The sequence below is a fragment of the Bradyrhizobium sp. 61 genome, assembly GCF_023073075.1.
Lineage (GTDB): Bacteria > Pseudomonadota > Alphaproteobacteria > Rhizobiales > Xanthobacteraceae > Bradyrhizobium > Bradyrhizobium barranii.
This window is the reverse complement of sequence record NZ_JADPIU010000103.1, coordinates 106,658-163,513: the sequence shown is the minus strand read 5'-3', so window position 1 is coordinate 163,513 and position 56,856 is coordinate 106,658. Positions and strand designations below refer to the sequence as shown.

General features: G+C 64.9%; 49 protein-coding genes and 2 pseudogenes (2 of these 51 only partly in view). 31 read left to right on the top strand and 20 right to left on the bottom strand.

All coding sequences use genetic code 11. The features are described from left to right. The 3 genes from IVB46_RS40360 to IVB46_RS45160 all read right to left on the bottom strand — a co-directional run. Positions 1 to 2,376 carry the 5' portion of a penicillin-binding protein 1A gene (locus tag IVB46_RS40360; protein ID WP_247310808.1) on the bottom strand. 135 nt of this gene lie to the left of the window's left edge, so only the first 2,376 of its 2,511 coding nucleotides appear in the window; the start codon lies at positions 2,374 to 2,376; its stop codon lies beyond the left edge, outside the window. Between the two features lie 262 nt (positions 2,377 to 2,638). After that, positions 2,639 to 3,934, bottom strand: a complete 1,296-nt coding sequence (locus IVB46_RS40355; protein ID WP_247310811.1) for an N-acetylmuramoyl-L-alanine amidase — start codon at positions 3,932 to 3,934, stop codon at positions 2,639 to 2,641. A gap of 615 nt (positions 3,935 to 4,549) precedes the next feature. Continuing rightward, entirely contained in the window at positions 4,550 to 5,518 is a 969-nt protein-coding gene (locus tag IVB46_RS45160; RefSeq protein ID WP_346016162.1) for a hypothetical protein, read from the bottom strand. Here IVB46_RS45160 and IVB46_RS40350 point away from each other — a divergent pair. Both IVB46_RS40350 and IVB46_RS40345 read left to right on the top strand, forming a co-directional pair. Continuing rightward, positions 5,453 to 7,747 (top strand): ribonuclease E/G, encoded by a 2,295-nt coding sequence (locus tag IVB46_RS40350; protein WP_346016161.1) that lies wholly within the window; start codon positions 5,453 to 5,455, stop codon positions 7,745 to 7,747. The genes IVB46_RS45160 and IVB46_RS40350 overlap by 66 nt on opposite strands. 64 nt (positions 7,748 to 7,811) lie before the next feature. Then, positions 7,812 to 9,044, top strand: a complete 1,233-nt coding sequence (locus IVB46_RS40345) for an FAD-binding oxidoreductase (protein WP_247310817.1) — start codon at positions 7,812 to 7,814, stop codon at positions 9,042 to 9,044. On the opposite strand, the gene IVB46_RS40340 is transcribed toward IVB46_RS40345, so the two are convergent. Next, positions 9,041 to 9,880, bottom strand: a complete 840-nt coding sequence (locus IVB46_RS40340) for a helix-turn-helix transcriptional regulator (RefSeq protein ID WP_247310821.1) — start codon at positions 9,878 to 9,880, stop codon at positions 9,041 to 9,043. The two genes, IVB46_RS40345 and IVB46_RS40340, sit on opposite strands and share 4 nt — an antisense overlap. A gap of 91 nt (positions 9,881 to 9,971) precedes the next feature. Here IVB46_RS40340 and IVB46_RS40335 point away from each other — a divergent pair, with 91 nt between their 5' ends. Then, positions 9,972 to 10,856, top strand: coding sequence for an SDR family oxidoreductase (locus IVB46_RS40335; RefSeq protein WP_247345379.1), 885 nt, complete (start codon positions 9,972 to 9,974; stop codon positions 10,854 to 10,856). Between the two features lie 35 nt (positions 10,857 to 10,891). Here the strand turns inward: IVB46_RS40335 and IVB46_RS40330 are convergent, their stop codons facing one another. From IVB46_RS40330 to IVB46_RS40320, 3 genes are all read right to left on the bottom strand, one after another. Then, positions 10,892 to 12,226, bottom strand: coding sequence for a dicarboxylate/amino acid:cation symporter (locus tag IVB46_RS40330; protein ID WP_208086594.1), 1,335 nt, complete (start codon positions 12,224 to 12,226; stop codon positions 10,892 to 10,894). Between the two features lie 83 nt (positions 12,227 to 12,309). Then, entirely contained in the window at positions 12,310 to 12,867 is a 558-nt protein-coding gene (locus IVB46_RS40325; protein WP_063983547.1) for a biotin transporter BioY, read from the bottom strand. 106 nt (positions 12,868 to 12,973) lie between these two features. Next, positions 12,974 to 14,161, bottom strand: a complete 1,188-nt coding sequence (locus IVB46_RS40320) for an aminotransferase class I/II-fold pyridoxal phosphate-dependent enzyme (protein ID WP_247310827.1) — start codon at positions 14,159 to 14,161, stop codon at positions 12,974 to 12,976. A 178-nt stretch (positions 14,162 to 14,339) separates the two neighbouring features. Between IVB46_RS40320 and IVB46_RS40315 the strand changes: the two genes are divergently transcribed. The 10 genes from IVB46_RS40315 to aat all read left to right on the top strand — a co-directional run bounded on the left by IVB46_RS40315 (position 14,340) and on the right by aat (position 24,218). Next, on the top strand, positions 14,340 to 15,743 hold the full coding sequence (locus IVB46_RS40315; protein ID WP_063983549.1) for a M48 family metalloprotease: 1,404 nt from the start codon (positions 14,340 to 14,342) through the stop codon (positions 15,741 to 15,743). 98 nt (positions 15,744 to 15,841) lie between these two features. Beyond that, positions 15,842 to 16,609, top strand: coding sequence for a DsbA family protein (locus tag IVB46_RS40310; protein WP_085401094.1), 768 nt, complete (start codon positions 15,842 to 15,844; stop codon positions 16,607 to 16,609). Between the two features lie 237 nt (positions 16,610 to 16,846). Then, positions 16,847 to 17,656: a DUF1236 domain-containing protein gene (locus IVB46_RS40305; RefSeq protein WP_231144946.1), complete on the top strand. Its 810-nt coding sequence runs from the start codon at positions 16,847 to 16,849 to the stop codon at positions 17,654 to 17,656. 258 nt (positions 17,657 to 17,914) lie between these two features. Then, positions 17,915 to 18,382: a type II 3-dehydroquinate dehydratase gene (gene aroQ / locus IVB46_RS40300; protein ID WP_135213477.1), complete on the top strand. Its 468-nt coding sequence runs from the start codon at positions 17,915 to 17,917 to the stop codon at positions 18,380 to 18,382. A 35-nt stretch (positions 18,383 to 18,417) separates the two neighbouring features. Further along, positions 18,418 to 18,906 carry an acetyl-CoA carboxylase biotin carboxyl carrier protein gene (gene accB / locus IVB46_RS40295; protein WP_247310829.1) on the top strand — a complete coding sequence of 163 codons (489 nt, stop codon included), beginning with the start codon at positions 18,418 to 18,420 and terminating at the stop codon, positions 18,904 to 18,906. A gap of 59 nt (positions 18,907 to 18,965) precedes the next feature. After that, complete coding sequence (gene accC / locus IVB46_RS40290) at positions 18,966 to 20,321, top strand: acetyl-CoA carboxylase biotin carboxylase subunit (RefSeq protein WP_247310833.1); 1,356 nt, start codon at positions 18,966 to 18,968, stop codon at positions 20,319 to 20,321. A gap of 102 nt (positions 20,322 to 20,423) precedes the next feature. Next, positions 20,424 to 21,941, top strand: a complete 1,518-nt coding sequence (locus IVB46_RS40285; protein WP_247310836.1) for an ATP-binding protein — start codon at positions 20,424 to 20,426, stop codon at positions 21,939 to 21,941. Further along, positions 21,938 to 22,378, top strand: coding sequence for a response regulator (locus IVB46_RS40280; protein WP_063983554.1), 441 nt, complete (start codon positions 21,938 to 21,940; stop codon positions 22,376 to 22,378). The genes IVB46_RS40285 and IVB46_RS40280 overlap by 4 nt, the downstream gene beginning before the upstream one ends. Then, positions 22,375 to 23,490, top strand: a complete 1,116-nt coding sequence (locus IVB46_RS40275) for a histidine kinase dimerization/phosphoacceptor domain -containing protein (protein ID WP_247310839.1) — start codon at positions 22,375 to 22,377, stop codon at positions 23,488 to 23,490. Before IVB46_RS40280 ends, IVB46_RS40275 begins: the two co-directional genes overlap by 4 nt. 47 nt (positions 23,491 to 23,537) lie before the next feature. Further along, positions 23,538 to 24,218: a leucyl/phenylalanyl-tRNA--protein transferase gene (aat, locus tag IVB46_RS40270; protein ID WP_135213473.1), complete on the top strand. Its 681-nt coding sequence runs from the start codon at positions 23,538 to 23,540 to the stop codon at positions 24,216 to 24,218. A gap of 13 nt (positions 24,219 to 24,231) precedes the next feature. Here the strand turns inward: aat and IVB46_RS40265 are convergent, their stop codons facing one another. Beyond that, positions 24,232 to 25,290: a DUF2155 domain-containing protein gene (locus IVB46_RS40265; RefSeq protein WP_247345374.1), complete on the bottom strand. Its 1,059-nt coding sequence runs from the start codon at positions 25,288 to 25,290 to the stop codon at positions 24,232 to 24,234. 203 nt (positions 25,291 to 25,493) lie between these two features. Here IVB46_RS40265 and IVB46_RS40260 point away from each other — a divergent pair, with 203 nt between their 5' ends. The 3 genes and pseudogenes from IVB46_RS40260 (at position 25,494) to IVB46_RS40250 (ending at position 28,692) form a co-directional block, all read left to right on the top strand. After that, positions 25,494 to 26,441 (top strand): alpha/beta hydrolase, encoded by a 948-nt coding sequence (locus IVB46_RS40260; RefSeq protein ID WP_247345371.1) that lies wholly within the window; start codon positions 25,494 to 25,496, stop codon positions 26,439 to 26,441. Positions 26,442 to 26,449: 8 nt separating this feature from the next. Beyond that, on the top strand, positions 26,450 to 27,463 hold the full coding sequence (locus tag IVB46_RS40255) for a Na+-dependent transporter (RefSeq protein WP_247310848.1): 1,014 nt from the start codon (positions 26,450 to 26,452) through the stop codon (positions 27,461 to 27,463). Between the two features lie 250 nt (positions 27,464 to 27,713). Next, positions 27,714 to 28,692, top strand: a pseudogene (locus IVB46_RS40250) (MBL fold metallo-hydrolase). 14 nt (positions 28,693 to 28,706) lie between these two features. On the opposite strand, the pseudogene IVB46_RS40245 reads toward IVB46_RS40250, so the two are convergent. The 3 genes and pseudogenes from IVB46_RS40245 to IVB46_RS40235 all read right to left on the bottom strand — a co-directional run. Beyond that, a pseudogene (locus tag IVB46_RS40245) lies at positions 28,707 to 28,929 on the bottom strand (GlxA family transcriptional regulator); the annotation flags it as partial. Between the two features lie 9 nt (positions 28,930 to 28,938). Beyond that, positions 28,939 to 29,733: a methyltransferase domain-containing protein gene (locus IVB46_RS40240; protein WP_247310854.1), complete on the bottom strand. Its 795-nt coding sequence runs from the start codon at positions 29,731 to 29,733 to the stop codon at positions 28,939 to 28,941. Positions 29,734 to 29,768: 35 nt separating this feature from the next. Then, complete coding sequence (locus tag IVB46_RS40235; protein ID WP_166353085.1) at positions 29,769 to 30,710, bottom strand: GlxA family transcriptional regulator; 942 nt, start codon at positions 30,708 to 30,710, stop codon at positions 29,769 to 29,771. Between the two features lie 94 nt (positions 30,711 to 30,804). Here IVB46_RS40235 and IVB46_RS40230 point away from each other — a divergent pair, with 94 nt between their 5' ends. Continuing rightward, entirely contained in the window at positions 30,805 to 31,488 is a 684-nt protein-coding gene (locus tag IVB46_RS40230) for a DJ-1/PfpI family protein (RefSeq protein ID WP_247310858.1), read from the top strand. Positions 31,489 to 31,666: 178 nt separating this feature from the next. Next, positions 31,667 to 32,314 (top strand): glutathione S-transferase, encoded by a 648-nt coding sequence (locus IVB46_RS40225; protein ID WP_247310860.1) that lies wholly within the window; start codon positions 31,667 to 31,669, stop codon positions 32,312 to 32,314. Between the two features lie 354 nt (positions 32,315 to 32,668). Here IVB46_RS40225 and IVB46_RS40220 read toward each other — a convergent pair whose 3' ends face one another. After that, positions 32,669 to 33,076 (bottom strand): NADH:ubiquinone oxidoreductase subunit NDUFA12, encoded by a 408-nt coding sequence (locus IVB46_RS40220; protein ID WP_028148726.1) that lies wholly within the window; start codon positions 33,074 to 33,076, stop codon positions 32,669 to 32,671. A gap of 247 nt (positions 33,077 to 33,323) precedes the next feature. On the opposite strand from IVB46_RS40220, the gene IVB46_RS40215 reads away from it, so the two are divergent. The 4 genes from IVB46_RS40215 (at position 33,324) to IVB46_RS40200 (ending at position 39,954) form a co-directional block, all read left to right on the top strand. Further along, complete coding sequence (locus IVB46_RS40215) at positions 33,324 to 33,944, top strand: BA14K family protein (protein ID WP_247310862.1); 621 nt, start codon at positions 33,324 to 33,326, stop codon at positions 33,942 to 33,944. Between the two features lie 247 nt (positions 33,945 to 34,191). After that, the gene (locus IVB46_RS40210; protein ID WP_028148724.1) at positions 34,192 to 34,605 is read left to right on the top strand and encodes a response regulator; all 414 of its coding nucleotides are present in this window, start codon (positions 34,192 to 34,194) and stop codon (positions 34,603 to 34,605) included. Beyond that, complete coding sequence (locus tag IVB46_RS40205; RefSeq protein WP_247310866.1) at positions 34,602 to 36,860, top strand: CHASE3 domain-containing protein; 2,259 nt, start codon at positions 34,602 to 34,604, stop codon at positions 36,858 to 36,860. Before IVB46_RS40210 ends, IVB46_RS40205 begins: the two co-directional genes overlap by 4 nt. A 2,257-nt stretch (positions 36,861 to 39,117) precedes the next feature. Continuing rightward, positions 39,118 to 39,954: an autotransporter outer membrane beta-barrel domain-containing protein gene (locus tag IVB46_RS40200; protein WP_247345369.1), complete on the top strand. Its 837-nt coding sequence runs from the start codon at positions 39,118 to 39,120 to the stop codon at positions 39,952 to 39,954. Positions 39,955 to 39,969: 15 nt separating this feature from the next. Here IVB46_RS40200 and IVB46_RS40195 read toward each other — a convergent pair whose 3' ends face one another. Beyond that, positions 39,970 to 40,866 (bottom strand): DMT family transporter, encoded by an 897-nt coding sequence (locus IVB46_RS40195; RefSeq protein ID WP_247310873.1) that lies wholly within the window; start codon positions 40,864 to 40,866, stop codon positions 39,970 to 39,972. A 745-nt stretch (positions 40,867 to 41,611) separates the two neighbouring features. On the opposite strand from IVB46_RS40195, the gene IVB46_RS40190 reads away from it, so the two are divergent. From IVB46_RS40190 to IVB46_RS40160, 7 genes are all read left to right on the top strand, one after another. Next, positions 41,612 to 45,379 (top strand): vitamin B12-dependent ribonucleotide reductase, encoded by a 3,768-nt coding sequence (locus tag IVB46_RS40190; RefSeq protein WP_247310876.1) that lies wholly within the window; start codon positions 41,612 to 41,614, stop codon positions 45,377 to 45,379. A gap of 714 nt (positions 45,380 to 46,093) precedes the next feature. Further along, positions 46,094 to 46,906 (top strand): hypothetical protein, encoded by an 813-nt coding sequence (locus tag IVB46_RS40185; protein ID WP_247310878.1) that lies wholly within the window; start codon positions 46,094 to 46,096, stop codon positions 46,904 to 46,906. A gap of 189 nt (positions 46,907 to 47,095) precedes the next feature. Further along, complete coding sequence (locus IVB46_RS40180) at positions 47,096 to 47,611, top strand: ParB N-terminal domain-containing protein (RefSeq protein ID WP_247310881.1); 516 nt, start codon at positions 47,096 to 47,098, stop codon at positions 47,609 to 47,611. Positions 47,612 to 47,688: 77 nt separating this feature from the next. Then, positions 47,689 to 48,486: a transglycosylase SLT domain-containing protein gene (locus IVB46_RS40175; RefSeq protein WP_247310884.1), complete on the top strand. Its 798-nt coding sequence runs from the start codon at positions 47,689 to 47,691 to the stop codon at positions 48,484 to 48,486. Between the two features lie 334 nt (positions 48,487 to 48,820). Continuing rightward, positions 48,821 to 49,114 carry a hypothetical protein gene (locus tag IVB46_RS40170; RefSeq protein WP_247310887.1) on the top strand — a complete coding sequence of 98 codons (294 nt, stop codon included), beginning with the start codon at positions 48,821 to 48,823 and terminating at the stop codon, positions 49,112 to 49,114. Positions 49,115 to 49,152: 38 nt separating this feature from the next. Continuing rightward, positions 49,153 to 49,326, top strand: a complete 174-nt coding sequence (locus tag IVB46_RS40165) for a hypothetical protein (protein ID WP_166096372.1) — start codon at positions 49,153 to 49,155, stop codon at positions 49,324 to 49,326. Positions 49,327 to 49,469: 143 nt separating this feature from the next. Then, positions 49,470 to 50,162: a phasin family protein gene (locus IVB46_RS40160; RefSeq protein WP_247345365.1), complete on the top strand. Its 693-nt coding sequence runs from the start codon at positions 49,470 to 49,472 to the stop codon at positions 50,160 to 50,162. A 228-nt stretch (positions 50,163 to 50,390) separates the two neighbouring features. Here the strand turns inward: IVB46_RS40160 and IVB46_RS40155 are convergent, their stop codons facing one another. Together IVB46_RS40155 and IVB46_RS40150 are read right to left on the bottom strand one after the other, a co-directional pair. Further along, positions 50,391 to 50,588, bottom strand: a complete 198-nt coding sequence (locus IVB46_RS40155; protein ID WP_014495617.1) for a hypothetical protein — start codon at positions 50,586 to 50,588, stop codon at positions 50,391 to 50,393. A gap of 100 nt (positions 50,589 to 50,688) precedes the next feature. Then, positions 50,689 to 50,985 carry a hypothetical protein gene (locus tag IVB46_RS40150; RefSeq protein WP_063983569.1) on the bottom strand — a complete coding sequence of 99 codons (297 nt, stop codon included), beginning with the start codon at positions 50,983 to 50,985 and terminating at the stop codon, positions 50,689 to 50,691. 489 nt (positions 50,986 to 51,474) lie between these two features. Between IVB46_RS40150 and IVB46_RS40145 the strand changes: the two genes are divergently transcribed. Then, positions 51,475 to 52,491 carry a hypothetical protein gene (locus IVB46_RS40145; protein ID WP_247311542.1) on the top strand — a complete coding sequence of 339 codons (1,017 nt, stop codon included), beginning with the start codon at positions 51,475 to 51,477 and terminating at the stop codon, positions 52,489 to 52,491. A 492-nt stretch (positions 52,492 to 52,983) separates the two neighbouring features. Here IVB46_RS40145 and IVB46_RS40140 read toward each other — a convergent pair whose 3' ends face one another. After that, positions 52,984 to 53,490, bottom strand: coding sequence for a hypothetical protein (locus IVB46_RS40140; protein ID WP_063983570.1), 507 nt, complete (start codon positions 53,488 to 53,490; stop codon positions 52,984 to 52,986). Positions 53,491 to 53,836: 346 nt separating this feature from the next. Between IVB46_RS40140 and IVB46_RS40135 the strand changes: the two genes are divergently transcribed. Next, the gene (locus tag IVB46_RS40135; RefSeq protein ID WP_247310893.1) at positions 53,837 to 54,631 is read left to right on the top strand and encodes a transglycosylase SLT domain-containing protein; all 795 of its coding nucleotides are present in this window, start codon (positions 53,837 to 53,839) and stop codon (positions 54,629 to 54,631) included. Between the two features lie 103 nt (positions 54,632 to 54,734). Here the strand turns inward: IVB46_RS40135 and IVB46_RS40130 are convergent, their stop codons facing one another. The 4 genes from IVB46_RS40130 to IVB46_RS40115 all read right to left on the bottom strand — a co-directional run. Then, positions 54,735 to 55,022, bottom strand: coding sequence for a hypothetical protein (locus IVB46_RS40130; protein ID WP_063983572.1), 288 nt, complete (start codon positions 55,020 to 55,022; stop codon positions 54,735 to 54,737). 293 nt (positions 55,023 to 55,315) lie between these two features. Beyond that, positions 55,316 to 55,597, bottom strand: a complete 282-nt coding sequence (locus IVB46_RS40125) for a hypothetical protein (RefSeq protein ID WP_071914421.1) — start codon at positions 55,595 to 55,597, stop codon at positions 55,316 to 55,318. 66 nt (positions 55,598 to 55,663) lie between these two features. After that, positions 55,664 to 56,353, bottom strand: a complete 690-nt coding sequence (locus IVB46_RS40120) for a cell envelope biogenesis protein TolA (RefSeq protein WP_247310896.1) — start codon at positions 56,351 to 56,353, stop codon at positions 55,664 to 55,666. A 241-nt stretch (positions 56,354 to 56,594) separates the two neighbouring features. Then, positions 56,595 to 56,856: the end of a helix-turn-helix domain-containing protein gene (locus tag IVB46_RS40115; protein ID WP_247310899.1), read on the bottom strand. The gene runs 275 nt beyond the window's last position; only the last 262 of its 537 coding nucleotides appear in the window; its start codon lies beyond the right edge, outside the window; its stop codon occupies positions 56,595 to 56,597.

The window sequence follows — 56,856 nt, the reverse complement described above, 5'->3', positions numbered from 1 at the left end:
CGGCTTGAAGGCTTCGAGGATGGTTCCGCCGGTCTCGCCGGGACCGGCGCGCATACCGGTCTTGGAGACGACGCGCACGAGCTTGATGCCGGCCGGCACCTTGAACGGAACCGCGGGCTTGTCGGCGAGCGCAAGCTTGAGGAAGTCGCGCGCGATGGGTGCGGCCAGATGGCCGCCGGTCGCGGCGTTGCCCCTACCGAGCGCGCGCGGCTTGTCGTAGCCCATATAGATCGCGACGGCGACGTCGGGCGAGAAGCCGACGAACCAGGCGTCCTTGGCCTCGTTGGTGGTGCCGGTCTTGCCGGCGATCGGCTTGCCGACCTCCTTGACCACGGTTGCGGTACCGGCCTGGACCACGCCTTCCATCAGCTCGGTGATCTGATAGGCGGTCATGGAATCCAGCACCTGCTCGCGGCGGTCGATCAGCTGCGGCTCGGTCTGGTTCTTCCAGCCGCCCGGCGCGTCGCAGCCGCGGCATTCGCGCTGGTCGTGCTTGAAGATGGTGCGGCCGTAACGGTCCTGGATGCGGTCGATCAAGGTCGGCTTCACCCGGCGACCGCCATTGGCGAGCATCGAATAGGCCGTGACCATGCGCATCGCCGTGGTCTCGCCGGCGCCGAGCGCGTAGGACAGATAGTTCGGCAATTCGTCATAGACGCCGAAGCGGCGCGCATATTCGCCGATCAGGGGCATGCCGATGTCCTGTGCGAGGCGCACGGTCACGGTGTTCAGCGACTGCCGCAGCGCGTTGCGCAGCGTGACGGGTCCCTGGAATTTGCCGGACGAGAAGTTTTCGGGCCGCCACACGCCGGCGCCCTGGCCCTGGTCGATTTCAATGGGCGCGTCGAGCACCACGGTCGAGGGCGTATAGCCATTGTCGAGCGCGGCCGAATAGACGATCGGCTTGAACGACGAGCCCGGCTGCCGGTAGGCCTGCGTGGCGCGGTTGAACTGGCTCTGGTCGAACGAGAAGCCGCCGACCATCGCGAGCACGCGGCCGGTCCAGGGATCCATCGCCACCATCGCACCGGACACTTCGGGAATCTGGCGCAGGCGGTACTGGCCTTCGACCGGCTGTCCCTCCTTGGTGTAGAGCGGATCGGCATAGATCACGTCGCCGGGCTGCAACACCTGCGCGACAGACGTCGGGGTCTTGCCCTTGGCGTTGCCCTGGGCCGCCCTCGCCCAGCGCACACCGTCGACCGTGACGATGCCGGTCTCGCGCTGCTTGCTGATGGCGCCGCCGAGCTCGCGGTTCGGCTGGAAGCCGATGCGCGCCGACTGGTCGCTGGTCTCCAGCACCACCGCCATGCGCCATGGCGAGATGTCGGACAGCGACTTGATCTCGGCGAGCTTCACGCCCCAATCGCCCGAAATATCGAGCTTGCTCATGGCGCCGCGATAGCCCTGCTGCTCGTCATAGTTCACGAGGCCGGCGACCATGGCCTTGCGCGCCATGACCTGGATCTTCGGATCGAGCGTGGTGCGGACGGACAGGCCGCCCTCATAAAGCTTCTTCTCGCCGTAGCGCTCGAAGATGTCGCGGCGGACTTCCTCGGCGAAATATTCACCGGCGAAGGTGTGAGCGCCGTTTGAACGGTTGGTGACGGCCAGCGGCTCCTTGCGCGCCTTGTCGGCATCGGCCTGCTTGATCCAGCCGTTCTCCAGCAGACGGTCGATCACGTAGTTGCGGCGCTCGATGGCGCGATCGCGGTTGCGGACCGGATGCAGCGTCGCGGGCATCTTCGGCAGCGCGGCGAGATAGGACGCTTCAGCGACCGTCAGCTCGTTCACCGACTTGTCGAAATACACCAGCGAAGCGGCCGCGATGCCGTAGGCGCCGAGGCCGAGATAGATCTCGTTCAGATACAGCTCGAGGATCTTGTCCTTCGAGTAGGTCTTCTCGATGCGCATCGCCAGCAAGGCTTCCTTGATCTTGCGGGCGAAGGAGACCTCGTTGGTCAGAAGGAAGTTCTTGGCGACCTGCTGGGTGATCGTGGAGGCGCCCTGCGGACGCCGGTTCGAGCCGTAATTCTGGATGAAGAGCACGCCGGCGCGCGCCATGCCGGTGTAGTCGATGCCGCCATGCTCGTAGAAATTCTTGTCCTCGGCCGCGAGGAATGCGTTGATCACGAGCTTCGGCACCGCCTGGATCGGCAGGTACAGCCGCCGCTCCTTGGCGTATTCGCCGAGCAGCGAGCCGTCGACCGCGTGCACGCGGGTCATCACCGGCGGCTCGTAATCCTGAAGCTGAGAGTAGTCGGGCAAGTCCTTGGAGAAATGCCAGATCAGGCCTGCCACGGCCCCGACACCGACAAGGAACACCACCGTTCCCGCGGCGAACAGGAAGCCCATGAACCGCACCAGCAAGCGCATTATATGTTTATCCGTTCAAACTCTGGATCAGCTCAAGGCACCCAAAACAGGCGCCAACTCCACGTCGCGAATTTACCGGCCTACTCAATTACATCAGTGCCGGACCAAGACGCTTGCCGAACGGGATTCTCGCCGATTCCGGAACCCCCTGCGGCATTTTTATAAAGCGCCCGCTGTGGCCAAACTAGGGCTTTTGCAACGGGACGGAAAATCCCCCTCAATTCGACGACCCCCGGTCGTCAGTTCGACGATCCCCCGGTCGTCAATTTGACGATCCGGCCGTGGCCATCCGCTTGGTCAGGAACCCGTCGATCGCCTGCGCCATCGAGCCCACGGCCTTGGACCGCCAGCCCTCGGAGACCAGATGCTCAAGGTCGCCCTTGTTGGAGACATAGCCGATCTCGACCAGCACCGACGGCACGTCGGGCGCCTTGAGGACCCGGAAGCCGGCCGACTTCAGGGGATGCTTGTGCATCCGCACGGACGACTTCATTTCGCCCATCAACAGGCGGGCAAAATGGCTTGAAAAGGTGCGAGTTTCCCGCTGGGTGAGGTCGATCAGGATGTCCGCGACGTCGGTCGGCTCCTCCGCGAGGTTGAAACCGGCGATCGCGTCGGCCCGGTTTTCCGCATCCGCCAGCCGCTGCGCCTCGGCGTCGGAGGCCTTGTCGGACAGCGTGTAGATGGTCGCGCCCTGCGCATCGCCCTCGGCCTTCGGCAGCGCATCGGCGTGGATCGAGACGAACAAGGCGGCCTTGAGCCCGCGGGCGACTTTGACCCGGTCGTTGAGCGGAATGAAGGTGTCGTCATCCCGTGTCATCACCACGCGGAATTTGCCGGTCTTGTCCAGACGGTCGCGTAGCGCCAGGCCGAAGGCCAGCACCAGGTTCTTCTCGCTTTCGCCGCTCGACTGCGTGCCATTGTCGATGCCGCCATGGCCGGGATCGATCACGACGATCGGGCGGCCGTCGACCTTTTGCTGCCCGGCTTCCGGAGTTGCGGCGGCCGGAACCGTTGCCGGCGGCGCGTCGGCGATTGCGGGCCGCAGTTCGGGGCGTTTCTCGGGGACGAGCGACTGTACGAAGGCGGTCCGGTCGACCTCCTCCAGCTCGAGCACGAGCCGGGCCGGCTGGCCATTGGCGGCCTCCAGCACGTAGGACTTGGCGATCTTGGCCGGGCCTGTCAGGTCGAACACGATTCGCGAGCCGCCGGGCATGACCAGCCCGTAGCGGAAGGCCTTGACCAGTCCCCGCCCCTCGACCCCGGTGCCCGCAGGCAGTTGAAAATTGACCTGGGGCACATCGACCACCACCCGATACGGGTCGGCGAGCGTCACGGCGCGGAATGTGACGGCCTGATCGATGTCGAGGATGAAACGGGTCTGCTTGCCATCGCCGGCCAGCCGGGCGGCGGACGCGGTTGGAAAATTCGCTACCGCAACAGAGGGTTGCGGCTGGCTTTCCGCCGCGCTCAGGCGCCAGGAATCAGCGCATGCCAATGCTGCGGCGCACAGAAGCGCGCATCCCAGCAAAACCCTTTGATTTGTGCGGCTCGTCACCGATTCAGTGCCTCCGAGCGGCCCTTCTAACGCAATAGAACCACAGGGTTAATCGTCGCTTAATGACAGATATACGAAACTCCCCGACTGTGACCGCCGTGCGACGCTCCCTTGCACGGTTGGTCCATTCCACGTATGTACGGAGTGCTGACGGCCGATATTTCCGGTTGTGTCGCGTTCAGCCTCCCGGTGCAGCGCCGGAACTCTCAAGGTTTGGGAATTCCAGCGTTTTTCCGTTCCCCTCAAAGACCAGCGCGGTGCGCGGCAGCGAGGTGGAGCGGGTCAAGCCCCGGTGGCGGACGGTCCCTGGTTACCACCGCGTTTCCGGGACGGTTTTGACAGCGACGTGACTCGTTACCCGGTCCCTTAATCCCAAGGGAGCGGTTCGTAATCCCCAAGGCGAGCGCGCTCGCGCCATGCCTGGCCAGCAGCAACTGATTGAGGGGCGGCCCCGCCGCCCAATGTTTCATACGGGCCGACGCTTGATGCGCCAGACTGTGCCGACGAATTCTGAAGGACCGTTCGCGACGCTGCGGAGTGACAATCCCGCGCGCCGCTTCGGCCCTCCAGCTTCCGTTTCGGCAAGGCGCGAGAGACGGCGTTTCGGCCTTCCCCTCACCCCCGAATCAGGTGGACCGTCGCGGCACCCGGCAGCGCTAATCGCGCCCACGGTGAATCGCGCCCGCCGCCGCCAAGAGTTAAGACATGCCCAACAAGATGTTGATCGATGCCACCCACCCGGAGGAGACCCGGGTCGTCGTGGTCCGCGGCAATCGCGTCGAAGAGTTTGATTTCGAGACCGCGCAACGCAAGCAACTGCGCGGGAATATCTACCTCGCCAAGGTCACCCGGGTGGAGCCCTCGCTCCAGGCCGCCTTTGTCGAATATGGCGGCAACCGCCACGGCTTCCTCGCCTTCAGCGAAATCCATCCCGATTACTACCAGATCCCGGTCGCCGACCGGCAGGCACTGATCGAGGCCGAGGAACAGGCCCATCGCGAGGCCGAGGAAGAGAGCGAGAACCGCTCCCACGGCCGCCGCCGGTCGCGCCACCGCAATTCCCGCCGCCGCAGTCAAGGCGAACGCGTCCGCAGCGACATCGTTGAGGGCCTCGAGGCCGGCGCCGATCCAGCGGCCCAGCCGGTCGAGAGCGACGCCCTGCACACCGAGGGTGCGTCGCACGAGGGCGAGCATCTGCACGCCGATGCGGAACATCGCGGCGAGCACGAAGGCCACGACCACCACGACCACGATCATGGCGACCATGATCATCACGATCATGACCACGAAGGACATGGTCACGACCATCATCATGCCAATGATGACGATCACCGTCATGACCATGGTCATGACGACCATGGTCATGACGAGCACGATCATCACGACCATGATCATGCCGACGAGACGCCCGCGCCTGTCGCAGCCTTCGGCGCCGAGCCGGTGGTCGCGACCGAGACCGCTGCCGAACCGCAGGAGGCTATCGCATCCGAGGCCCATGCCGAGGCTCTCGCCGAAGCCGTGACCGCCTCCGCCGAACCGGCCGACGCCGTCTACGCTGCCGGCGAAAGCACTGATGCTCGCCATCAGGAGTCCGAGGAGGAAGACGACGAGGACGAGGACGGCGAGGAAGCCGAAGAGGAACACGTCGAATCCGTCGGCGGCGACGACGTGATGGAGGAGGTGCCGGAGCGCACCTTCCGCCCGCGCCGCCAGTACAAGATCCAGGAAGTCATCAAGCGCCGCCAGGTGATGCTGGTGCAGGTCGTCAAGGAAGAGCGCGGCAACAAGGGCGCGGCGCTGACCACCTATCTCTCGCTCGCCGGCCGCTATGCCGTGTTGATGCCGAACACCGCGCGCGGCGGCGGCATCAGCCGCAAGATCACCAGCGCCCAGGATCGTTCCCGCCTGAAGGAAGTTGTGCAGGATCTCGACGTGCCCGAGGGCATGGGCATCATCCTGCGCACCGCTGGCGCCGCCCGTACCAAGCCCGAGATCAAGCGCGACTTCGAATATTTGATCCGGATGTGGGAGACGGTGCGCGACCTGACGCTGAAGTCGCAGGCCCCGACCCTGGTCTACGAGGAAGGCTCGCTGATCAAGCGCTCGCTGCGCGACCTCTACAACAAGGAGATCGACGAGATCTCGGTTGCCGGTGAATCCGGCTACCGCGAAGCGCGCGACTTCATGAAGATGCTGATGCCCGCCAATGTCAGCGCGGTGAAGCAGTATCGCGACGGCCAGCCGCTGTTCTCGCGCATGGGCGTCGAGAGCCAGCTGGACGCGATGTTCTCTCCGACCGTGCAGTTGCGGTCCGGAGGCTACATCGTCATCAACCAGACCGAGGCGCTGGTCTCGATCGACGTCAACTCCGGACGATCGACCCGCGAGCACCATATCGAGGACACTGCGCTCAAGACCAATCTGGAGGCGGCCGAAGAGGTCGCCCGCCAGCTCCGCCTGCGCGACCTCGCCGGCCTGATCGTCATCGACTTCATCGACATGGACGAGAAGCGCAACAACCGCGCGGTCGAGCGCAAGCTGTCCGATTGCCTGCGGCAGGACCGCGCCCGCATCCAGGTCGGCCGCATCTCGCATTTCGGCCTGCTCGAGATGTCGCGCCAGCGCATCCGCGCCAGCGTGCTGGAATCCTCGACCGATCCCTGCCCGCATTGCGGCGGCACCGGCCATGTCCGCTCGGTCTCCTCGGTTGCGCTCCAGCTGCTGCGCGGCCTCGAAGAGATCCTGATGAAGGGCGCGACCCACAATCTCGTGGTCCGCACCCGCACCGACGTCGCGCTCTATGTGCTGAACCACAAGCGCGGCCATCTGCGCGACCTCGAGAACGGCTTCAAGGTCACGCTGGCCGTCATCGCCGACCCCAGCGTCAGCGGACCGCAGGCCTATCTCATCGACCGCGGCGAGCAGGTGCATACGCTGGAAGCCGCGAAGGCGCTGCTGGTGGCACAGGCCGCCGCAAGCCCGCCGCCCGTAGCCGAAGAAGTCTATGACGACGAGGAATTCGATCCGGAGCTGGAATCCGAGGTCGAGACCGAAGAAACCGAAGGCCTCGCCGAGGAGCAGGCTGGCGGCGAAGCGGCTTCCGACCAGGATGGCCAGCGCCGCAAGCGCCGCCGGCGTCGGCGCGGCCGCGGTGCCCCGCGCGACGGCGAGTTGCGCGAGGATGGCGCTCCGGCGTCTTCCGAAGCGGCCGTGGCGGCCAGCGAAGGTGAAGAGGATTCCGAGTCCGAACAGGACGGCGAGGAAGGTGAGGACCAGGCGGCCCGCAGCGAGCAGCAGGGCAACGGCGATCGCCGTCGCCGGCGTGGTCGTCGCGGTGGACGCCGCCGTCGCGGTGGCAACGAGGAAGGTCTCGCCGGCTCCATCGGCGACGAGCTCGCAGCCAATGCACCGTCGGAAGCGACCGACGCCGTCGCCGATTTCGACAGCTTTGGCGGCGAGACTGCGCCCTCGATCGCGCAGGCCGAACACACCACCGCCGAGCCTGAGGTCAGCGAGCCCGAGCCGCGCGCCGAGGTGCAGATTGAGGCGCCGGCCCAGCCTGAGCCCGCTCCTGCCGCCGCGGACGAAGAGCCGGCCGACGAAAAGGCTGCGCGTCGCCGCTCCACGGTCCGGGAAAAGGTGAGCTTCCTGTCGAGCAGCGCGAGCGAGCCGGCAACACCGGTTGCGGCAGCGCCAGAGCCGGTTGCCCCGCCCGCACCAGCGGCTGAACCCGCGCCGGAAGCGGCAACCGAAACTCCGGCCGCCCCGCGTCGCGCCGGCTGGTGGTCTCGCCGGTTCGGCGGCGGCGAGTAGGCGAACAAATCAGTTGAGACCGCCCGGCCAAACCGGGCGGTTTTGATTTGGCAAGGTCAGTACGATGCAAAGCGCGATTGTTCTCGGCGGCGGCATGATCGGCGTGAGCGCGGCGCTGCACCTCCGGCAGCGCGGCTGGTCGGTCACGCTTGTCGACCGCAGGGAGCCGGGCCGCGAGACCAGCTACGGCAATGCCGGGATGATCCAGGCCGAAGCCGTGCGCCCCTATCCGATGCCGCGCGACCTCGCTTCGCTCCTGAAGATCGCGACCGGCCGCACCAATGACGTGCGCTACAGCCTGTCGTCGCTTCATCTCCATATCGAGCCCCTGCTGCGCTACTGGTGGCACTCGGCGCCGAAGCGGCATCGCGAGGCGATCGACGCCTGGGCGCGGCTGATCGCCTACGCGACGGCGGAGCACGACATCCTCATTCGCGAAGCCCATGCCGACAATCTGATCCGCCGCGCGGGCTACCGGCACCTGCATCGCGACGCAGCGTCCTTCGATCTCGCCGTCAAGGCGGCGGAAGAAGACCAGCGCGAATTCGGCGTCAGGTTTCGCGCGCTCTCCGGGGCCGAGCTCGCCAAGGCCGAACCGATCCTGCGCGACGACCTGCCCGGTGCGATCCATTGGCTCGACACCTGGACCGTGTCCGATCCCGGCGCACTGGTCACGGCGTATGCCGAGCTGTTCGAGCGCCTCGGCGGCACCATCGTGCTCGGCGATGCCCAGACCTTGCGGCAGACCGTGACCGGCTGGTCGGTCGATACGGACCAGGGAACCATAGACGCTGCGGCCGCCGTCGTGACGCTCGGGCCCTGGTCGCCCAATCTGCTACACAAATTCGGCTATCGCATTCCGCTGGTGCGCAAGCGCGGCTACCACATGCATTACAGCGGCGGCGCATCACTCGATCTGCCGCTGGTCGACAAGGCCGGCGGCTACGCCATGGGTCCGATGGCGAAGGGCATCCGCATCACCACGGGTGCGGAATTGACCGGCATGGACGCGCTCGCAACGCCGGTGCAGCTCGCGAGTGCCGAAGCTTCCGCGCGAGAGCTGATCGACCTCGGCAAGCGGGTCGAGCCCGACCCGTGGTTCGGCACCCGCCCCTGCACGCCCGACATGCTGCCGGTGCTCGGGCAAGCGCCGCGTCACCCGGGCCTCTGGATGAATTTCGGCCACGGCCACCAGGGCTTTACGCTCGGGCCCGCGACCGGCCGCCTGCTCGCCGAGATGATGAGCGGCGAGACGCCGGCGATCGATCCGACGCCATACCGGCCTGAGCGCTTTTAGCTGTCGGCGCGCTCGGCCAGCAGCTTCCTGATGCGGTCGGCGTCTTCAGGCGTCGCCGGATTGTAGACGATCATGCTGAGATCGGAGCGGCCCTCGACATTGAAGCTCGAATATTCGAACGACATCGTGCCGTGAACGGGATGCCGGAGCCGCTTGGTGCCGTCGCCATGATGGCGCACGTCGTTGTCGCGCCAGAGCGCCGCGAATTCCGGACTTGTCCGACAGAGCTCGTCGACGAAATCGGCGACATGCGAGACGGCGCCTGCCCGCGCTGCGTCTGCCCTGAATGCGGCCACCACGAAGCGTGCCACACTGTTCCAGTCATATTGCGCGGCGCGCACGCGCGGATCGCAGAAGATGAAGCGCAGGATGTTGCGCTGTCCCGGCGGGATCGCACCGTAGTCGGTCAGCACGACGCTTGCGGCGCGATTCCAGGCGACGACGTCCCAGGTCGCGGTGCGTACCAGCGCCGGGCTGAATGAGAGCGCATCGAGCACGCGTTGCAGCCGCGGCGAGACGCCTTCGCTCGCCTGGTAGCGCACCTCGGGCGGGCGGCCGAGGCCGATCAGGAACAGGTGCTCGCGCTCGACATCGGTCAGCATCAACGCGCGCGCGATCCGGTCGAGCACGTCGGCCGATGGCGCCCCGCCGCGGCCCTGCTCCAGCCAGGTGTACCAGGTCGAGCTGATATTGGCGCGCTGGGCCACTTCCTCCCGGCGCAGACCCGGCGTGCGCCTGCGGCTGCCGGAGAAGCCGAACGCGGCTGCATCGAGCCGGGTGCGACGGTCCTTCAGATAGGCCCCAAGCAAGTTCTCGCCGGCAGCGCTCTCGCTCATCCTGTTAGCTATTATACCCTGATAAGGTCACTACTTTACCCGGATACCTGTAGCGCAGATGGTTCTCTCCACCAACACCAGGAGATTTCGCATGCGTGTTTTCGTTACCGGTGCCACCGGCTTCGTCGGTTCCGCCGTCGTTCGAGACCTGATGGCCGCCGGCCATAGCGTACTCGGCCTCGCCCGCTCCGATGCCGGCGCCGCAGCGCTCACCGCGATGGGCGCCGAGGTCCATCGTGGGTCGCTGGAGGATCATGCCTCCTTACGCGGCGGCGCCGCCGCTTCGGACGGTGTGCTGCATCTCGGCTTCAACCACGACTTCTCGAAATTCGCCGACAATTGCGAGCTCGACCGCCGCGCGATCCTCGCGCTCGGTGAGGAGCTCAAAGGCTCCGACCGCCCTCTCATCGTCACATCCGGTGTAGCGCTGCTGGCGCCCGGACGGCTCGCGACCGAAGACGATGCGGCGGCCCGCCACTTTCCGCGCGTCTCGGAAGCCACTGCCGAAGACCTCGCGGAGCGCGGCGTCCGCACCGGCATCGTGCGGCTGCCGCCCACGACCCACGGTGAGGGCGACCACGGCTTCGTGCCGCGCCTGATCGCACTCGCCCGGGAGAAAGGTGCCGCTGCCTATATCGGCGAAGGCCAAAACCGCTGGCCGGCCGCGCACCGCCTCGACGCCGCGCGCGTCTATCGTCTCGCGCTGGAGCAAGGCGCGACCGCGCGGCGCTATCGTGCGATCGCCGAGGAAGGCGTGCCATTCAAGGCGATTGCAGAGGCGATCGGCCGACGGCTCGGCGTCCCCGTCGTGTCCAAATCGCCTGAGGAAGCGGCCGCGCATTTCGGCTGGTTCGCACAGTTCGCCGGCATCGACGTTCCGACCTCAAGCGCCAGGACGCGCGCTTTGCTCGGCTGGGCGCCGAAAGAAAAAGGGCTGATCGAGGATCTCGACCAGCCCCATTATTTCGAGATCTGACGGCGCCGCCAGCGCCGTCAGATGCCGCTTGCAGATCAGTCCGTCGTGACGGCCGTTTCCAAGTCGGTCGGATCGATCTGCCTGGCGAGGTTGGCGTTGAGCTTGTCGCGGTCGAGCTCACCTTCCCACCAGGCGACGATCACGCAGGCCACGCCGTTGCCACAGAGGTTGGTCAGCGCGCGGCACTCGCTCATGAACTTGTCGATGCCGAGCACGATCGCCATGCCCGGCACGAGGCGCGGATCGACCACGGCGAGCGTCGCGGCCAGCGTGATGAAGCCCGCGCCGGTGATGCCGGAGGCCCCCTTCGAGGTCAGCATCGCCACCACCAGGATGGTGAGCTGCTGGCCGAAGGAGAGATCGAAGCCAAGCGCCTGCGCGATGAACAGCGTCGCCAGCGTCATGTAGATGTTGGTGCCGTCGAGATTGAACGAATAGCCCGTGGGCACCACGAGGCCGACCACCGACTTCGAGCAGCCGAGGCGCTCGAGTTTCTCCATCAAGGAAGGCAGCGCGCTTTCCGAGGACGAGGTGCCGAGCACGATCAGCAGCTCGTCCTTGATGTAGGCGAGGAACTTGAAGATGGAGAAGCCGGCGAGGCGCGCGATGGTTCCGAGCACGACGAATACGAACAGCGCCGCGGTGACGTAGAACGTCGCGATCAGGCCGACCAGGTTGAGGATCGCCCCGGTGCCGAACTTGCCGATGGTGTAGGCCATTGCGCCGAAGGCGCCGATCGGCGCCGCGCGCATCACGATGGAGATGACTCCGAACACCGCATGCGCGGCGTCATCGATGAAGCTGCGGATGGTATGGCCGCGCTCGCCGAGGCCCATGATGGCGAAGCCGAACAGCACCGAGAACAGCAACACCTGCAGGATCTCGCCTTGCGCGAAGGCGCCGACCACGGTGTCGGGGATGATGTGCAGGATGAAGTCGACCGACCTCTGGCCCTCGGCCTGCTTGGCGTAGTTGGCGACGGCCTGCGCGTTGGCGGCGGCGCTGCCGAAGCCCGCACCCGGCTTCACCAGGTTGCCGATGATGAGTCCGATCACCAGCGCGAAGGTCGAGACGACTTCGAAATAGACCAGCGCCTTGACGCCGATGCGGCCGACCTTCTTGGCGTCCTGGATATGCGCGATGCCGGAGACCACGGTGCAGAAGATGATCGGCGCAATCACCATCTTGATCAGCTTGATGAAGCCGTCGCCCATCGCCTTGATCCACTCGTTGGTGGCGAGCGACGGCCACAGCCAGCCGACCAAGGCGCCGAGCACGATGGCGATCAGCACCTGGACGTAGAGAACCTTGTACCAAGGCTTGGCGGCGGCCGGCGCGACCGGCGCCCCCGCCATCGTTGTCGTCGTCATTGTTTCACTCCCCCTCAAACTCAGAGCCAGCCAAGATCAACTTGGCCGGCTCTGTCAATCGGAACTGCTCGGAACGGTGCGCTTTACCCGCGTCGATCGACGATCCGGCGGGCCGCCGGCATCAGCGCGGCGCCCAGCGCGTTCTTGACCACCGATGCCGCAATGAACGGCGCGACGCCGACCGCCCAAGCCTTGGTTGCGCCAAGGCCGATGACGTAGGCCAGCCAGCCGAAGCCGGCGATGAAGATGACGACATGGGCGAGCGCCATTGCTCCAAACAGGAACACGACGTTGCGATCCCAGCCGCGCTCGGCCAGCCAGCCGGTGATGAAGGCAGCCAGCACGAAGCCATACAGGTAGCCGGCAGTCGGGCCGACCAGCGGTGCAATTCCACCGACCGGGCCGGCGAACACCGGCAGCCCCATCGCGCCTTCGGCGAGGTAGGCGATCATGGTTGCGCTGCCAAGGCGCCAGCCATAGGCGGCGCCGATCATCAGCACGACCAGCGTCTGCAGGGTCATGGGCACGTAAGGCAGTGGCAGATTCACCTTGGCTGATAGCGCCATCAAGGCGGTGCCGAGCGCAATCAGCACGACGGCGCGAAGTGCGCCGACGGTTTCACCCGGACGGGTCGGCCACATCAATGCGGCGAGAGGAGAATGCGGCGTGGCGACGGACGGGAGGGAACGGTCAGACAAAGTTGAACTCCGCAGGGCTGGTGTCGAAACGGCTGTCGAAAACTCGCGGCTATTTAAGCCAGTGAGCGATCCGGTCAACTGCCTCCCGCATCTCCGCTGCCGAACGCGCATAGGAGAGCCGTATGAACGAACGACCATGGATCGGATCGAAATCGAGACCCGGCGTGGCCGCAACGTGCGCCTGCTCCAGCATCTGCTTGGCAAACTCGAAACTGTCCGAGGTGAAGTCCGAGACGTCGGCATAGAGATAGAAGGCGCCGTCGGCAGGCAGGAACTTGCTGAGGCCCGCCTTGGGCAATCCCTCGATCAGGATGCGCCGGTTTTCCTGATAGCCGTGCTTGATCTCCTCCATCTCGGCCGCGCCGTCGAAGGCGGCCTCGGCCGCGATCTGCGACAGCGAAGGGACCGAGATCGACAGGTTCTGCTGCAGCCGCTCGATCGGCCGCACCAGGATCTCGGGCACGACCATCCAGCCGACGCGCCAGCCCGTCATGCAAAAATATTTCGAGAACGAGTTGATCACGAGTGCGTGCTCCGACAGCGCCGCCGCCGTCGCCGCCGGAAACGCGTAGTCGAGCCCGTGATAGATCTCGTCGGAGATGAAGCGGATGCCGGCGTCTTCTGCCGCAGCGATCAGACCTGCGAGCGCCTCGCGGGACATCATCGTCCCGGTCGGATTGGCCGGGCTGCCGACCAGCACGCCCTTCAGCGGCGCCTTGCGATGCGCCGCCAGCAGCGCCTCGCCGGTCAGCGCGTGGCGCGTGTCATTGGTGGTCTCGATCAGCACCGGCTCGCAACCAAGCGCGGTGAGGATGTGACGGTAGGGCGGATAGCCCGGCACCGTCACGGCGACGCGGTCGCCGGGCGCGAACATCGACAGGAAGGCCAGGATGAAACCGCCGGAGGAGCCTGTCGTCACCACGATCCGCTCGGGGCTGACATCACAGCCATAGGCATCCCGATAGTGGCGCGCGATGCGTTCGCGCAATGAGGGGATGCCGAGCGCGGAGGTGTAATCGATCCGCCCCGCCTCGAGCGCCGCATGGGCGGCCGCGATCGCGGTCTGTGGGGCGCCGGTTGCGGGCTGGCCGACCTCCATGTGGATGACATGGCCGCCTGCCGCCTCGATTCGGGCCGCGGCGGCCATCACGTCCATCACCATGAACGGGGGAACATCGCTGCGGCGGGAGGGCTCGAGCCACTGCCCCACCCGGTTCCTCAATGTCGCATCGTGCATCGAATTCTGCTATTTCGCTGGCGAACCGGTCGGTTCGGTCCGGGAAACGGGGCGCTTGCGCCCCAGACTGGCCGCATTGTACGGCTCATAAGGGCATATCTCGTATCCGGTCCGCCGCCAATCGCCAAAAACCAATCACGAAACTGCTTGATCAAGACCGTTTGACCCAGACCGCCTGATGTTGCTCCAGATCGCATTGCGCAAGAAGGCCTCCTCCCTCACCGCCCTCGTCACCGCCGCGGCGATCGCGCTGTTGCCGATGCCGGCCGCGCATGCGCAGGCCAAGGGGCCGCCGATCCTGCGCGACACCGAGACCGAGCAGCTGCTGCGCGAATACACGCGCCCGATCCTGCGCGTTGCCGGTCTGGAAAAGCAGAACATCCAGATGGTGATCATCAACGAAGGCTCGTTCAACGCGTTCGTCGCGGACGGCCGCCGAATCTTCGTCAATTACGGCGCGATCATGCAGTCGGAGACGCCGAACCAGATCATCGGCGTGCTCGCGCACGAGACCGGACATCTGGCCGGCGGCCATCTGTCCAAGCTGCGCGAACAGCTCGCCAACGCCCAGACCCAGATGATCATCGCCATGCTGCTCGGGGCCGGCGCGATCGCCGTGGGCAGCACCCGCGGCAGCAACAGCGCCGGCAATAACGGGCTCGCCAATGCCGGTGCTGCCGCCATCGCCGGACCACAGGAGATGATCCGCCGCACGCTGCTGTCCTATCAGCGCCAGCAGGAGGAGAACGCCGACCGCGCCGGCGTAAAATTCCTGACCGCGACCCAGCAGTCGCCGAAGGGCATGTACGAGACCTTCAAGCGCTTCACCAGCGAGAGCCTGTTCGCTGCCCGCGGCACCGATCCCTATCTCCAGTCGCATCCGATGCCCGCCGAGCGCGTCGCGTCGCTTCAGGAATTCGCCAGTTCCAGCCCCTATTGGGACAAGAAGGACGATCCCGCGCTCCAGCTCCGCCACGACATGGCGCGCGCCAAGATTTCCGCGTTCATGGAGCGGCCGGAGACGGTCTACCGCCGCTATCCCCAGACGAACGACAGCATGCCGGCGCGCTATGCCCGCGCCATCAGCACCTATCTGCACGGCGATTTGCGCAGCGCCCTGGCCCAGATCGACGCGCTGATCCAGGTCCAGCCGAACAACCCGTATTTCTACGAGGTGCGCGGCCAGGCCCTGCTGGAGGGCGGCAAGCCGGCCGAGGCGATCCCTGCCCTGCGCAAGGCGGTGCAGCTGTCCAACAACGCGCCCCTCATCGAGATGTTACTTGGGCAGGCTCTGGTTGGATCGGATAATAAGGCCTACACCGATGATGCCGTTCGGATTCTCCGGGCCGCGGTGGCACGGGAACCGGAGGCCGCGCTCGGTTATATGCAGCTCGCGATGGCCTATGGCCGGAAGGGCGACTATGCCGAGGCGGATCTGGCGTCGGCGCAGGCCGCTTATCTGCGCGGCGACAACAAGACCGCCCGCGAGCTCGCCACGCGCGCGAAAACCCGTTTCGCCGTCGGCACGCCCGGATGGGTCAAGGCCGACGACATCGTGGCGGCCAAGCCGCCGCGCAACTAACGCGACCAAGACGACGCCTGACACCACGACGTCACGACACCGAGCTTAAGTCCGCCGGGACGTTTTCCGAAACCAGCTTTCGATAAGAGGATTTGCCTATGCCTTCGCTGCGCCTGCTTGCTCCCGCGCTGTTCGCGCTCGCCATGTTCGGCGCAGCCGCGCCCGCGTCGGCCGACAGCTTCTCCGATGCCCAGCGCACTGACATCGAGGCAATCATCAAGAACTATCTCGTCACCCATCCCGAGGTGCTCGAGGAAGCGATGACCGAACTCACCAAGCGTCAGGCCGCGGCCGAAACGCAGAAGCACGAAGCCAGCATCGCGCAGAACTCCGATGCGATCTTCAACTCGCCGCGCCAGGTCGTGCTCGGCAACAAGGACGGCGACGTCACCTTCGTCGAGTTCTTCGATTACAATTGCGGCTACTGCAAGCGCGCGATGGGCGACATGCTCGACCTCATGAAGGCCGATCCGAAGCTGAAGGTCGTGCTGAAGGAGTTTCCGGTGCTGAGCCAGGGCTCGGTCGAAGCGGCGCAGGTCGCGGTCGCCGTGCGCATGCAGGATCCCACCGGCAAGAAGTACCTCGACTTCCACCAGAAGCTGCTCGGCGGCCGTGGCGCCGCCGACAAGGCGCGCGCGCTGCAGGCGGCCAAGGAAGCCGGCCTCGACACCGCGAAGATCGAGAAGGACATCGGCAGCCCCGAGGTGCGCGCCACCATCGAGGAGAATTTCAAGCTCGCCGAAGCGATGGGCATGAACGGCACGCCGAGCTACGTGATCGGCAAGCAGATCGTGATCGGCGCCGTCGGCCTCGAAGGCCTGAAAGAAAAGATCGGCGTTGCCCGTTGCGGCAAGGCGACTTGCTAACAAGGCGACCTGCTGATCCCGCATTTCACAATCTGCGCATGCGACGAGGCCGGCTGAACAGCCGGCCTTTTTCGTTGACCGCAGCTCTGCGCGAATTCTGGCGCGAATCCGGCGCGCGCATTCATCTCGCGTTTAAGAAACAAATACCCTGGAACCGCCGATGTTCCGGAACAACTCAAATCTCCTTTCGTTGGTGGCGCGGGCAATGACGCAAAGAAACACGTGAGGAGAAATTTGATGTCTAACCGCTTTATGATCTCGGTCGCCGCACTCGCGCTCGTCGCAGGCACCGGACTGGCGAACGCACAGGGCACCATGAACCGCGACAGCGGTGGTGGCGCCGGTGCGCAGCCGACGCAACATTCGCAACCCGCCGGCGGCGCAGCTGAACGTGGCGCGATGGGCAAGGAAGCCGCTCCCGAGAGGGGCACCGTCGGCCAGGCTGGCGGCGCCATGAAGCCCGGCGGAGCAGCCGAGGAGAAGTCGTCTGGCGCGACGGAGAAATCCGGTGCGATGGAAAAGTCAGGCGGGATGGAAAAATCCGGCACGATGAACAAGAACGCGGCCGACGAGAAGGCCGGCGCGACCAAGGGTGAGCACGCCCAGGGCGCGCAGGACAAGTCCGCGCAGGACAAGTCCAAGAGCACGATGGACAAGTCCCAGATGGACAAGTCCAAGAGCACCGAGACTGACACCAAGAGCGGCAACATGAACGCCCAGACCAAGGGCGCGGACAGCAAGGCTGCCGACACCAAGTCTCAGACCACGACCGGCGCCGCGCCTGCGACCGCTGCGGCACCGCCTGCCGAGAAGCGGACCGAGATCTCAACGGCGATCAAGTCGACCAAGATCGAAGAGACCACCAACGTCAACTTCAACATCTCGGTCGGCGCCGCGATCCCGGCGTCCGTTCGCTTCCATCCACTGCCGCCCCGGATCGTGGAAATCTATCCGGAGTGGCGCGGCTATGACGTGATCTACGTCCGCGGACAGTACATCATCGTCCGTCCGCAGACGCGCGAGATCGTGTACATCATCGAAGGCTAAGCCGCTTGGCTGACGGCCCGATAAGCCCTTGCCGAGAGATCGGCAGGGGCTTTTGGCCTATTGGGCGGCCTCCCCTGCCTATCCCGCCCGGCAGCCACGATTAGAACTGGTTAACAAGCAATTTCCGTAACTTCCGCACAGGTTTTTGCACCCCGGATGAGCTGTTTGAAGCCCCCTGGGAGGTCCTTCAAGGCTTCCCCTAGGGCGCTTTGTTACCTATAACCCCCGCCACGCCGAAGCACCTCTTGCGGGATTGGAATGGCCGAACCAGCAACCGACACGATCCTCGTTCTCAACGGGCCGAACCTCAACATGTTGGGGACGCGCGAGCCCGAGAAGTATGGCCATGCGACGCTGGCCGACGTCGAAACGCTGTGCCGCGAAGCGGCGGCGGCGTACGGCCTCAAGGCCGACTGCCGGCAGTCCAACCGCGAAGGCGAACTGATCGACTTCATCCACGAGGCGCATGCCCGCAAGATGAAGGGCATCATCATCAATGCCGGCGGTTATTCGCACACCTCGATCGCGCTGCACGACGCGCTGCTGGCGGTGCAGATCCCGACCGTCGAAGTGCACGTGACCAACATCCACGCCCGCGAGAGCTTCCGTCACCATTCGTACACCGCGCGCGCGGCCTTCGCCTCGCTCTGCGGTTTCGGCATCGAGGGCTACCGCCTCGCCATCCAGGGCCTTGCCGCCAAGCTCGGCATCAAGCCCAAAGCCTGACGCTCCCTCTTCACACAGAACATTCGGATCAGAACATGGCGCGCCAGCCAGACGACAAAGCAGCCGTAAAGTTTTCCAGCGAGGATTCCGCGCTCGTCCGCGAGCTCGCACTTCTGCTCGATGAGACCAGCCTCACCGAGATCGAGATCGAACGGGCCGGCCTTCGCCTGCGCGTCGCCCGCAACATCAGCGTCGCCGCCACCATGCCGATGCAGATGGCGGCCGGTCCCGCCGTCCTGCCGGCGGCCGCAGTTGCCGCCGCGCCGGCCGCGGCCGACCTGTCGAAGCATCCGGGCGCGGTGATCTCGCCGATGGTCGGCACCGCCTATTGGGCGCCGGAGCCCGGCGCCAAGCCGTTCATCGAGGTCGGCAGCAAGGTCTCCGTCGGCCAGACGCTGCTGATCATCGAAGCCATGAAGACCATGAACCAGATCCCCTCGCCGCGCGCCGGCACGGTGACGCAAATCCTGGTCGAAGACGGCCAGCCGGTCGAGTACGGCGAGCCGCTCGTCATCATTGAGTAATGGTCGTGGGCGGTCAGCCGCCCTAGCCGCTTCCCGCGCGCCAGTCCCTTAAGGACACCATGTTCGACAAGATCCTCATAGCCAATCGCGGCGAGATCGCCCTTCGCATCCTGCGCGCCTGCAAGGAGCTCGGGATCGCGACCGTGGCCGTGCACTCCACCGCCGACGCCGACGCCATGCATGTGCGCCTGTCGGACGAGAGCGTCTGCATCGGGCCGCCGCCGTCCAAGGACAGCTATCTCAACGTGCCCGCGCTGCTCGCGGCCTGCGAGATCACCGGCGCCGATGCCGTGCATCCCGGCTACGGCTTCCTCTCCGAGAACGCGCGCTTCGCCGAGATCCTTGGCGAGCACAATCTGCATTTCATCGGCCCCAAGGCCGAGCACATCCGCCTGATGGGCGACAAGATCGAAGCCAAGAAGACGGCCAGGAAGCTCGGCATTCCCGTGGTGCCCGGCTCGGACGGCGCGGTCGGCCCCGAGGACGACGCGATGGCGATCGCCAGGAAGATCGGCTTCCCCGTGCTGGTCAAGGCAGCCGCCGGCGGCGGCGGCCGCGGCATGAAGGTCGCGCAGAGCGAGGCCGACCTCCAGGTGGCGCTGTCGACGGCAGCCAACGAGGCCAAGTCCGCCTTCGGTGACGCGTCCGTCTATCTCGAAAAATACCTCCAGAAGCCGCGTCATATCGAAATCCAGATCCTCGGTGACGGCCGCGGCGGCGCGATCCATCTCGGCGAGCGCGATTGCTCGCTGCAGCGCCGCCACCAGAAGGTCTGGGAGGAAGGTCCCTCGCCCGTCCTTGCTGCCGCTGCACGCGCCAAGATCGGCGAAACCTGCGCCAAGGCGATGCGCGAGATGAAATATCTCGGCGTCGGCACCATCGAATTCCTGTTCGAGGACGGCGAGTTCTACTTCATCGAGATGAACACCCGCATCCAGGTCGAGCATCCCGTCACCGAGAGCATCACCGACATCGACCTCGTGCTGGAGCAGATCCGCATCGCTGCCGGCGGTGATCTGCCGGCCAAGCAAAGCGAGATTCAGATCATCGGCCATGCGATCGAGTGCCGCATCAACGCCGAGAACCCGCAGACTTTCCGTCCCTCGCCAGGCCGCATCACGCAATATCACCAGCCCGGCGGGCTCGGCGTGCGCATCGATTCCGCGGTCTATCAGGGCTACACCATCCCGCCCTATTACGACTCGCTCGTCGGCAAGCTCATCGTCCACGGCAAGACCCGCGCCGAATGCCTGATGCGGCTGCGCCGGGCGCTGGACGAGATGGTGGTCGAGGGCATCGAGACGACGCTGCCGCTGTTCCGCGACCTGGTGCGCCAGGACGACATCATCAACGGCGACTATCACATCCACTGGCTGGAACAGTACCTCGCGGGTAAGGAACCGGCCGCGGGGTGACCCTCTCTCCCGATGGAACCCTTTGGCCCCCATCGCGTTCTGGACGGGGACAGTTCCGAGGGGGCCTTTTGAGTTCCGTTGACGTGACGAAGCGAGACCGTCGTGACGACTGAAGCGCAACGACGGCGCTCCATGTGGCAGATCCTGCTGTTTTCGGCGGGTCTTCTGGTGTTGACCGTGATCAGCGCCGGCTCCGTCTACCTGGTCAACAAGGCCAGAGACGATAGCAAATGGGTGATCCACACCATCGAGGCGGAGAACCAGATCAACGCCCTGCTGCTGGAAATCCGGCGTGCCGAGAGCGCCGCCCGCGGCTATCTCCTGACCCAAGGGGCGGATTTCAAGGCCGACCATGAGAAAGCCGTGGCAGCGATCATACCTGCCCTCGACAAGCTCACGCGCCTGACCCGCGATAATCCGGACCAACGCGGCAACATCGAGAAGCTGAGCGCGGCCATCGAAATCCGGCTGGGGCAATTCAAGCAGGAGCTGGACTTCATCGGCCAGAATCGGCCGGACAAGGCCATAGCGCAGGTCCGCGAGGCCGCCTCCACCGACACCACGGCCGAGATCAGCAAAGTCGCCGTCTCCATGATCCAGGAGGAGGAGCGTCTGTTCCGGCTCCGATCGGCCAATTCCGACCGCAGCCAGACGCTGGCGGCCTCGATGACCGGCATCGGTTCGGGCCTCGTGGTGCTGCTGACCCTGATCTCGATCTGGCTGGTGCGGCGCTCGGTGCTGGCCCGCGACGAGGCCGAGACGCGCCTGCGCGACGCCTACGCCAACCTCGAGACCGTGGTCGATGAACGCACGGCAGACCTGCGCGAGGCCAACAACGAGATTCAGCGCTTTGCCTATATCGTCAGCCACGACCTTCGTTCGCCACTCGTCAACATCATGGGCTTCACCAGCGAACTCGAAGAGCTCAGCGGCGACATTTTCCGCCGTATCGGTGGCCTTACCCATGTCCCGGCCGATGGCCCGCCGCTAGCTGACGGCGAGGTCACGCTCGAGGGCCCCGACAAGCAGCTTTCAACGGATTTTTCCGAAGCGCTCGGCTTCATCAAATCGTCGATCGGCAAGATGGACCGCCTGATCTCGGCGATCCTCCACCTCACCCGCGAGGGCCGGCGCGAATTCGTGCCCGAGAAGATCGACACCCGCGAGTTGATCGAAGCCATCGTGTCGACGCTGGCGCATCAGTCCGCCGAAGCGCAGGCCGAGATCCATGTCGCGCCGCTGCCGGATCTCGTCAGCGACCGCCTTGCGCTGGAGCAGATCTTCTCCAATCTGATCGACAACGCCATCAAATATCTCAAGGCCGGCGCCCCCGGCGAGATCAGAATCCGCGGGCGCACCAAGCTTGGCTACGCTATCTTCGAGATCAGCGATAACGGCCGCGGGATCGATCCGAAAGATCACCAGCGGATTTTCGACCTGTTTCGCCGGGCGGGAACCCAGGACAAGCCTGGTCAGGGCATCGGTCTTGCGCATGTGCGCGCACTTGTGCGCCGCCTCGGCGGTACCATGTCGGTATCATCGGAACTGAATACGGGCAGCACCTTCACCATCACGCTGCCCATCACCTGGAACGCAAGCAACCGGAACGCCGACCAATGACTCAACCCGTCACCATCATCATGATCGAGGACGACGAGGGCCACGCCCGGCTGATCGAGCGCAACATCCGCCGATCCGGCGTCAACAACGAGATCATCCCCTTCGCCAACGGCACGGACGCGGTGAAGCACCTGTTCGGCTCCGACGGCAGCGGGCTCGTGCAGAAGGGCAATGCGCTCCTGATCCTGCTCGATCTCAATCTCCCCGACATGACCGGGATCGACATCCTGAAGCAGATCAAGGAGAACAAATACCTGAAGGCCTCGCCCGTGGTGGTGCTGACCACCACCGACGACAGCCAGGAAATCAAGCGCTGCTACGAACTCGGCTGCAACGTCTACATCACCAAGCCCGTGAACTACGAGAATTTCGCCAATGCCATCCGGCAGCTCGGCCTGTTCTTCTCGGTCATCCAGGTCCCGCCCGCCGCCTCATGAACCAGCACCCGCCTACACTGCTCTACATCGACGACGACGCGGCCTTGGCCCGCCTGGTCGAGCGCGGCCTGACGCGGCGCGGCTACAAGGTCATTCATGCCGCGAGCGGCGAGGAAGGCCTGGAGCGTATCCGTCGCGCGGGGACCCAAAACAGCGCCGACGGCTGCATCGACGTCGTGGCGCTCGACCAGTACATGCCCGGCCTCGACGGGCTGGAGACGCTCGAGCAGATCATGGCGATACCAGGCGCGCCGCCCGTGGTGTTCGTCACCGCGTCGCAGGATTCCAGCATCGCGGTCACCGCGCTGAAGGCGGGCGCGGCCGATTATCTCGTCAAGGACGTCAAGGGCGATTTCATCCCCCTGCTCCACGTCGCCGCCGACGGCGCGCTGCGCCAGGCCGAATTGCAGAAGGCGCGCGAGGAAGCCGAGGCCGAGATCCACGCATCGCGCGACCGCTACGCCGCGCTCGCCGCCGAACGCGAGCTGCTGCTGCGCGAGGTCAATCACCGCGTCGGCAACTCGCTCCAGATCATCGCTTCGCTGCTGCATCTCCAGGCGAACTCGGCGGGCCAGGAAGAGGTCAAGGCGGCGCTGACCAACGCGATGGGCCGCGTCGCCGCGGTCGCGCAGGTGCACCGCCGGCTCTACACTTCGCAGGACCTGAAGAGCGTGGTGCTGAACCAGTATCTGGATTCGCTGCTCGAGGATCTCAGGCGCTCGGCCGAAGGCAACCGGATGTCGCGCCTGACGGTGAAGGCCGAGCCGATCGAGATCGACCCGGACCGCGCCGTCGCCGTCGGCATCATCGTCAACGAGCTGGTGATGAACGCGGTGAAATACGCCTATCCCGACGGCGCCGGCCCCATCCATGTCGAGCTGACCTCGCAGGGCGAGGATCTGTTGCTGGCGATCACCGACGACGGCGTCGGCGACAAGGTCAAGGCGGATCCACGCTCGACCGGCATGGGCCAGCGCATCGTCGCGGCGATGGCCACCAAGCTCGACGCCACCGTCGAGCGCGACCCCGCCCATTCCGGAACTCGCGTCATGCTGAGGTTCCGCCGCACGCCCGCGGCCCCCGACAAGACCAACAACGCCGCCGCAGGCTGACCCTCGCCCCCTTCGCAACACCTCAACGATCCTGCTATTGTTGCGGCATGACTTCGCGCGACTCCGCTTCGTCTGAAATCACGCCGGCCGTGCTGTTGCGTGCCTATGCCTGCGGCATTTTTCCGATGGCCGAGAGCGCCGACGATCCGACCCTGTTCTGGGTCGAGCCGGAATTGCGCGGCGTGATCCCGCTCGAGGGATTTCGCGTGGCCTCGCGGCTCGCGCGCACCGTCCGTACGGACGCCTTTCGCGTCACCGTCAACACGGCGTTCAAGGCAACGATCGCCGGCTGCGCCGCGCCGCAGGCGGGGCGCGAGGACACCTGGATCAACAAGCGGATCCGCGACCTCTATGGCGGCCTCTACGAGCTCGGCCATTGCCACAGCGTCGAGGCCTGGCAGGGCGACGACCTCGTCGGCGGGCTCTACGGCGTCAGCCTGGGACGCGCCTTCTTCGGCGAGAGCATGTTTCACACCGCGCGCGATGCCTCGAAGGTCGCGCTGGTGCACCTGGTCGCGCGGCTGATCCATGGCGGCTTCGAGCTGCTCGACACGCAATACGTCACTGATCATTTGAAGAGTTTCGGCGCGGTCGAGATTTCGCGTCGGCGCTACACCGCACTGCTCGACAAGGCCCTCGCCGGCGACCCCGGCGATTTCCTGAGGCTGTCAGCCGGTGACGCGATCCCGGGCGCGCGCGCGCTCGACATCGTCGCCTCGCGGCCATAATCGGTGATGGGGCCTAGCGCCCGAACCCGGGGATACCGAACAGGCCCGGCCGCTGCTCCGGCGGCGGCGGGGGTGGCGGCGCGGGCTGCTGCTGCTGGATCGGCGGCAAGGGCTGCGGCGGGCGCTGCTGCACGGCCTGCTTGGGTGGCGCCGCCTTCTTCTGCGCGGGCGGCGCAGCCGGCGGCTTCGCCGCGGCCGGATCAGGCGCCGCGGTCGCAATGGTCTGCTGCGGCTCTTTGCAGTCGGTGAGCCAGATGTCGTAGATCGGATGCTCGACGCCGTGCAGACCGGGGCTTGCCGCATACATCCAGCCCGAGAAGATGCGCTTCACCTCGCCCTGCAAGGTGATCTCGTCGACCTCGACGAAGGCGTCGGTATTGGTGGCTTCCGTCGCCGGCCGCGTATAGCAGGCGTCGGTCTTGACCCGCAGCGCGCCGAACTGGACGGTCTCGCCGATGTCCTCGTCGAAATTGATGATGCGCCCGGTGATCTTGTCGAGGCCGGAGAAGGTCGCCTTCTTGTTCACGATCTTCTGGGCCGGCGGCTCGGTCACGACCTCGTCGCCCGGCTGGAGGCTAGCCGGGGTCTGCGGGACAGGGCCGCCCGGCCCGCCCTTCTGCTGGGGCTGGCGCTGACCGGGCCCACCCGGGGCGGCTTGCGGATTGGGCGGAGCGACCGCCACGGACGGCGGCTGGTTCGGCGGAGCGACGGTTGAGCCCGGCGGCGGCGCCAGGGGCTGGGACTCGACCGGCCCCGGCATCACGTTACCTTGCCGGCCCGGCGGCGGCGCCATCGGGCGCGACGGCAGCACGCGGCCCTGCGGCGGCAGCTCGGGGACCTCTTCGTCGTCATCGGGGATCTGAGGCTGCGGCTGACCACGCGGAATCGCGCCCGGCGGCCGCGGCGGCGGGTCGGAGAAGATCGTGCCGATCTGCGCCTGCGCGGGCGTCGCAACCGTCAATGCGGTGGCGGCCAGAAGCGCCGCAAGACCTGGCAGGGCAAGTCTTGTAAGGGTAAAGGTTCGAACCATCTTCTCGCGCGGCTTCAACAGCGAATCGGGCTTGCTGGACATTCTACAGGGGATACCGCCGCTCGCAGGCCATCCGGTTAACACGGCGAATACGGCGGGGGAAGGGCGGCATCCCTGCCCTGCCCGTCGCCCGCTGGCCAGACCGGCGGCCGGATGGGATAGTTGAGCGGCCCCTCCGCAGGGCCGAGGCGGGCAGCGCCCCCGAAACGACGTCCAACGACAACAGAAAGCCCAAGGTCGCTCCCATGCCCGTCGTGCTCGATCCCGATGCCGCCGCCGTCTACAAGGCGTTCCAGGAGGCCGGCCGCCCCGCCTATGAGACGCTGACGGCAGCGGAAGCCCGCGCCTATTACGGGCAGGCCCGCTTCGCCACCAACCCCGAGCCGCCGGAACTGGAGCGCGTCGCGGCGCTGGCGATCCCGGCGCCGCACGGCGAAATCCCGGCCCGCATCTACGTCCCGAAGCAGCCGCGCCTTCAGGACGGGTTGTCGCCGACGCTGGTGTTCTTCCATGGCGGCGGCTGGGTGATCGGCGATCTCGACTCCCACGACGTCGTCTGCCGCCAGCTCGCCGTTTCAGGCGCGCTGATCGTGATCTCGGTCGATTACCGCCTCGCGCCCGAGCACAAGTTCCCCGCCGCCGCCGATGACGCGATCGCCGCCACGAAATGGATTGCCGCGAATGCGCGCGAGCTCGGCATCGATGCCTCGCGCCTTTCGATCGGCGGCGACAGCGCCGGCGGCAATCTCGCCGCCGTGGTCGCACTCACCGCACGCGACGGCAATGGTCCGAAGATCGCGGGCCAGGTCCTGATCTACCCCGCGACCGATTTCGCCATGACGCACGGCTCCCACAGCGAGCCCGAGACCAGCGTGCTGCTGACGCATTCGGTGATCCGCTGGTTCCGCGATCACTATCTCAACGGCACAGCCGACATCCAGGACTGGCGTGCCTCGCCGGCGCGCGCGAAAAGCCTTGCCGGTTTGCCGCCGGCCTATGTGCTCACGGCCGGCGCCGATCCGCTGCGCGACGAAGGCGTCGACTATGCCGAGCGCCTCAGGCAGGCCGGCGTGCCCGTCACGTACAAGCACTATCCCGGGCAATTCCACGGCTTCTTCACGATGGGCAAGCTGCTGCCGCAGGCCAATGTCGCGGTGCGCGAGATCGGCGCCTGGTTGAAGGAGCTGGGCTGACGCCTCCCATGCCCTTCGTTCTTCAAACCGTCTTCGCCCTCCCCCTGCGCGCGCTGACATGGCTCGGCAGCCAGGGCACCCGCGGGGTCGCGGCGGTCGTGTTCGTCGCCGCCGCCGTGCCGCCGCTTGGCGCGCTGCTGCGGCCCTACATCACCGAAGCGATCCTCGTCCTGCTCTGCATCTCCTTCATGCGAGTCGATCTCGCGGCGCTGTACGGTCACCTACGCCGCCCGGCGCTGATTGCGACCGCAACCGCCTGGACTACGATGGGCGTGCCGCTGATCGTCGGACTGATCATCTATGCAGCAGGGCTCAACGACCGCTCGCCCGGCCTTTCCGTTGCCCTGATGCTCCAGAGCATGGCCTCGCCCATGATGGCGTCTCCGGCGCTCGCCGCGCTGATGGGCCTCGATGCCACGCTCGTGCTGGTCACGCTGGTGACCTCCACCGCGCTGGTCCCCTTCACAGCGTCGCTGTTCGCAAGCTTGTTCCTCGACGGCATGCTCAGCGTCACGCCGGCGACGCTCGGCCTGAAGCTGCTCGGCATCCTCGCGGCGTCGCTGCTGGCCGCAACCATCATCCGTTGGGTGTTCGGCGCAAAAGCGATCCAGCGCCACAGGAAGCCGATCGACGGCTTCAATATCATCATCCTCCTGATCTTCGCCGCCGCGATCATGGGCGATGTTGTGAACGATCTGGTGGCGCAGCCGGTGTTCACCATCAGCCTGGCGGCTCTGTCCTTCGCGATCTATTTCACGTTGCTCGCCGTGACCACGCTGCTGTTCCGCCGCATCGGCTATGAGCGCGCACTGGCGCTCGGGCTGATGGTGTCACAGCGCAATCTGGGCCTGATGCTGGCCGCGACCGCCGGCGCGCTGCCGCCCACCACCTGGCTCTATTTCGCGATGACGCAATTTCCGATCCACCTTGCGCCCTACATGCTGACGCCGATTGCACGCCGCTTCACGGCGCGCGCGGACGCGGCGGCTGCAAGCAGCACGACCCAGGGCGTGCGCCAATAAATCCGGAATGAAGCCGGCGCTCTCTGGTTGATGACCAGCCGCGGCCTCCCTCAACAGCGCCGCCAGGGCGCTGATGGAATATCCACGGCCGCTTTTGCCGAACGATTCAAGCGTCTCACCAGATCCAAATGATCCGCTCGGGCACGAAGCTGATCCGCGGGAGCATTCACCGCCCGGGCCGCCAGGCCTACCCGTTCGTGAAGCGTAGTCACGACGGTGCAAGCGCGCCGTGCCAAACGGAGGAAGGGCCATGACCATGTCAGCCAATCAGCAGTCCATGCTCTCACGTCGCGGTTTCTTGCCTCTGCTGCGCAGCCGCCGCCGGCTTCGCCGCGACGGGCGGATGGTTCAGTCCTGCAACAGCCTATGCCAAGGCGCGCAGCATCGTCGACCTGATCCGTGACGAGGCTGCCAAGACCAAGATCAAGGTCCACAAGCTTCGCGGCAATGTCAGCATCCTCGAGGGCTCCGGTGGCAATATCGCGGTGCTGACCGGACGAGACGGCAAGGTGTTCGTCGATGCCGGCATCACGGCCTCACGGCCGCGCATTTTGGAGGCGGCGAACAGTCTCAGCCGCGATCCGATCACGCACCTGATCAACACGCATTGGCACTTCGACCATGCCGACGGCAATGCATGGCTAAACGCAGAGGGAGCCGAGATCACGGCGCACGAAAACACCCACAAGCATCTCATGTCGACACAGAGGGTCGAGGATTGGGATTTCAATTTTACGCCCTCAGCCCTTGCCGCCGTTCCGACCGACATTTTCGACACGGACAAGATCCTGAAGCTGAACGGATCGACGCTTCAGCTCAGATATTACGGACCGGCGCACACCGACAGCGACATATCAGTCAATTTCAGCGAGGCGGACATTCTCCATGTCGGTGACACCTACTGGAATGGCATTTATCCCTTCATCGACTATTCGACCGGCGGAAGCATCGGAGGCATGATCAAGGCCACGGAAGCGAACCTGGCGGCCGCAACGAAGCGGACCATCGTCATTCCCGGCCACGGTACTCCGGTGAGCAACAGGGAAGAGCTGTCGTCCTACCGCGATATGCTGGTCACCATCCGCGACAACGTGGCGAAACTCAAGAGCCAAGGACGCTCGCTCGAAGAAGCGATCTCGGCGAGGCCAACTGCCGCCTTTGATGCCAAATGGGGCCAGTTCATCATTACGCCGGAGTTCTTCGTTCGGCTGGTTTACCAAGGCGTCTGAGGTCAATCGCCGCAAGCCAGGACAGCAGCGCGCCGGCCGTTCGGAGTCTTCAATTCCAAGAGCGATGAGAACTGCGCCGCTGCGCCGATGATACAGCACGAGCTGGCGCGCGGCCTGTTGGGCGATCTCCTCGCCATGGTCCTCGTTGACCATCGCGAGCGCGAGATCGATGCCCGCCGACGTCCCCACATTGCCGTCATGCGTGAAGATCTGGTCCGCCTCGAACTTCACCTAGGGAGGACGCAGTCATAGCGGCGGCGCAGCCGGCTTTGAGGCCCTGAAGAGATAGCGGTTGGTGCTGAAGAAGTATTGTCCCGCCCCGCTGAGATGCTCGAACTCGCTGTGCCATGCTTCGAGATCATCGGCTGAAACGTCGTTCCTGCGGGCGACGAAGTCCCGAATGCCCTGGGCCAGCCCCTTGCTGTAGCTATCGTCATCGTACTGCAAATTCAGGATTGGGAAGACCGACGCACCGTCCAGGTGAAGTCGTGCATCCACCAATCTGCGGGCCATCGACCTCGGGAGACGCGGGTGAGCGCAGTGCGCTTCCCATGATTTCATCACCGCGGCCATACGTTCCGGGCTTTCGGAATGCCACACCACCGCGTCCCAGTCGGTTGCGACAAAAATCGTGCGGCCCCCTGGCTTGAGCACGCGAAATGTCTCTGCGAGGACGCGGTCGACGTCAGGCACGTACTCGGCAACCTGCGTGCACACGACGACATCGAACGACGCATGGGATTGACCCAATTCCGTGGCGTTGCCGATCGCATATGAAATCCAGGCGGAAGCCTTCTGCCGGTTGCAGACCTCGATCAGGTCAGTCGACACATCGATCCCGACGACAGCACCATCAGGCCCAACGATCTGCGCCATGCTCTCGCAGAGATAGCCAGGACCACATCCGATATCGAGCACGCTCTCGCCGGCAGACAGATTGAGCTGCCGAATGGTCTCCGCGCGCTGGGCGGTCACGTCCCCCGTGAGATAAATTCTCTGGAGCCGTTTCGCGTTCTCGTTGCTGTACTCCATCCCGCTCATCTTCGCCTCCACGCTCGAGTGCCAGGTGAGATTGCCTAGCCCGCCCGCGCCGCGCGCCGCAGCGCCTGGGGCGGCTGGCCGAAGGCGCGGATGAAGGCGCGCCGCATGCGCTCGGGGTCGCCAAATCCGGTCGCCTCCGCGACGAGCTCGATCGCCTCGCGCGAGGACTGCACGCGCTCGCGCGCAACCTCGATCCGTAAGCGCTCGATCGCCTTCGACGGCGTCGTTCCGGTCTCGGCGGCAAAGGCGCGGGCAAAATGCCGCGCGCTCATGCCGGCACGATCGGCGAGATCTTCGACCGTAAGCCGGGCATCGAGGTTCTCGCGCGCCCAGGACAGCAGCGCGCCGAAGCGGCCGTTCGGCGTCTTCAATTCCAAGAGCGATGAGAACTGCGACTGGCCGCCGCTGCGGCGATGATACAGCACGAGCTGGCGGGCGGCCTGTTGCGCGATCTCCTCGCCATGGTCCTCGGTGACCATCGCGAGCGCGAGGTCGATACCCGCGGTGATGCCCGCCGACGTCCACACATTGCCGTCATGCGTGAAGATCTGGTCCGGCTCGAACTTCACCTTGGGATAGCGCGCGACGAAATCCCGCGTGCGGCCCCAATGCGTGGTGGCGCGGCGCCCGTCGAGCAGGCCCGCCTCGGCCAGCACATAGGCGCCCGAGCAGACGCTGGCGACCCGCACACCGCGCCGCGCCAGCCGCTGCACGAAGGCGCGCGTGACCTCGCAGCGCGCGGCGTCCGTTACGCCTGCGCCACCCGCGATGACCAGTGTGGTGATCGCGTTCGCCGACTTGAAGTCACGCGCCATCATTTCCACGCCGGACGAGCTGCGCACGGGCCCCGCGTTCAGTGCCAGCACGCGGATGCCGGTGGTCGTCTTGCCCGTGCAGCGCGCCGCGATCTCGAACACCGAGATGGGACCTGCCGCATCGAGCAACTGGAAATCGGGAAAGATCAGGATGCCGATCATGGTTGTGTCCGAAAGTGAGGGAAATACGCCATTTTGGACGGAATGGCATCATGAGAGGCTGCGTCCGTCAAGCTCATCTTTGGAGGACCTGCCCATGTCGTCACCGCTCCAGATCGGTCTTTTGGTGTTTCCGCGCGTCACCCAGCTCGACTTCACCGGTCCCTTGCAGGTGTTCTCCTCCGTCCCCGGCGCCAAGCTGCACCTGATCTGGAAACGGATCGAGCCGGTGCCGAGCGATTCCGTGCTGACGCTGACGCCGACCACGACATTCGCCGACTGTCCGCAGCTCGACGTGATCTGCGTGCCCGGCGGCGGCGGCACCAACGACCTGCTCAATGACGAAGAGGTGCTGGATTTCCTGCGCAGGCAGGCCGAAGGCGCCAAGTACGTCACCTCGGTCTGCACGGGGGCGCTGGCGCTCGGCGCTGCCGGCCTGCTCAAGGGCTACCGCGCCGCCACCCATTGGAGCGCGATGGAGATGCTCGGCCAGTTCGGCGCGACGCCGACCAAGACGCGCGTCTGCATCGACCGCAACCGCGTCACCGGCGGTGGCGTCACCGCCGGGATCGATTTCGCGCTGACGCTGGTGTCGATCCTGGTCGACCGCACCACGGCGGAAGCGATCCAGCTCCAGATCGAATACAACCCCGCCCCGCCGTTCACGTCCGGCTCGCCCGACACCGCGCCGGCGGAAGTGCTGGCCTTGCTGAGAGAGCGCGGCGCCGCAAACCAGGCCCGCCGCCTCGAGGCGGTCAAGCGCGCGGCTGCGCGGGTGTAGAGCAGAGGCTTTGCTCACGCGCCCCGAACGCAGCGCAGCACTTCCCGGGCAATGCAAAGCATCGTCCGGAAGCACCGCACTGCTGACATGACGCTGTCAGGAGCCTGTCGCGACAATCCCGATCGCGCCCAACACCCACGGTCGCTTCCCGGTCGCGTGCGCACAGGAGGATCTGACCATGGCGCGATACCGGCTGCACTGCATCGGGGCTTCGGGCAATTCGTTCAAGGTTGCGCTATTCCTCAGCTGCGCCGGGCTCGACTGGGAGCCGGTCGGCCTCGACTTCGCCGGCGGCGAGACCCGCACGCCTGACTGGCGGGCCGCCACCAATGTCATGGGCGAGGTCCCTGTCCTCGAGGTCGATGGCCGGCAGATGAGCCAGTCCGGTGCGATCCTGCTGTGGCTCGCCGAGACTCACGGCGTGTTCGGTCCGAGACGCGAGGAGACGTTCGAAGCCACGCGCTGGCTGCTGTTCGACAACCACAAGTTCACCGCGAGCTTTGCCCAGCACCGGTTTCAACGCTGCTTCATGCCGGAGCCCGCCCACCCCGCTGTGCTCGCTTACTTGCGCGCGCGGACCGACAGCGCCTTCTCGATCGTCGACAGACACCTCGCCCACCGCAGCTTCATGCTGGGCGATCGGCCGACGATCGTCGATTTCTCAATGTTGGGCTATCTGTACTATCCGACCGAGGAGACGGGCTTTGATCTTGCCGCGACTTTCCCGGCGATTGATGCCTGGCGCCGGCGTGTCGCCGAACTGCCGGGCTGGAAGCCGCCCTATGAGATGATGCCAGTTGGCAACTCACCGACGCTCCATCTCTGAGAAGCGAGCAGAGCAACAGATCAAAGAAAAAGGCCGCTCGGTTTCCCAAGCGGCCTTTCCTGTCTTACGGCGGCTGCACATTCCATCGGGCGATTTCGAACTTCCAGACCGGGGGCCTATCTCCCGATCGAGTCCTCCTCGGCGGCCGCTGCATCTCGGGACAGTCGCGAACTGTTGCCCGAACCGAACGCGATGGTCTCCCATCTCCGTAAGATGGGACCATTGAGCCGCATCGCTCGCGTAGCTGCAACGCCCGCGCAGGCGCTGTCCCCGCTGTTCCCGTTGCCCACAGCAAGGTGAGGCGGATGCTGGTGCATCCACCCCCACGTCAAGATTCGGACGGAGATCGGAAAGCTAGCCAGGCGTCCAGGGCTGATAGTCGCCGGTCGCCTTGGGACGCTTGCCGCTGGCAAGCGTCGAGCCGGAGGGCCGATAGGCGTTCGGCGTGCCGGTGGGGTTCGGCTGGTGCGGCTTTTGCCATTCGCGCGGCTGGTAGTTCTCTTCAGTCGGCGGCACATCGACGACGTGATGCATCCAGCCGTGCCAACCCGTCGGAATGCGGCTCGCTTCGGCGTAGCCGTTGTAGATGACCCAGCGCCGCTCGAAGCCGAGTGTCGGATCGATCGCGCCGCCGCGGGTCCGATAATAGCGGTTTCCCTGCTCGTCCTGGCCGACCAGCTCGCCGTACCGCTTGGTCCAGAGCTGGGTGCCAAAGGTCTGGCCACTCCACCAGGTGAAGAACTTGAGGAAGAACTGTTTCATACGGCTAGGGCCCTGCTTCGTGAGGCCCTGATGCCATCCGGGCGGCGAAATGTCCAGTTCCGCGCGGGCGGCCGTGCCCCCGCAAAATGTGGTGCCCCCGGCGTAAGCCCTGCCGCGAATCGGACGCGATCCGTTCATGCCGGGTACAGCGGCCACATGGAAACCTGCGCCACACGCGCACACCGGCGTGAACCCTGGAACCGCGGGCCCTTCAAGAGGTTTGCTTCAGGGAATAAGGAGTTTGAACATGAAAAGTCTGAGAATTTTGAGCGCCGCGGCAGCGGTGGCGTTGGTCCTTCCGTTGGCGACGCCGAGCTTCGCCCAGGGCCGTGGCGGCCACGGCGGTGGCGGCGGTGGTCATTTTGGCGGTGGTGGCGGCGCCCATTTCGGCGGTGGCGGCGCCCGCATGGGCGGCGGCAGCTTTGGCGGCGCGCGGTTCGGTGGCGGCGGCGGCAATTTCGCAGCCGGAGCCATGCGCCCGAGCGCCGGCCTAGCCATGCGTCCGACCGCAGGAGCCACGTTTAGTGGTGGCGGCGGCCGTCCCCTCGCAGTCGCGGGTAACAACTGGCGCGGCGGCGGTGGCAACTGGCACGGTGGCGGCTGGCGTCGTCACGGTGGCGGTTTCTGGCCGGGCGTCGCAGCCGGTGCTGCGATCGGCGGGCTCGGCTCCTACGCCTACTACGGTGGCGGGTACTACAACGATCCCTACTACTATGGCGACGACAGCTATTATGACGAACCGTCGGTCGCGGTGGTGCCGGACAGCGGTGGTGACTCGTCGGCTTATTGCGCGCAGCGCTACAGATCCTACGATCCGGGTTCGGGCACGTATCTTGGCTATGACGGCCAGCGTCATCCCTGCCCGTAAGCAGATCGACAACGCTTGAAGGAAGAGGCGTCGCATCGGTGCGGCGCCTCTTTCGTTTGTCGCGCGCTCATCGCCAGTTTCGCGCGCAGCCCGCGCATCGCGTGCGACGATCTATACATGCGAGGCGCGAGGGACCTTTATTCACCGCACCGTGCATATCTACAATGATCCAATCCCAAATTGACCCGTCCCGCGATTCGCCTATATCACCGATGGATGTTGGGACTTCGATCTACTGGGAAATGTCATGCCGCGTATCCTCGTGGTAGATGACGATCCGATGGTCGGCGCGACCATCGAGGTTCTGCTCCAGCGTCAGGGCTTCGATGTCACGATGGCTGACGGCGGTGAAACCGGGCTAGCTGCGCTCGAAGCGCAGACGTTTGACGTGATGCTGGTCGACATCTTCATGCCGCACATGCGCGGCTTCGAATCCATCCGCATCTTTCACGAGCGCGCCCCGGCGATCCCTCTGATCGCGATGTCCGGCTACGCCTTCGCCTCGTCCGCCTCGCCCTCCCCCGATTTCCTCCGCATGGCACTGGAACTCGGCGCGACACGCTGCCTGCGCAAGCCGTTCACGCCGGACGCGCTCCTGACCACGATCCGGGAATGCCTCGGCGAGGCCGCGCAGCCGAAGGACAAGAAAGAAGCCCCTTGATCCCAACGCAGCGCGTCATTCTCGGTGCTGGACTTGCAATCCTCCTGATCATCACCGCCGCCTCGATCGGACTCGACGTCAAGTCGCGGTACGATGCCGCCTGGGTCAATCACACTATCGAGACGCAGAAGAAGATCTCCGATCTGCGCGTGCTGATGCGCCACGCCGAGAGCGCCGCGCGCGGCTACGAGATCTATCGCAACCCGAGCTTCAGCGACGAGTTTCAGGCGGTGCACGCCCAGCTCGCGCCGGCGCTCGCCGACCTCAAGCGCAGCCTGCGTGACAATCCGGATCAGGTCGCGCTCATGGAGGGCACCGAGTCGCTGGCGCTGCGCCGGGTCGAGATCGCCGCAGAGGTGATGCGCCTGCGCGCCGAGAACGACCAGGCCGGCGTTGCCGCGCTCCAGGGCAAGGGCGAGGGCCGCGGCCTGATGGACACGGTGATGGGCAATCTCGATCAGCTGAGCGCGGAGGAAGAGCGATTGCTCGCCGCGCGCGCCCTAAGTTCCCGCCGCACCGGCATCGTCTTGCTCGGCATCGACGTGATCGGCGCGCTGGTGATCCTGCTGCTGGTCGCGATGCTGATGCGCGAGAGCCAGCGCACCACGGTCGCGCTGAAGAGCACCCTGCTGGAGACCACGGCGGCGAAGGAGCAACTCGAGGCGGCCGTCGCCGAGCGCACCGAGCATCTCGTCAACGCGCATGACGAGCTGCGGCTGTCGGTGAACGTGCTCCAGAGCACGTTCCACAGCATGGCCGAGGCTGTGCTGGTGATCGACGCCGAGGGCACTGTCCTTCTGTCCAATCCGGCCGCGGAGCGCATCTTGCTGCATCGCGCCGGCATGAGCCTGCGCAATCTGCGCGCCCTGTCCGACGTGTTTCACGGCGACGGCGTCACGCCGCTCAGGGCCGACGAGCTGCCCTCGACGCGCGTGCTGTGCGGCGAGCAGTTCGAGAATCTGGAGATGATCGTCCGCCCGCATAACGGCAACGATCCCCGCCATCTGATGATCAGCGGCCGGCCGATGCGCGACGGACAAGGCAACGTCTCCGGCGCCGTGCTGGTCTATCACGACGCGACCACGTCGCGCGAAACCGAGCGACAGCTGCACCAGTCGCAGAAGCTGGATGCGATCGGCAAGCTGACGGGCGGCGTCGCGCACGACTTCAACAACATGCTCACGGTGATATCAGGCAATACCGAGACGCTGGTGGCGAGCCTGAAGCAGCAGCCCGAGCTCCAGCGCGTGGCGCGGCTGATCGACGATGCCGCCGAGCGCTGCGCCGAGCTGATCCAGCATCTGCTCGCCTTTGCGCGAAGGCAGCCGCTCCAGCCGCGCAATGTCGAGATCAACGGCGCGATCGCCGATATCGCCAAGCTGCTGCGCCCCACCCTCGGCGAGCAGATCCAGATCGAGACCGTGCTGGAACAGGGACCGATGACCGCGCACATCGATCCGTCCCGCCTCACCAACGCCGTGCTCAACATGGCGATCAACGCCCGCGACGCCATGCCGAACGGCGGCAAGCTGCTGCTCGAGACCCACCACGTCGTGCTCGACGAGGCCTATGCGCAGGCCCACGCCGAGGTGCAGCCCGGCCCCTACGTGATGCTCGCGGTCAGCGACACCGGCACCGGCATGTCAGCGGACATCCAGCAGAAGGCCTTCGAGCCGTTCTTCACCACCAAGGAGGTCGGCAAGGGCTCGGGCCTCGGCCTCTCCATGGTCTACGGCTTCGTCAAGCAGTCCGGCGGCCACATCAAGATCTACAGCGAGGAAGGCCACGGCACCACGATCAAGCTCTATCTGCCGCCCGGCGACGGCATGACGGACGCGGCGGCCCCCGTGGCGCCGCAGGCCGAAGGCGGCGCCGAGACCATTTTCGTGGTCGAGGACGACACGCTGGTGCGCAACTTCGTCACCGCGCAGCTGCAGAGCCTCGGCTACGACACGGTCGCCGCGCCCGACAGCCGGGCCGCGCTGGACATGATCGAGGCCGGCCAGGACTTCGACCTCCTGTTCACCGACGTCGTCATCCCCGGCGGCATGAGCGGGCGCGAGCTCGCCGAAGAGGTGGCCAAGCGCCGGCCTGGCGTGAGGGTGCTCTACACCTCCGGCTACACCGACAACGCCATCGTCCACCACGGCAAGCTCGACGACGGCGTGCTGCTGCTGACCAAGCCCTACCGCCGCAACCAGCTCGCCGAGATGATCAGGAAGGCGCTGAACGGCGGCGGGATGACGGCGGGCTAGAGCACTTTCTCACGGCTTCGAAAGCGCGCGGATTGTCTGTGCGCTCGGCTGAGAACTGCACTGAATTACGAATGCTCACTGACGTCATCCGCGGTCTCGCGGCGGGTGTCGATGTTGTTTTCGGGTGACAGGCGACCGAAATCAAACGGTATTCCTGGCAGGCAAGACCATTCTCGTTGAGCCGCTTCGGCGAGCGAATATGTTGCGGTCTGTTTCTGAGGATTTCACCTCGGAATGGCCTGCGGGTCGGTGCCAAGGCTGACGGTAATACAATTGATAATTGAATCGAGAATTGGTTCTTGTCCGACCCGGCGCCGTTTCAGGCTCCCTACATTGTTGGCGAGCACGGCTGTCGCACTGGCGCTGACGATCGTGTCGGTGCGCGCCGACGGCGGCGCTGGCGGAGCCGGTGGCAATGGCACGGGCGGCGGCGGTGGCGCGGCCGGTACCAGCGCCTCTCCTAACGGTGGGAATGGCGGTGACAACGCGACCGGACAAGGCGCGGGCGGCGGCGGCGGCGCTGCCGCAGGCGGCACCGGAGGCTCCGGGGGCACGGCGACCTCGGGCGGCGACGGCGGACTTGGCGGTGACGGCGGCAGCGTTGCCGGTGGCAACGGCGGCAATGGCGGCAACGGCAACTCAGCCCTGACTGCGGGTAGTGGCGGTGGCGGCGGTGGTGGCGGCGAAGGTGCGCTCGGTGCCGGCTCCGGTGGAGCGGGTGGCGCTGGCGGTCACGGCGGCGCCAGCGCGAGCGGCGCCGATGGTTCTGCTGTCATTGGCGGCCTTGATGCGAGCGCGGGAACGGGCAGCAGCGGCATCGGTGGCGGCGGTGGTGCGGGTGGCGCCGGCGTGCAGGTCACCGTCGGCGGCACCACGCTTTCGATAGCGGTGACCGGCGGCGCGGGTGGGGTCGGTGGCCGTGGTGGCGCCGGTGGCAATGGCGGCAATGGAGCCAGCACTCTCTCCCTGGGCGTCGCCGGTCTGACCGGCGGGACCGGTGGCGACGTCCTCGGCAGCGGGGGCGCTGCCGGCGGCGGCGGCAATGGCGGCACCGCCGTGCAGGTCACCAGCGCAGGCACCACGACGGTCCAGCAAACGGTCGCCGGCGGCGATGGCGGCAGCGGCGGGCGCGGCGGTACAGCGGGTCACGGCGGGAGCGGTGGTGCGGGCGCTTCCGGCGCCAATGTTCTCGGCGCGCTCGATGGCGGGACCGGTGGAAACGGCGGCAATAGCGGGGTTGGTGCCGGCGGCAATGGTGCGATCGGCGGCAGCGGTGGCGACGGCATCCAGGTCACGGGTGGCGGCACCGTGACGATTTTGCAAAGCGTCACGGCAGGTACCGGCGGCAGCGGTGGCGCTGGCGGTGCAGGCAGCGCCGGCGGCATGGCCGGCAACGGCGGCAACGCGGGATCCAGCATCGGGCTCGGCGTAGCCGGCGGGCGCGGTGGCAATGGTGGCACCGGCGGCAGCGCCAGCGCCCACGCAGGCGATGGCGCCAATGGTGCCGACGGTGGCGTTGGTCTGCAGGTGACGAGCGGTGGCACGCTCTCAATTTCCCAAACGATCATGGGAGGCGCCGGTGGCAATGGCGGCGCTGGCGGCAACGGCGCCAATGGCGGCGCAAGCGGGATCGGCGGCGCCGGCGGCACAGGCGACAATGGCGCCAACGGGTCCTCCGGCTCCGGCTTTCTCAATGGCAACAACGGTCTGGTTGGTGGCGCTGGCGGCAACGGCGGGAATGGTGGCGCCGGCGGAAATGGCGGCATTGGCGGTAGCGGATCCAGCGGCGGCGATGGTGTCCAGCTCACGAACGGCGGGACCGTTACAGTTTCGGGCAACATCGCCGGAGCCGCCAATCCCGCCGGCGCCACCACGGGCGCGGCGACGTTGACAGGCGCGACCGTGGTCGCGAAGTTCCTGCCCGGCAGCTATGTCTCGAAGACATACACGATCCTGACCGCGGCCGGCGGACGTGGCGGCACGACGTTCGCGGGCATCACCAATGTCGGACTGCCGACGGGCGCCAGCGATACGCTGAGCTATGACGCCAACAACGCCTATCTGAACCTGACGGCCGCCTTCACCAATTACACCGGCCTCAACGTCAACCAGCAGAACGTCGCCAACGCGCTGACCTACGCCTTCAACAACAACGGCGGCCTTCCGATGGGCTTCTTCGGACTCGATCCCACCGGACGCTTATGCGGCGATGTCCACCAAGGCGCTGGCAGCTCCGACCTTCGACCAACGCTGGAGCGTGTGGGCCGCCGGCTTCGGCGGGTCGCAGACCACGGCCGGCAACGCCATCATCGGCTCGAACAACAGCGCGAGCAGCATCTACGGCATCGCGGTCGGTGCGGACTATCGGGTCTCGCCGGACACGCTCGCGGGGTTTGCGCTGGCCGGCGGCCGCACCGGCTTCAACGTCAACGGCCTCGGCTATGGCGGCTCCGACCTGTTCCAGGCCGGCGCCTTCGTTCGCCATAATATCGGTGCGGCCTACATCACTGCTGCGCTGGCTTATGGCTGGCAGGACATCACGACCAACCGCATCGTCACGGTCGCCGGCATCGACCACCTGCGCGCCGAGTTCAATGCGAACGCGTATTCGGGTCGCGTGGAGAGTGGCTACCGCTTCGTCATGCCGACGCTGGGCGGTCTCGGCATCACCCCTTACGCCGCAGGGCAATTCACCACATTCGACCTGCCGGCCTATGCCGAAAATGTCGTCGCCGGTTCGCTGTTGTTTGCACAGACCTATGCCGCGAAGAGCGTGACCGACACGCGCAGCGAGCTCGGCATTCGCACCGACAGATCATTCGCCATGCAGAATGGCATCGTCACGCTGCGCGGCCGCCTTGCATGGGCGCATGATTTTAATCCGGATCGTTCGATTGCCCCGACCTTCCAGTCGCTGCCGGGCGCAAGCTTCGTCGTCAACGGTGCGGCGCAGGCGACCGACTCCGCGCTGACCACGGCCTCGACCGAATGGCAATGGACCAACGGCTGGTCTGCCGCCGCGACGTTCGAGGGCGAGTTCTCGAATGTCACGCAAAGCTATGCCGGCAAGGGCGCGATCCGCTACGCATGGTAATGCCTGGTTCTCGAGCTAGCGCGTCGCCAGCACCACGGCCGCAAGCGTAAAGATCAGCGCGGCGATCTGGCCCGGCCCAAGCGGCTCGCCCAGCGCCAGCGCGGAGGCGACCACGCCAATGACAGGCACCGCCATGGTGCCGATCGCGGCGACCGAGGCCGGCAGCCGCGCAAGTGCTGCGAACCAGCTGACATAGGCAATGCAGAACTGCACCACGGTGGAATAGACCAGTAGCCACCAGCCGACCGGCGTCACCAGCGAAAGATGCGTGGTCTCGACCAAGAGGCCGATGATCGAGATCGGCAGGCAGCCGATCCCGATCTGCCAGGCCGCGGCCGTGATCGGCGGCAGATGGATCGGGTACTTCTTCGAGAACACCGTGCCGACGGCGAAGCCGAGCGCGCCGGCCAGCGCCATGATGATGCCAGGCAGCTTCTCCACGCTCGCGGCAAAGCCGTTGCCGCCCATGATCGAGGCAAGGCCGACGAAGGCCATCACCAGCCCCAGCGTGCGCAGCACGGTCGGCCGCTCGCCCAGCACCGGCCAGGCGATCAGCGAGGCCCAGACCGGCATGGTGTAGGCGATCAGCGCCGCCTCGCTGGCCGGCAGCCAGAGCAGCGCCAGGCCCATCAGCACCATCCAGCCGGTGACGTTGAGGACGGCGGCGGTCAGTAAGCGCGGCCAGATCCCCGGCCCCACCTTGAGGCTCTGCCGGCGGATCAGCGCGAGGGCGGCGAGCAGCACGGCGCCCAGCACGCCGGTCACCCCGCGCAGCGTCAGCGGCGGCAGCTCGGACAGCAGGAACTTCGTCACCGGCCAGTTGAAGCGCCAGCCGATCGAGGTGATGGCGAGGAACATCAGGCCGGCCGGGGCGATGCGCGGTCGCGCATCCCGGCGAGTCGAATCAAGCATGTGGGGTACCCGGCGAAATCGCGGTCAGCTTGGCGCGGATTCGCACCCGCCACCACCACCCCGGCGGGCATGCCTGCCCTCACCTTCCGTAGCCCTACGTGAGTCCCGCTGAGGCAACCCCGGTCCCGAAAAATATACCTGCCCTGTGAACAGCGGGGTGAAGGGTCCGTATCGTCACGGGATGCAAATTTTTTTGGTTGGGAATCCCTGAGGACTCACTGATACTTGGCTCAACAACAGGCGCGGGCTTGCCCCCTGTTATCCCCCGCAATCCACCATATTTAGTATTTGATTCAGGAACTCGCACTAGTTCTTGACGGGCGCAACGGAGAGTCCTAGCTTTCGGTCCGTTCGGCGCGAGTGAGTTTGCGTCCCGCCGGCACTCCCCCAAAGGGTCTCGCAAATCGCCACTCCGCCAAGCCAGCCAAAGGCCGCGGATGAGGGCTTGTCTGCCCTCGAAATGCAGACCTTCGGGCGTCAGAACGGGCCGGCAACAGGCTCGGATGGCATTGGTTGAAGTGGCGTGTGGGGCGTTGAACGCATGTCGCGCACATCCCCTTGGGGGCGGATGGGTGTGGACATGCCGGCGGATGAGAACCATCGCGCCGGGAGAAACTGGGCCGGATCCACCGGCTGAACTGCGAAGCCTTTGGGCCGATGAGGCCCTCGGAGGAATCGCGAACCGAAATAGCGACCCGGGCGCCTTGCGGAGGCAGTCCGGCAGATAAAAGGACGGGGCAAAACCATGCGGATTGAGCGGCGCCACACCACTTCGGGACAGTCACCTTACGCCGGGATCGATTTCCGGCTGACCACGTCGGAGATCCGGAATCCCGACGGCTCGGTCGTGTTCAAGCTTGAGAACGTCGAGGTGCCGACCGAGTGGTCGCAAGTCGCCTCCGACGTGCTCGCCCAGAAGTATTTCCGCAAAGCGGGAGTCGCCGCGCGCCTGAAGAAGGTCGAGGAGGAATCCGTCCCCTCCTTCCTGTGGCGCTCCGTGCCCGACACCGAGGCGCTGGCCGCTCTCCCCGAGAAAGAGCGCTTCGTCAGCGAGCTCTCGGCCAAGCAGGTGTTCGATCGTCTGGCCGGCTGCTGGACCTATTGGGGCTGGAAGGGCAACTACTTCTCCTCCGACGAGGACGCCCAGACCTTCTATGACGAGATCCGCTACATGCTCGCCATGCAGATGGTCGCGCCGAACTCGCCGCAATGGTTCAACACCGGCCTGCACTGGGCCTATGGCATCGACGGCCCCGGCCAGGGCCATTATTACGTCGACCCCTTCACCGGCAAGCTGACCAAGTCCAAATCGGCCTACGAGCACCCGCAGCCGCACGCCTGCTTCATCCAGGGCGTCGGTGACGACCTCGTCAACGAGGGCGGCATCATGGACCTCTGGGTCCGCGAAGCCCGCCTGTTCAAGTACGGCTCCGGCACCGGCTCCAACTTCTCCCGCCTGCGCGGCGAAGGCGAAAAGCTCTCCGGCGGCGGCCGCTCGTCCGGCCTGATGAGCTTCCTCAAGATCGGCGACCGGGCAGCCGGCGCGATCAAGTCGGGCGGCACCACGCGCCGCGCCGCCAAGATGGTCGTCGTCGACGTCGATCACCCCGACATCGAGACCTATATCGACTGGAAGGTGAAGGAGGAGCAGAAGGTCGCGGCTCTCGTCACCGGATCCAAGATCAACCAGAAGCACCTCAAGGCGGTGCTGAAGGCCTGCGTGAATTGCGAAGGCTCGGGCGACGATTGCTTCGATCCCGAGAAGAACCCGGCGCTCCGCCGCGAGATCAAGCTCGCGCGCCGCAGCCTCGTGCCTGACAACTACATCAAGCGCGTGATGCAGTTCGCCAAGCAGGGCTACAAGGACATCCAGTTCGACGTCTATGACACCGACTGGGATTCGGAAGCCTACCTCACGGTATCAGGCCAGAACTCCAACAACTCGGTCTCGCTGAAGGACGACTTCCTGCGCGCCGTGGAAACCGATGGCGACTGGAACCTCGTGGGACGTACGACGAAGAAGATCACCAAGACGCTGAAGGCGCGCGACCTCTGGGAAAAGATCGGCTACGCCGCCTGGGCGTCGGCCGACCCGGGCCTGCACTTCAACACCACCATGAACGACTGGCACACGTGTAAAGCGTCCGGCGACATCCGCGCGTCCAATCCGTGCTCGGAATACATGTTCCTGGACGACACCGCCTGTAACCTGGCGTCTGCGAACCTGCTGACGTTCTACGACACCACGACAAAACAGTTCGACGTCGCCGGCTACGAGCACCTCTGCCAGCTCTGGACCATCGTGCTCGAAATCTCCGTCATGATGGCGCAATTCCCGTCCCGTGCGATCGCCGAGCTCTCCTACGAGTTCCGCACGCTCGGCCTCGGCTACGCCAACATCGGCGGCCTGCTGATGACCATGGGCCTGTCCTATGACAGCAAGGAAGGCCGCGCGCTCTGCGGCGCCCTCACCGCTGTGATGACCGGCATCACCTACAAGACCTCGGCGGAGATGGCTGCCGAGCTCGGCACCTTCCCGGGCTACAAGAAGAACGCCGCGCACATGCTGCGCGTCATCCGCAACCACCGCCGCGCCGCCCACGGCCAGTCCAACGGCTACGAGGCGCTCTCGGTGAACCCGGTGCCGATGGACCTCGTGTCCTGCCCGCAGGCTGACATCGTCACGCGTGCCCAAGCCGCCTGGGATGCGGCGCTCGAGCTCGGCGAGAAGCACGGCTATCGCAACGCCCAGACCACGGTGATCGCGCCGACCGGCACGATCGGTCTCGTCATGGATTGCGACACCACCGGCATCGAGCCCGACTTCGCGCTGGTCAAATTCAAGAAGCTCGCCGGCGGCGGCTACTTCAAGATCATCAACCGCGCGGTCCCCGCGGCGCTGCGCGCGCTCGGCTATCGCGAGAGCGAGATCGCGGAGATCGAAGCCTACGCCGTCGGCCACGGCTCGCTCTCCAACGCGCCGGCCATCAACGCCTCGACGCTGAAGGCCAAGGGCTTTACCGATGAAGCCATCGCCAAGGTCGAAAAGGCCCTGCCGACCGCCTTCGACATCAAGTTCGCCTTCAACAAGTGGACCTTTGGCGAAGACTTCATCCGCGACCAGCTCGGCATCGGTGCCGAGGCGATCGCGGCCCCCGGCTTCGACCTGCTCCAGGCCGTTGGCTTCACCAAGCGCGAGATCGAGGCGGCCAACGTCCACATCTGCGGCGCGATGACGGTGGAAGGTGCCCCGCACCTGAAGGCCGAGCACTATTCGGTGTTCGACTGCGCCAATCCCTGCGGCAAGATCGGCAAGCGCTATTTGTCGGTCGAGAGCCACATCCGCATGATGGCGGCAGCGCAGCCCTTCATCTCGGGTGCGATCTCCAAGACCATCAACATGCCGAACGACGCCACGGTGGAGGACTGCAAGTCCGCCTACATGCTGTCGTGGAAGCTCGCGCTGAAGGCCAACGCGCTTTATCGCGACGGCTCCAAGCTCTCCCAGCCGCTCAACTCGCAGCTCATCGCCGACGATGAGGACGAGGAGGATGCGGTCGAGAGCCTCTACGAGAAGCCGATGGCGGCGCGTGCCACCCAGGTCTCGGAAAAGATCGTCGAGAAGCTGGTCGAGCGCATCATCGTGATGCGCGAGCGCGAGAAGATGCCGGATCGCCGCAAGGGCTACACCCAGAAGGCGGTCGTCGGCGGCCACAAGGTCTACCTGCGGACCGGCGAATATGACGACGGCCGTCTCGGCGAGATCTTCATCGACATGCACAAGGAAGGCGCAGCGCTCCGCTCCTTCATCAACAACTTCGCCATCGCGGTGTCGCTCGGCCTCCAGTACGGCGTGCCGCTCGACGAATATGTCGACGCCTTCACCTTCACCCGCTTCGAGCCGGCGGGCCCCGTGCAGGGCAACGACAGCATCAAGTACGCGACCTCGATCCTCGACTATGTCTTCCGCGAGCTCGCGGTGAGCTACATGTCGCGCTTCGATCTCGCCCATGTCGATCCGACCGAGTCGAACTTCGACGCGCTCGGCAAGGGCGTCGAGGAAGGCAAGGAGCCGGACGAGGCCCAGCACGCGACCAAGCTGGTCTCGCGCGGCCTCACCCGCTCCCGCACCGACAACCTCGTCGTGATGCGCGGCGGCTCCGCCGCGATCGCCCCGGGCAACGACAGCGCCCCGACCGGCGGCAGCAAGGTCACGGCGCTGGCCTCGCACGGCACCTCCGCCCGCGCCGGCGATGCCATCGAAGGCGCCGTCGCCCTGAAGCAGGAAGCCAGCCACGACCTCTCCCCCACGGAGAAGTTAGAGGCGCTCCAGTGGAGCAAGGCCGGCAGCACCGCACAGACGCTCGTCCCCAGCAAGGCCGAGCGCCGCGCGGAAGCCAAGGCCAAGGGCTACGAAGGCGAGATGTGCGGCGAGTGCGGCAACTTCACGCTGGTACGGAACGGGACGTGTATGAAGTGCGATACTTGCGGGTCCACGACGGGGTGTTCGTGAGGGTTTACCTGGACTGAACTTATAAAGGCCGCTCAACAGAGCGGCCTTTATTGCGATCGGACACGCAACCTCTGCGAGCTTCAAATGGAGACGCACCACACACACGAATACCCGTGGATGGCCATTAAAACTTATCGGTGCTTTCGAACAGCCATCGTCCAAAATTGCGACGCCTATTAGCGTTATCGCTATTGTTCTTTTCGTTTTACTCGTTGTCGTTGGTTTTCTAGCGATCGGCTGGTCGCTGGCAGATCTGCTAAGCGGAGATCAAAAGCGAACTGCTGATGCAGCTAAGGCAGCCCTTCCCGTCTTAGCAGGAGTAGTGGGCCTGCCACTCATAGTATGGCGTCTGCTGATTCTCGATCGACAAACAAGAATCAGCGAAGCCAAGACTGACATCGACAGAGAGACACATTACACGTCGATTTTCTCTCGGGCCATCGAACAACTTGGTCAGACCAGAGAACTGAAACGTACTATTAACAACGAGGAAGGCTCTAGCACTACGACAGCCACCGCCCCCAATATTGAAGTTCGACTTGGTGGAATCCATTCTCTTTCGCGGTTAGCCGAGGAAAGCATCCGCGATCAACCGACAATCGAGAATGTACTTCGCTCAAATATCCGAGAGAACTCATGGTCCGATCGCTTAGGGCAAGCTCACGAACGTTCCCTGGTCAAGGCGCAGCACCTCCTGGGTCATCGGGTTCTCTGATGATTACCAGGACAAGGGAAGCCAATGCCGAAAAACACAAATGGATCGAGGAAACGGACGCAAAGATCAAGCAGACTTCTCGCTGGGCTAATAGCCTCCCCGAGACGCGGGTTGATGTGAATGAAGCCGCTGATGGTCTAGAAACTCAAGCATCGAAACGCCCCCTCTCAACCAAATCCTTGCTTTATGAGTGCCTCTTCGTCAGGCGTCACTTCAGCGCCAAGTTTCTCGCGAACATTCGCTTCCGGCGCTTCACATTTGTTCGATGCACATTTGAAACCGACGATGCCAGAGAAATCTCAATAATTAATTCCAACATCATCGACTGCGTTTTCACCGGGATCCCGCTTCAGCTTTCGATTCACGACTCGTTGTTGGGAAACACGAGATTCAAGCGGTGCCTCAATTCAGATATAAGCCTAGTCAATTGCGACACTTACCAACTCGTCTTTGAAGACTCGCCATCCAAGCTCAACGCAGACGGGAGCATTCTCTATGGCTTTAGGTTACCTAGCCGGTATGATAGGAATCACCCCTCCACCATTACATTGAGTTTGGCGGGCACAATTTTTCTCCGCGCGGAGCTTAGAAGCATGAAGCTCTCCGCAGACTCCAATCTACGCGTGATGGCAAATCCGGAGACCGAGATTCTCGACATCAACTCGGAGGACATTGCTGAGTTCTATCCCGACGACCTCAAGGGACTCAAAGCAAACCAGCGATCAATCCATCCTGAGACCGCGGAACGACCACCGACTTGGCCTCCGCTTAACTTACTCGGCGATGATCTCGACGACGATATTCCATTCTAATGAGCAGTCCGTAGCCGCGCCTTCGGCTCGTGTTTGGTAGACGGCGCAATTAAGTGCACTGCCGCCGTAATCGTAGATTGGTTCCGGCATCAACACCCTGCCGCCGAAATTGCCTTTGCGGTCGAGCCCATCCCTCCTAAACTCCGACCCCACCGGCAACGACGGGCCCGGTAGAAGCGGAGTCGAGTTATGCCCACATCGGAAAGCTTCCCGATCGAGAAGATTTTCGTTTCCACGAAAATGAAGAAAGCCATCAAGCCCGAGATCGTCGGGGAGATCGCGGAAAGTATGCTGGACATCGGACAGCAGGCTCCCATTTCCGTTCGGCTCGACGGAGACCGCCTCGTTCTGGTCGAGGGACTGCATCGGCTCGAAGCCTGCAAGGCGCTCGGCGAGACAACCATACTCGGTGTCATCGTCCCGGCGGAGCTTGCGCAACACAGGCCACTGCTGTCCGAAGGACCCGCAGTCGAGGCAGAGCGCATCAAGATGGCGCGATTGAAACAGCTGCGCCTCGAGAAGGAAGCCGCAGAGGCATCGACGGCTGCCTTGAAGAGCGTCAACGGAACGGAAGCGCCGCGCACCCGTCCGACGAAAGGCGTTCGCGACAATCCGAAGGCATCACCGGGCCGGACTGCGGGATCGACACGGAAAACATTGTCGGACTGGATCACGCAGCAAAAGGGCAGCGGCGGCCGCTATTGATGGCGGGCTCCAGATCTTGAGATCACAGCGTCTTGAGATCACAGCTTGAATTGCAGTGACAGTGCTGCGCAAGCGCAATGCCAGGAAAACGCACCCACCTCCTCCCTCGCTTTCGCAACCTCCGAAGAGGCGCTCGGCGGATACGAAAGGCGTTCGCCCGCGCACCGCGGATCGTCCGGATCGCGGCCAGCGTAGCAGTCTTGCTTGCGGCCCTCACCCTCCTCGACATCGCCTATCAAATCATCCGCAAGCCAACCGAACTCTTCGCCTTCGTCGGCCACTCCCTCGACAAGGACCCCGCCGAGATCTGGCGCCAATACGGCCCCCTCTTCCACACCTACTCCACCGCAACAATCACGCCCGAATTGCTGGCCGCGCTGACGCAGGTCGAGAGTTCGGGCAATCCGGTGGCGCGCACCTACTGGCGCTGGCGATGGAGCCTCAATCCGCTCGCGATCTACAAGCCCGCCTCCAGCGCCATCGGCCTTTACCAGATGACCGATCCCGCCTTCGCCGACGCCGCACGGTTCTGTATCCGCGGCAACGCGGTCACGGAGACTGCTTGCGGGTTCACCTTCCTCTACACCCGCGCGATCCCGAGCCACGCCATCGAGCTGGCATCGGTGTATCTGGACCGCAATGTGGCTGACGTCCTCGCCCGCGCGGGCGATGTGAAGGCAAGCGCGCAGCAGCAGCAGGATCTGGCCGCCTTCATCCATCTCTGCGGCGCCGGTCCCGCCACAGCCTACGCACGCCGCAAGTTTCAGATGATGGCCGGCGAGCGGTGCGGCGATCACCTCGTCGCAAGCTATATCTGCGGGGTCAACGCGATGAAGCGGCAATTTCAGCGCCTGGCGGCGGATGACGGCGGTTAGCTTGTAGTCCGTAGGATCGGTAGAGCACTTGCGAAACCCATCGTGCCATGACGGCTATTGATGGGTTTCGCTTCGCTCAGAGGCCTCACGGCTCATCATTCGCCGGCGCGTTGCGGCGTGCTTGTCTTGCGTCTTTTCTGGCAACCCAGTGCGCGCGAAATCGCTTCGCGGCATGAAACGCCCGCGGCGCCACGACCTGAAACGCCATGGAGGCAACGCCGGCGACAAATCCCTTCACCACGTCAAAAGCGAAATCGGGTCCAAAATACTCCCACATGACCCTGCATCCTTCTTCGCGAAGGCACCGCCGGACAGTCGTGGGCTGACATGAAAAATGGAAAGGCCCCGTCCGTCACCGGCGGGGCCTCAAGAAAAATCCCTGCACGCGCCGTTGCGCGCACGCGAAAATCTCTCGGTTCACCCGCTCATGGTGGACACGATGAAAGAGCTGCAAAGCATGGCCGTGCGATTGAAAACGCCCATAGCGATCATCCCTAAATTGCCAAATGCCGACCCGCCGGTGCGCATCGCCGAGCAAGCGCACGAGGGTATAGTGTCGGTGCTAAAGAAGCAGACCCGAGGGCTGCCGTCTGTGTGCCATTTCACAATTGGCGGAAGACTTTTATAAGGCGTGATGAGCAAGCGTGGCCCGCAGGAAGGACCGCCATGAACGGCAATCGCTACTACGGGGTTCGGGTCGAGGGCGCCAAATACGGCGTGGGTTTTGGCTCCGCACTCGCCATCGCAATCTCCTACACCAACAATCATTCGATCCTGTGGGCGATCATCCACGGCATCTTGGGCTGGCTCTACGTGGTCTATGTCGCCCTGTTCGGGTGACGACGAACGCGCGAGGACCAGGACGCCCGTCATTGCGAGCCACCGGGTCCGCGCGGAGCGCGGCCCGATGACAGGCTCTGCGAAGCAGTCCAGGCCGTCACCCGCGAGTTGCGCCTTGCCGATGCCCGGCAAAATCTCACCACATGGCCGCCACGCAAGCGACAACCCACAATCGCGATTTCAGCGCAAACACGACGGAGGCTTGCGGCTTCAGCGATATTCAGGAGTTATTTGCAATGTTGAGTGCGGGCGAAAATAAGACAACGGGAAAATCCGGCCGGCGCGGCGCGAAGAAGAAGGCCGGGCAACGGACCAGGGCCGGCGAGCAACACGCAACTGCGGCCCATCAATTGCCGGATGCCTCGGCGGAGATCAGCCAAGAGAACAAGCAAGAGAGCCCCCAAGAGAACAGGCAAGAGGCCGAGCAAGAGATAAGGCAAGAGACGAGCCGAGAGATCAGTGCTCAGGTACCCTCGGCTGCAGCCTTGCCAGGCGAGGCTTCCGGGATGGAGATCGCTGCAAGCGCGCCCGTCGCACCGGTGGAACCCTCCCAGGCCAGCCCGCAGGCGATTGCCGATGCCTATAGCGACTACACGAGGACGTCGCTTGAGCACGCCTGGAACTTCCTGGGAAAGCTCGCGGCGGCGCGCTCACCCGTCGAGGCCTTTGAGCTTCAGATGGAGTACGCGAAACAGGTGTGCGGATCGTTGATCGCCGAATCCCAGAAGATCGCCGAGTTGCATGGACAATTGACCAGACAAAGGGTCATGCATTTTGAGGGATTCGTGGCCAAGCTCACCCAGACGACGCTCGAAATTCGCGCGACACGTCACTAACGACAACTGCGTATTCCGACACAGCGGGGGGAGCGAGCGTAGCCCGGATGGAGCGACTTGTCCGCCGTAGCTCGAAGAGCGAAGGCGGAAGCGAAATCCGGGCTACCTGCCGCGGTCTCGGCATCGGCTAACGCATGATCCGGAAAAGTGCGAAGCGGTTTTCCGAAAAGATCATGCTCAAACAACAACCTAAAGCGCGATGACGATTCATCCCAATCTCATCGCGCTTTAGCCGGTTGTCTTGGCCCGCTGCACTTCGTGCGGGTGGCGACGATCGCCGCGCCGATTTGACTTGCGAACGTAGGTGACGAGTGCCTCGGGGTTCTCGAGCTTGATCTTCAGCGCCGCGACCAATGCGTCCTCGGCTTCGATCGTGAGCACCTTGGCACGCACCCCGAGCTTCAACCCGACAGTATATGACGTCATGGCAGACTCCACGGGTCCAAGCTTCCATCGTACCTCAATCGGCGTCCCTTCGGAACAGCCCTGCTCGACACATCCCCTTTCGCCGCCGAACAAAACCGGATCACGACCGCTCTACCAGGATCGGTGAACCGAGCTCTTCGAAATGAAAGAGCTGAAAGACCCGCTGGCCGTTGAAGTCGAGCACTCTCAAATCATCGGTCTCGTGCAGATTGCTTTCAACCGCGTGAAAGTGGCCGCCGTAGCGCTCTCTGGCGAGCGACAAGGGAACCTCGAACGCCACGAACTTGCCGATGCCTTTTTGCCTGAGCACCCCAAGGAGCTTCTGGTCGTCCAGGGACTGGTGCGAGGTGAGAATGAGCAGCGGACCGCTCGCCGTGAGCAGCAGAAGCGATTTCATTGGATCCTCCTTTGCGCCCCTCCCTACCTGATCTTCGCCGGGACTCCTTCAGGCGCTCCAGCTCCGTACGAACCTGCGCCTCCATGGCGTCTTGCAATGCGAGTATGCCCCTGCTGGACAATTCTGCGGAGGCCTTTCTGTCCAGATTCTGCTTCCAATCCCGGATGGCTTGCTTGGTGGCCTTTTGGGCCTCCGACGTCGTCTTAACGTACTCCATCATGCAGGCGTCGGCCATTGAGCATGTCTGGCACTCCTGGGGCCGCGGCCGGACCTGAAAGAAGCAGAGCGAGTGTCGCGGTGGAGACCCTCATGGCGCTTCCTCCCGCGATAGCACAGCACGTCGCAGGGATGCCCCGGGGAGCAGCGCCCGGCTGCTTCAGCAACCGTAGCCCGCCATAATTTCTCCTTCGCGCGCGCGTTGTGTTGGACAACGGTGAGGCCTATCCTTCCGACGATCGGACTGCCGCACTCCCATTGACGCCCGACTGGATGGAGCGCGCATCGGTGCCTGAAGCGAACGACCCCAAGCCTGATACCGACAAGCCTGAGGCCCAAAAGCCTGAGGCCGCCAAGCCGGACGAGGTGCGCGCCGATGGCGGGCTGGCGCGGGCCTATGACCAGATCAAGAGCGCAGAGCAAGACCTTGCGCGGCTGGACCGGCTGGTTTCCGGAATGGAACGCGGCAACGAAGCCCCGCGGACCTCGCAGGCCAGCGCCGGAGCGAAGGCAGCCGAGGGTCCCAAGGACAAGGTGCCGGCACCGGTTAGCAAGGTGGGCAATCAAGGCCTGAAGGGAGATCGGACCATGCTGCGTGCCCTGGTTGGCCTCGTGTTGGCGATCGGCCTTCTCGGCGCCGCCTTCGCTTCGCAATATCGCGATGAGGCCAAGTCGATGACCAGGTCCATCATGGCGCGATGGGCTCCGCCGGCCGCGAGCGAACCCGCGCGAGCGTCCGTGGTCGAAAGTCCGGCGCAACCGCCGGCCGTGCAACTGGCTGCTGCGGATGGGCCCAGTCCGGTGCCCGCGCCGCCGCTCGGCAAGGAAACGGAAAGCGCTCCAAAACCTGACGCTGCAAGACCTGACGCGCCAAGAACCGGCGCCACGGCGCCTGATCCGTCATCGTCCGATCTCGCGCAATCGCTCAAGACCATCACCAGCGAGCTTGCGAGCATCAACGGAAAGCTCGAGCAACTGAAAAGCCGCAACGAGCAGACGCTGCGCGAGCAGGCCGACACCATTCAACAGCTCAAGGCGGCGCAGGAGAAGGATGCCGCGGACAATGCGCGCCTCGCCGCACAGGTCCAGGCGCTGCAAACGCAACTGACGACGTCAGCCGCGCCTGCACCCGCGAAACCGGTCGTGCGGAGCGCGACGAGCAACGAGACGGCTGCGCCTGCACGGCCGCACGTGCAAGCGACCGCCCCCCGGCGGCCCAGGCCACCGCCGCCGCGAGGACGCTGGATGCCCCCGCCTTATATGGCCGACCCCTACGATCCGGATTGGTAAGCCGTCAGCGTTCTCGGCCAAGAGGCTTGGTGCCAAGAGCCTTGGTGCCAAGAACCTTGGTGCCAAGAACCTTGGTGCTATGCTGCGCGGTGATCGGCCGGCAGGCCCTCGGCCAGATCTGTGCGACGTCACGACGGGCCTCGGCATGAAGGAGCAAGCCCATGACCAGGCACCTTTCACGCGTCCTGTTGACCCCAATGATGCTTCTGTTTGCAGTCTGCGCGGCCAGCGCCGCAGACGGCTGCGGCACCGGTTGCCACGCCACCGTTTCCGGCGCGTGCGTGGTCGATGGCTGGGCAACGGGTGCGCGGGTCTGGAATCAATGTCCGGCCACGTCGCGTGCGCGTCCGCCTTGCGGCGGTTCGGATTACGTCTGGGACTCTCGCAAACGGGCTTGTTTCCCGTCGACGCGCGATTGGCTTTGAAGCCCAGCCCGCAGGATGGGGCGCGCGAGCGCTCACCCCATCCTGCGAACGACGCTCTACGCCCGCCTCACCGTACCTCGCACACCGACACCGTGGCTGCGATCCCGGTCGGCTCGAGCTCTTCCGTCGCAAGCTCCTCGCTGCAGTACTCGCCGACCGAGACGTCCTTCATCCTGCGCTTGACCTGCTCGCACGTCTTGCGGACGTCTTCCGTGAAGAGCGCGCATTCCTCGATGCGCTTGAAGATCTTCCGCCCCTCGTCGCGATACCCCGCTGCCGTCTCGCGCATGAAGGCGATCGCATCATGGACCTGGGCTGTCAGCGCCTCGCATTTTCGCGCGGCATCGATCAGCTCGGCGCCCATGGCCTCGATCTCTTTCGCAGCGGACTCATAGTCACGAATGACCGCCTCTGCACTGAGCGCGCCCACGCGCGTGACCCCCTCGGTGTGCTCGACGTAATCGGGCAGCGCAATTGAAGCAATCGAGCTTCCCGTGCGCACCGATGCAATGTCCGCCTCGAGCTGGACCAAGTTTACGCCTTCACGTCTGCGCAATTGTTCGACACTTGCCATGATTGACCCTCCCAATACGCTCCCCGTACCCCAAACGGCGCTGAGTGTATTACGTGGATAAGCGACCTTCTAATCAGATATGTCGTTGACAGTCGCAGCTTTGCCATTTTTGTGCAGTTGCCGCCGCGGCACGCAGCGATGATGGATGTCATCAACGCTCAACCTCTCATAGTTGCGGTTCGAATTGCGGTGACGGTGCACCCAACTCTCAGAGGACAGGGACGAATCGTTGCAGTGATACCCCCACACGATCCATAGGATGGGTGGAGCGAGTCTATCCCCATCGACCCCGTCAGGTGATGGATTTCGCAAAGCGTCAACTCATCCACGCGCTCCCACCAGACCCATGCCACGAAAAAGCAAACGCCTCCTCCCCCGCCTTCGCAGCGTCCGGCGAGGCGCCCGGTGGATGCGAAAGAGGTTCGCGCGCGCACCGCGGATGGTTCGGATCGCAGGCAGCGTGGCGATCCTGCTTGCGGTCGCAGCGTTTGTGAACATCGTCTATCACGTCATCCGCAAGCCGACCGAGCTGTTCGTCCTTGTCGGCAACGCGCTCGACAAGGAGCCGGCCGAGAACTGGCGGCAATACGGGCCGCTGTTCCGAAGCTTTTCCACCGCGACGATCACGCCCGAATTGCTGGCGGCGCTGGCACAAGTCGAGAGTTCGGGCAATCCGGTGGCGCGTACCTACTGGCGCTGGCGATTGAGCCTCAATCCGCTCGCGATCTACCGGCCCGCCTCCAGCGCCGTCGGCCTCTACCAGATGACCGATCCGGCTTTCGCCGACGCCGCACGGTTCTGTGTCCGCGGCAACGCGGTCACGGAGACCGGCTGCGGGTTCACCAGCCTCTACACCCGCGCGATCCCGAGCCACGCCATCGAGCTGGCATCGGTGTATCTGGATCGCAACGTGGCTGACGTTCTGGCCCGCGCGGGCGATGTGAAGGCGAACGCGCAGCAGAAGCAGGATCTGGCCGCCTTCATCCATCTCTGCGGCGCGGGCCCCGCCACAGCCTACGCGCGCCGCAAGTTTCAGATGATTGCCGACGAACGCTGCGGCGATCACTCGGTTGCAAGCTATGTCGCCAGGGTCAACGCGATGAAGCGGCAGTTCCTGCGACTATCGGCGGATGACCCGTAGGGTGGGTTTGCCTGCGGCTGCGCGAAGCGCACCAGCCTAGACATTCATGGTCGCGAGGGCGCCCGTCCCTATATGCGGGTGCTTTCCGCCGCGCGCTTGCGCCCTACCTGATCTTCGCCAGGCACTCCTTCAGCCGCTCCAGCTCGGAACGAACCTGCGCCTCCATCGCGTCCTGCAATGCGAGTATGCCCCTGCTGGACAGTTCGGCGGAGGCCTTTCGGTCCAGATTCTGCTTCCAGTCCCGGATTGCTTGCTTCGTGGCCCTTTGGGCCTCCAACGTCGCCTTAGAGTACTCCTTCATGCAGGCGTCGGCCATTGAGCATGTCTGGCACTCCTGGGCGGCGGCCGGGCTTGAAAGAAGCAGGGCGAGTATCGCGGTAGGGACTCTCATGCTGATTCCTCCCGCCCAGGAGCATAGCACGTCTCGGGGATGCCTCGAGGAGCAGCGCGCAGGATGGGTGGAGCGCCTGCGAAACCCATCGTGCCGCGACAGCTATCGATGGGCTTCGCTTCTCGTCTATTCCGCTCCGCGTCCGTCGATGGCCTTCACTACCAGTCCGCAGGATGGGTAGAGCGCTTGCGAAACCCATCATTCCATGACGGCCATTGATGGGTTTAGCTTCCGCCTTCGCTCTTCGAGCTACGGCGGACAAGTCGCTCTACCCATCATACGCATCTATTCCTCTACCACCAGTACGGCCACCGCCATCCCTCATAGCGGACCCATGACGACACATAGGGCGGGCCGTTCGGATCGACCCGGTCGTCCTCAGGGCGATAACGATATCGTGGAACAATGTAGTAATCCCACGGCGTTGGCCTGAGCACGGGCGCGGTGACGATAAGCCTCTGCTGTGGTTCGCGAACCACCTGGGCCTTCCGCGTCCGGGCTTCAGCGCCTGATATCCCGAGGTTGCACAGCACCAGGGCCGTTCCGAGCGCACACGCGGCGGTGATGATCTTCATGCGTTGGTCTCCTTCCCTGGAAGAGTGCAAAAGGACGCAAGGCAAGGCAAGCTAAATTCGCTCGCGCTACGTGCGCGCGCGGCGCAGAGCCTCCTCCAGCTTTTTCCTTTGCTTGTCCCACCGGCCCTGCTCGGCCTCGGCGCGTTCGTCGAGCGCGGCCCGCTCGGCTTCGATCACCTCCGCCTTCGCGTCGTGCTCCCGCCTCGCATTGTCCAACGCCGCCTGGGCTGCGGCAACCAACTTGTCGCGGCGCGCGCGCTGCTTATCGCGCTCCTTGGCGATGGCGGCCTCTTCCTTGCGGCGCTCGGCGTCTCGCCGCCGCTCTTCCTTCTCGAACGCCGCGGCGGCTTTGCGCGCGTCTTGATCGTCAATCTTGCGTGACTGTCTTGTTGCGCCCTTGGCCGGACGTTGCTTCGACTCGGATTTGGATTTGGACTCGGATTTGGATTTTGGCTTGGCCTCATCGTCGGCGAGATCGGTCGGCAGCGCGGCGCTCTCGGTGAACGGGCCGCCGGAGCCGACCGGGCGCCTGAGCACGACGCCGGGGCTCGCCATGGTCGCCGCGACGATGTCGGGGTCGTCGGTCTCCTTCGCGGCGCCCTGATGGAAGAGGTTGGAGCTGGCGCCCCAGGCCTCCAGCGCCGCCTTCATCGAGGGTGCGGCGACCGCCTGGTCGTAGAAGCCGAGCGAGGTCTGGTAGGTCTTCAGTTTTCTTTGCGGTTTTCTTGTCGCTTCGCTTTTCAGGTTTTTCGGCATGTCGCCCCGCGGCCCCGGCGACGCACCGGTCCGTCGCACCGGCGCCACCATGCCATAGTGCCCCTGTTTTGCCCGACGAGTCAAATTTTATTCGGGATCGCCGAAATCAGCCTCGGGCAAGCGACGACCAGGATCTCCGCAATGTCCGGTCTCGCAGATCCCTGAAATCACGCGTATTTTCTACGGTGCATGGGGTTGTTTTCGACATTTTTGTTGGCGGACAGCTCCGCGAGGTGTGCCCCTACGCCGCGTCGACGTCCTCAGGCGGCGGACCTGCGACGAGCCCGTCGAGGCCGACCATCAGCAAATCGGCAATGTGCATCAGCTGGTAGAGCGGAATGTCGGCCTCGCCACTCTCGGCCAGCGCCAGAAAGGCGGGCGTGACGCCGATGCGCTCGGCGAGCTGGACTTCGGTGTAGCCGCGGGTCTCGCGCGCCGCTCTGACGCGCGCACCGATCCCGAGCCGGTGCCGGGACTGCTCGTCCGCGGTCATCATGACGGCC

What these genes read in the sequence shown, in the direction of transcription:
- IVB46_RS45160 (WP_346016162.1), bottom strand. Translation starts at nt 5,518, where the DNA reads ATGGCGAGCATCAGTGCTTTCGCCGGCAGCGTAGACGGCGTCGGCCGG.
- IVB46_RS40345 (WP_247310817.1), top strand. Translation starts at nt 7,812, where the DNA reads ATGCAAAGCGCGATTGTTCTCGGCGGCGGCATGATCGGCGTGAGCGCG.
- IVB46_RS40340 (WP_247310821.1), bottom strand. Translation starts at nt 9,880, where the DNA reads ATGAGCGAGAGCGCTGCCGGCGAGAACTTGCTTGGGGCCTATCTGAAG.
- IVB46_RS40335 (WP_247345379.1), top strand. Translation starts at nt 9,972, where the DNA reads ATGCGTGTTTTCGTTACCGGTGCCACCGGCTTCGTCGGTTCCGCCGTC.
- IVB46_RS40330 (WP_208086594.1), bottom strand. Translation starts at nt 12,226, where the DNA reads ATGACGACGACAACGATGGCGGGGGCGCCGGTCGCGCCGGCCGCCGCC.
- IVB46_RS40325 (WP_063983547.1), bottom strand. Translation starts at nt 12,867, where the DNA reads ATGTGGCCGACCCGTCCGGGTGAAACCGTCGGCGCACTTCGCGCCGTC.
- IVB46_RS40320 (WP_247310827.1), bottom strand. Translation starts at nt 14,161, where the DNA reads ATGCACGATGCGACATTGAGGAACCGGGTGGGGCAGTGGCTCGAGCCC.
- IVB46_RS40315 (WP_063983549.1), top strand. Translation starts at nt 14,340, where the DNA reads ATGTTGCTCCAGATCGCATTGCGCAAGAAGGCCTCCTCCCTCACCGCC.
- IVB46_RS40310 (WP_085401094.1), top strand. Translation starts at nt 15,842, where the DNA reads ATGCCTTCGCTGCGCCTGCTTGCTCCCGCGCTGTTCGCGCTCGCCATG.
- IVB46_RS40305 (WP_231144946.1), top strand. Translation starts at nt 16,847, where the DNA reads ATGTCTAACCGCTTTATGATCTCGGTCGCCGCACTCGCGCTCGTCGCA.
- aroQ (WP_135213477.1), top strand. Translation starts at nt 17,915, where the DNA reads ATGGCCGAACCAGCAACCGACACGATCCTCGTTCTCAACGGGCCGAAC.
- accB (WP_247310829.1), top strand. Translation starts at nt 18,418, where the DNA reads ATGGCGCGCCAGCCAGACGACAAAGCAGCCGTAAAGTTTTCCAGCGAG.
- accC (WP_247310833.1), top strand. Translation starts at nt 18,966, where the DNA reads ATGTTCGACAAGATCCTCATAGCCAATCGCGGCGAGATCGCCCTTCGC.
- IVB46_RS40280 (WP_063983554.1), top strand. Translation starts at nt 21,938, where the DNA reads ATGACTCAACCCGTCACCATCATCATGATCGAGGACGACGAGGGCCAC.
- IVB46_RS40275 (WP_247310839.1), top strand. Translation starts at nt 22,375, where the DNA reads ATGAACCAGCACCCGCCTACACTGCTCTACATCGACGACGACGCGGCC.
- aat (WP_135213473.1), top strand. Translation starts at nt 23,538, where the DNA reads ATGACTTCGCGCGACTCCGCTTCGTCTGAAATCACGCCGGCCGTGCTG.
- IVB46_RS40265 (WP_247345374.1), bottom strand. Translation starts at nt 25,290, where the DNA reads ATGTCCAGCAAGCCCGATTCGCTGTTGAAGCCGCGCGAGAAGATGGTT.
- IVB46_RS40260 (WP_247345371.1), top strand. Translation starts at nt 25,494, where the DNA reads ATGCCCGTCGTGCTCGATCCCGATGCCGCCGCCGTCTACAAGGCGTTC.
- IVB46_RS40255 (WP_247310848.1), top strand. Translation starts at nt 26,450, where the DNA reads ATGCCCTTCGTTCTTCAAACCGTCTTCGCCCTCCCCCTGCGCGCGCTG.
- IVB46_RS40240 (WP_247310854.1), bottom strand. Translation starts at nt 29,733, where the DNA reads ATGAGCGGGATGGAGTACAGCAACGAGAACGCGAAACGGCTCCAGAGA.
- IVB46_RS40235 (WP_166353085.1), bottom strand. Translation starts at nt 30,710, where the DNA reads ATGATCGGCATCCTGATCTTTCCCGATTTCCAGTTGCTCGATGCGGCA.
- IVB46_RS40230 (WP_247310858.1), top strand. Translation starts at nt 30,805, where the DNA reads ATGTCGTCACCGCTCCAGATCGGTCTTTTGGTGTTTCCGCGCGTCACC.
- IVB46_RS40225 (WP_247310860.1), top strand. Translation starts at nt 31,667, where the DNA reads ATGGCGCGATACCGGCTGCACTGCATCGGGGCTTCGGGCAATTCGTTC.
- IVB46_RS40220 (WP_028148726.1), bottom strand. Translation starts at nt 33,076, where the DNA reads ATGAAACAGTTCTTCCTCAAGTTCTTCACCTGGTGGAGTGGCCAGACC.
- IVB46_RS40215 (WP_247310862.1), top strand. Translation starts at nt 33,324, where the DNA reads ATGAAAAGTCTGAGAATTTTGAGCGCCGCGGCAGCGGTGGCGTTGGTC.
- IVB46_RS40210 (WP_028148724.1), top strand. Translation starts at nt 34,192, where the DNA reads ATGCCGCGTATCCTCGTGGTAGATGACGATCCGATGGTCGGCGCGACC.
- IVB46_RS40195 (WP_247310873.1), bottom strand. Translation starts at nt 40,866, where the DNA reads ATGCTTGATTCGACTCGCCGGGATGCGCGACCGCGCATCGCCCCGGCC.
- IVB46_RS40190 (WP_247310876.1), top strand. Translation starts at nt 41,612, where the DNA reads ATGCGGATTGAGCGGCGCCACACCACTTCGGGACAGTCACCTTACGCC.
- IVB46_RS40185 (WP_247310878.1), top strand. Translation starts at nt 46,094, where the DNA reads ATGATTACCAGGACAAGGGAAGCCAATGCCGAAAAACACAAATGGATC.
- IVB46_RS40180 (WP_247310881.1), top strand. Translation starts at nt 47,096, where the DNA reads ATGCCCACATCGGAAAGCTTCCCGATCGAGAAGATTTTCGTTTCCACG.
- IVB46_RS40175 (WP_247310884.1), top strand. Translation starts at nt 47,689, where the DNA reads ATGCCAGGAAAACGCACCCACCTCCTCCCTCGCTTTCGCAACCTCCGA.
- IVB46_RS40170 (WP_247310887.1), top strand. Translation starts at nt 48,821, where the DNA reads ATGGAAAGGCCCCGTCCGTCACCGGCGGGGCCTCAAGAAAAATCCCTG.
- IVB46_RS40165 (WP_166096372.1), top strand. Translation starts at nt 49,153, where the DNA reads ATGAACGGCAATCGCTACTACGGGGTTCGGGTCGAGGGCGCCAAATAC.
- IVB46_RS40160 (WP_247345365.1), top strand. Translation starts at nt 49,470, where the DNA reads ATGGCCGCCACGCAAGCGACAACCCACAATCGCGATTTCAGCGCAAAC.
- IVB46_RS40155 (WP_014495617.1), bottom strand. Translation starts at nt 50,588, where the DNA reads ATGACGTCATATACTGTCGGGTTGAAGCTCGGGGTGCGTGCCAAGGTG.
- IVB46_RS40150 (WP_063983569.1), bottom strand. Translation starts at nt 50,985, where the DNA reads ATGAAATCGCTTCTGCTGCTCACGGCGAGCGGTCCGCTGCTCATTCTC.
- IVB46_RS40145 (WP_247311542.1), top strand. Translation starts at nt 51,475, where the DNA reads ATGGAGCGCGCATCGGTGCCTGAAGCGAACGACCCCAAGCCTGATACC.
- IVB46_RS40140 (WP_063983570.1), bottom strand. Translation starts at nt 53,490, where the DNA reads ATGGCAAGTGTCGAACAATTGCGCAGACGTGAAGGCGTAAACTTGGTC.
- IVB46_RS40135 (WP_247310893.1), top strand. Translation starts at nt 53,837, where the DNA reads ATGCCACGAAAAAGCAAACGCCTCCTCCCCCGCCTTCGCAGCGTCCGG.
- IVB46_RS40130 (WP_063983572.1), bottom strand. Translation starts at nt 55,022, where the DNA reads ATGAGAGTCCCTACCGCGATACTCGCCCTGCTTCTTTCAAGCCCGGCC.
- IVB46_RS40125 (WP_071914421.1), bottom strand. Translation starts at nt 55,597, where the DNA reads ATGAAGATCATCACCGCCGCGTGTGCGCTCGGAACGGCCCTGGTGCTG.
- IVB46_RS40120 (WP_247310896.1), bottom strand. Translation starts at nt 56,353, where the DNA reads ATGCCGAAAAACCTGAAAAGCGAAGCGACAAGAAAACCGCAAAGAAAA.